Here is a 55,627-nt window from a genome sequence, read left to right on the forward strand (position 1 = left end):
GAGACGCCGTTGGCTCCGGCGGCGAACACCTCCAGCCGGCCGTCCGCCGAACGCGCCGACACCACCCGCCCGGACTGCGCCGGATACACCAACGGGGCGGGGCGCGGGCCGGTTCCCGGGGTGCACGGCATGGTGATGCCGCGGTCCGCGAGGTAGGGGATCGGGTCGGTGCGCACCGTCGCGTTCGCGTCCGCCCAGACCCGCAGGTGCAGGTGCGGGCCTTCGGAGGTGCCCTCGCTGCCGACCAGCGCGATCAGTTGGCCCGCCGTGACGTGGTCACCGGTGGCGACCTCCCGCTCGCGCATGTGCCCGTACTCGGTGATGGTGCCGTCCGGGTGGAGGATCCGGATCCACTGGCCGTAGCCCTGCGCCGGCCCGGAGACCAACACCTCGCCGTCGCCGACCGCGTAGATCGGGGCGCCGTAGCCGTTGGCGATGTCGATGCCGTTGTGCTCCGGGGTGTAGCCCTGGGAGATGTACCCCGCGGTCGGGCAGGACGCCGCGAACCCGGTGGCCGCGGCGGGTGCGGCGAGCGCGGCGGGGGCGACCGGCGCGGCGACGGGCAGCAGCAGGGCGGCGGCGGCCAGGCCCAGGCGCGCGGCCCGGCGCGAGAGGGAGGGGAACACCGGGGCGCCCCTCATGCCTTGCGCCGGCGGGCGCCGTGCCCGCCGGCGGACCTGGGGATGCTCCTGCGGGTGGGGTGGTGCGCGGTCAACGTGACCTCCTGAAGGCGCGTGGCGGCGGCCCGTCCGGACCGCCAGGGTGTCGAGCGGTTGGGACGGTAGCCACGCGCCGCGCGGCGCAGAACCCGGAACCATACGGACTGACAGGGAGCGGGCCGATCGGCGAGACTGTTCTCTTCTCTCCCGGCGCCCCGAAACACCCGGCCCGCCTGACGGAGCCGGCCGAGCCGGCCCGGCCCGGCGGCCCGGGCCGGAGCTGACGCCCCGCCGCACGGGCCGGAACCGCCCGGGCGGCGGCGTCATTCCTCGAACGGGGCGGAGAGCAGCAGATCCTCCACGGTGGGCACGCGGAAGTCCGGGAGGTGGCGACGGCCGACCTCGGCGAACGGGTGCATGAGTTCCGCCATCGGCTTCGTGCGGCACAGCGACAGGATGTCGTCCAGCGCCGCCTCCTTGAACCCCGCCCGGGGGAAGGCGGAGAGCACCTCCGCGAGGGCGTCGGGCGGGAGCTGATCCAGGCCGTTCCCGGTGAAGTCGAGTCCGGAGCCGACACAGATCATGGCGATCTCCGGCCGCTTCCGCGTCGCGATGCCGACGCTGGTGTGCAGGGCGATGGCGTCCCAGACCAGCGCCGTGCGCGAGGCGCCCACGTTGCGTTGCTCCAGGAACCGCTGCGCCGCGTCGGCACCGTCGACCTCGAAGCGCTCGGTGGGCGTCCGGAACTCCTCGACCAGCCCGAGGTCGTGCAGGAGCGCGGCGACGAACACCAGCTCGCGGTCGTACCGGACGCCGCGCCGCTCGAACAGCAGGGCGCCGAAGAGGTAGGTCCGCATGAGGTGGTTGAAGAGCGTCTCTGGGCACGTCCTCCGTGCGAACGCCACGGTGGCGCGGGTCAGTTCGGTGTCAGGCACACGGATTCCCGCCACCGTCGCGGGCAGGGCGCCGCGAGGGTGGGTGGCAGCAGTGCCTGGCCCCGGCGCAGTGCCTGGCCCGGAGGCAGGGCGGGCTCCGGCACCGGGCGTGGTGAATGCCGTGACGGAGAGGGCGGACGCCATGCCGGCGGCGATTCCGGCACCGCGCCGCAGCACCGTGCGGCGGGTGGTGGCGGACGCGCCCTCGCTCGTGTCGCTCACGCGTGAATCCTTTCTCCCGTTCAGAGTTGATGTTGAGAGGCTATGAACCGTGCCGCGGACCGAACAGCGGTGAAATCGCCCGGGATGCTCTGATTCTCGCCACCGGGGCCTGCGCCACCGGTGGTTCTTGGGAGAGTGGGTGCGGCTGAGCATCCGGCTGGAACTGAGGAGTCACACGTGCACACCGTCGCGGTCCTGGCGCTCGAGCGGGTCATCCCGTTCGATCTGGCCACGCCCCTGGAGCTCTTCGGCCGGGTCCGGCTTCCCGACGGGCGCCCCGCCTACCAGGTGCGGGTGTGCGGCCCGGTCCCGCAGGTCCCGGCCGAGGGCTTCACGATCGCCGCGCCGTGGGGCTTGGACGGGCTGGCGGACGCCGACACGGTGATCGTGCCCGGGCGGGCGGAAGGCGCGCCCGCGCCGGACGAGGAGGTGGTGGCACTCCTGCGCCGGACGGCGGCCCGGGGCGCGAGGATCGCCTCCATCTGCGCCGGGGCCTTCGACCTCGCCGCGACGGGCCTGCTCGACGGCCTGCCCGCGACCACCCACTGGGCCGCCGCCGACGAACTGGCTCGGCGCCACCCCGCGGTGGAAGTGCGCCCCGACGTCCTCTACGTCGACAACGGTCAACTGCTGACGTCCGCCGGCGCCTCGGCCGGGCTCGACCTGTGCCTGCACATGATCCGCCGTGACTTCGGCTCCGCAGTGGCCTCCGACGCGGCCCGCCTGGCCGTCACCCCGCTGGAACGCGAGGGCGGCCAGGCCCAGTTCATCGTCCGCCCCAGGCCGGCGGTCCCGCAGGGCTCGACCCTGGAACCGGTGCTCGCCTGGATGGAGGAGCACCTCGGCGACCCGCTCACGCTCGGTCTCCTGGCGCGCCGCAGCGGCATGAGCGGACGGAGCTTCAGCCGCCGGTTCCGCGAGCAGACCGGCACCACCCCGCTGCAGTGGCTGCTGCGGGCCCGCGTGCGGCAGGCGCAGTTCCTGCTCGAGAACACCGACCACACGATCAGCCGCATCGCGGGCCAGACCGGCTTCGGATCGCCGACCGCCTTCCGCGAACGCTTCAAGCGTGTCGTCGGGATCTCCCCGAAGGGGTACCGCGCCACCTTCCGCAGCAGCGGAGGCCCCGGCGGAGGCACGGGCGCGCTCGGGCGGAGGGGCTGAGGGGCGCTCCGCCAGCCCGCCAGCCCGTCCGGCCCGTCCGTCCCTTCGCGCTACTCGGCCTTGCCCGCCGGAACCGGTCCCGCAGGGCCTCGCCGCCCGGGGCGAGCGGTTACGGCCGCGCGGACCGGCTCACCTCGCCGGGACCTGCGCGACCGCCGGCGCGAGGACCTGCTCGCACCACTCGCGGAAGGTCGTCGGGCTCGCGGTCTGCGGCGTGCGCCGCACGCCCGCGTCGAGGCCGTCGTCCTTGGCGCGCATCATGTCGAGGTAGCCCTGCACGAGCGCCTCCCCGACACCGCGCCCGGCGAGTGCGGTGCGGAACGCATCCGGTGTCTGCCGCTCGTAGCGGATCGGGCGGCCGAGCACCTCGGAGATGATCCGCGCCAGGTCGTTCGGCGAAAGGTCCTCGGGCCCCAGCACCGGGACGTCGCCCGTCCCCGTCCACGGGCGGTCGAGCAGGAGGTCGGCGGCGGCCGAGGCGATGTCCCGGGTGGCGGCCATCGGCGCCTTCCGGTCGGCCTCGACCAGGTCGGTGAACACACCGTGGTCGCGGATCGCGGCCACCTGCCGCAGCAGGTTGTCCATGAACGTCGGGTTGGCGAGCGCCCGGTAGGCCACGCCCGTGCCCGCGATCAGGTCGTCCATGGCCAGCGAGGCCGTCACGTGCCCGGCGCGGTCGGCGACGGGGGTGCCCCGGCCGAGCGCCGAGACGCCGACGACGTGGCCGACTCCATGGGTCGTGAAGGCCTTCGCGGCGGCGTCGGTGAACCCGGAGTACACGGCGTCCAGGCTCGGTGCCTGTCGGTTCGAGGGCACCAGCCAGAAGACGGCGTCCGCGTCGGCGAAGGCCCGGTCGACGACCGGCGCGTCGCCGTGCGAGCCGGTGACCACGTCGACGCGGGCGCGGACCGTCTCGGGGAGCTTCCCGGGGTCACGGACGACGACGCGCAGGTCCTCGCGGTGCGGGCCGTTCTCGTTGAGGAGGATGTCCAGGAGCCGGCTGCCGATCTGGCCGGTGGGAGCGGTGATGACAATCATGCGACGAGTCTCGGCGCGGCCCTCCGAGGCGTCCAATACCCTTCCCGGCGATTGATGCCTTCCGGGTATGACGGGTATGACGGGTACGGCGGGTATGACGGGTACGGCGGGTATGGCGCCCGTTGGGCGGAGCGGGCGGGCTCCGCCCGGGGCGAACGCCGGCGGGTCAGGGCAGCAGGGGCTTGCGCGCCGTCAGGGTCACCGTCGCCGGGCCGAGGTCCATGAATCCCGGTGCGGCGAGGGCGCCCAGGACGGTACTGACGGCGTCCGGGCCGATGCCCGGCCGGGTGGCCAGGACGTCCGCGATGTGTTCGATCGTCAGGCGCCAGCAGCGGCCCATGGGGGTGTCGTGGGCGACCGTGGAGCAGGTGGCGGAGTACTCGATCTCGTCCAGGCCGAGCGCGGTGGCGTGGCGGGGGAGGTCCAGGGCCCACTCGGTGTCCGTGCCGACCAACTCCCCGAGGAACTCGAACACGCCGAGGGAGACCTTCCGGTACGCGGTGTCACGCGCCGCCGCCAGGGCGAAGTGGGCGACCTCCTCCAGGACGAGGCGTCCGCCCGGCGCCAGGGAGCGGACCAGGCCAGTCAACACGCGGTCGCGGTCCGCGAGATGGGTGAGGACGTAGCGGGTGTGGACGAGGTCGAAGGTGTTCTCGGGCAGCGGGTCACGGGTGATGTCGTGCCGGACGATCCTCAGGTTGGCCGGGCGGTGCGGCTCGCGTTCGATCAGCTGGGTGGTGAGGTCGGTCGCGGTGACCTCGCCCTCGGGGAAGCGCTCCGCCATCCAGCGGGCGACCGTCCCCGCACCGGCGCCGAGTTCCAGGCAGCGGGCGTTCGGCGGCAGGGCGAGGCCGCTGATCGTCGCGAAGGAGGCGGGGTCCAACGCCTCGGCCAGGGCCTCAAGCCGCTCCTGCTCGTTGTCGGCGCCGTGGCCGAAGTAACGGTCCCCGTACCGCTCTTCATGGGTGGTGGTCACCGGTCGCCTCCTCGGGTCGCGGGAGGCCCTAACGGCTTGACGCGAGTCATCGCTATGGCGTTCATGGTTCGTACCGTACCTGTCGGGTCGTGGCTGATCGATGGTGCTGCGGACGGCCGTCGAGCAGCCGCCCGCCCGGGGCGGGGGCCGTGCGCGGAGGGTCGACAGCGGGTGCGCGCAGAGTGCGGCGCGCGGTCGCACGGCGGCTGGTTCCGACACCTCGTGCGGGCCGGCCCGCAGCACGGCCACCCTCTCCTGGCATGGCCGAGAACTCGCCGGTCTTCAGGCCTTCAGGGCGAGTTGAGCGAGGAAGGTGCCGGCAGCCACCCGGTTGACGGGGGTGCGGTCATCCGGGTGGCTGCCGGGTCCGGTCGTCAGCCGGCGTGGAGCGCGCCGCGCAGGGTGCGGACGGCCAGGTCGATGGCGGCCTCGGCGGCGTGCGTCCCGCGCAGCGCGTTGAGCATCACGAAGTCGTGGATGATGCCCTGGAAGCGGACGGCGGTGACCGGGACGCCGGCGGCGCGGAGCTTGTTGGCGTAGGCCTCGCCCTCGTCCCGCAGGACATCGGCCTCGCCGGTGATCACGAGGGCCGGCGGCAGCCCGGTGAGTTGCTCGGTGGTGGCGCGCAGCGGAGAGGCGGTGATCTCGGCGCGCTGGGCCGGGTCGGTGGTGTACTGGTCCCAGAACCACTGCATGCCGTCGCGGCGCAGGAAGTAGCCGGTGGCGAACTGCTGGTAGGAGGCGGTGTCGAAGCCGGCGTCGGTCACCGGGTAGAAGAGCACCTGGTGGGTCAGCGGCACATCGCCGCGCTCCTTGGCCATCAGCGTCAGCGCGGCGCTCATGTTCCCGCCGACCGAGTCGCCGGCGACCGCCAGCCGGGTGCCGTCGAGGCGCTGGTCGGCCCCCTGCTCGACGATCCACCGGGCGACGGCGTAGTTCTGCTCGATGGCGACGGGGTAGCGCGCCTCGGGAGACAGCGCGTACTCGGGGAACACCACGGCGGCGTCCGCGCCGACGGCCAGTTCCCGGACCAGCCGGTCGTGGGTGTGGGCGTTGCCGAACACCCAGCCCGCGCCGTGGATGTACAGGATCACCGGCAGGGCGCTCTCGGCACCGGCCGGCTTCACTATGCGGACCCGGACGCTTCCGGTCGGCCCGCCCTGGACGGTGATCCACTGCTCGTCGACGGCCGGCCGGGCGATCTCGCCGGACTGCACCTCGTCGACGGCCTTGCGGCCCTCGGCCGGCGCCAGGTCGAACAGGTACGGGGGCTCGGCGGTGGCCTGCGCGAAGGCGGCGGCGGCCGGTTCGAGAACCGGCTGGACCGGAGGGTAGGTGTCCGTCATGTCATGTCTCCCGGAGGGATGATGGAGCTCGGCGGGCGGGTGTCGGAACGGCTGCGCGCGAGTCCGCGCACCTGAGCCGTGCCCGTCACGGTAGGCGAGCCTGGCGGGGGCGGCTTGCCCCTGAGCGCCCCGGTGGCGGCCGTTCCGTGCACCGTCCGCGCTCCCGGCCGTCGCGGCGGGCCCCGGCCACCGCTACGGCCCGTGATCCGGCGCCAGGTCGCGCGACGCCAGGCCGATGAAGTCCGCCTGGTCGCGCGTGGGCCAGAGCCGGGGCACGGACGAACAACCCGCCGCCGCGGCGGACCGTAGCGTTCCCGACGTGCCGGCGGTACCACGCCGGCAGCGAAACCGCCTGCGGCTGCCGGCCGAGGAACGCCCGTGCCGCGGCGCCGACTTCACGCGCGCGCCGCGTCAGAGACACACCGCCCCATCAGCCGCCACCCGTGCGCGGTGCCCCCGGGTTCGGAACGGCGGCGAACGGGGACGGGCGGCCGGGCGACAGGCGGCATTGCTCGCCAAGTACCCACCTATCAAGGGAGTTCAGCCATGTCAGGTTCCGACAAGCCGACCGTCGTCCTCGTCCACGGCGCCTTCGCCGACGCCTCCAGTTACGCCCGGGTCATCCCGGAGCTGCTCGCCCGCGGCCTGGACGTGGTCGCCCCGGCCGTCCCCAACCGCAGCCTGATCGGCGACGCCGCGTACATCGCCTCCGTGGTCCGGCAGATCCCGGGCCCGGTCGTCCTGGTCGGCCACTCCTACGGCGGTGCCGTGATCACGGTGGCGGGCACCGAGGACAACGTCACGGCGCTGGTGTACCTGGCGGGTTACGCCCTGGAGGAGGGTGAAAGCCTCGGTGAACTCCAGGGGCGCTTCCCGGATTCCGACCTGGCCGCCGCGCTCGTCTACACCCCCTTCCCGATCGAAGGCTCGGCGGACACCGGAACCGACGTCTCGGTCGAGACCGACGAGTTCCCCGCGATCTTCGCGGCCGACGTCGACTCCGGCCTCGCCGCCGTCCTGGCCCGCTCCCAGCGTCCGCTCGCCGCACGGGCGTTCGCCGAGCCCGCCCCGGCCGCGGCCTGGAAGACCAAGCCCTCCTGGGGCCTGGTCGCCTCCGCCGACCACACCATCAACCCCGACGTCGAGCGCTACGGCTACCAGCGGGCCGGCATGACCACCGTCGAAGTCGACTCCTCGCACCTGGTGATGCTCGCCCACCCGGGCCGCGTGGTCGAGCTGATCGAGGAAGCCGTCCGGGCCACCTCCCGCTGATCCGCGCCCACCCCCCTTCGGCCCGGCCGGCTCCGACCGGGCCGAACGGCGGCGGTTGGCGGCGTGAACCCCGCCGCCGCTCCCCGGAAACCAGCGGCCGCCGTGCCCGGCGGCCGCCCACCACTCCGAAGAAGGAAAGAGCGAATCCCCATGCCCACGTTCCTGACCGGCAAGCGCGCCGGCCTCCTGGTCTCGGCCGTCGCGGCCGCCCTCGCCGTCACCGCGGCCGGCCCCGCCACCACCGCGACGGCCGCCGCGGGACCGGACGTCCGGTTCATCGCACACCTGGACATCGCCGACGGGCAGCGCCCGGAGAACATCACCCTGGAGCCCGGCGGCAGCGCCGTCGTCACCTTCGCCTTCAGCCGACAGATCGCCCGCATCGGCCGGGACGGCACCGTGCGCGTTCTCGCGACGATGCCCGAGCCTCCCGCCGGCTCCAGCACGCCCGCCCTGTCGTCACCGTTCCTCGGCGGAGTCGTCCGCGCCCACGACGGCACCCTGTACTTCCTCTACGCCACCGGCAGCGACGACCTGACGGGCCTCTGGGGCCTGCGGCCCGGCGGCACGCCGGAGCGCATCGCCGCGCTGCCCGCCGCCGGCCTGCCCAACGGGCTGGCGCTCGACCCGAGCGAGCGCGACCTCTACGTGGCCGACTCGGTCCTGGGCGCGGTCTGGCGGGTGCCGAGCGGCGGAGGCACGCCCACCCGCTGGGCCACCGGGCCGGGACTGGCCGCCGTGAAGTTCCTCGGAGCCAACGGCATCAAGATCCACGACGGTGCGGTCTGGGTCTCCAACCTGGACAAGGGGACGGTGCTGCGCATCCCGCTCACCCGGGGCGGCACCGCCGGTCCCGTCGAGACCCGGGCGACCGGCCTGGTCGACATCGACGACTTCGCGTTCACCGGCTGCGGGGACACCCTGCTGGCCGCGATCAACGCGGACAACGAGGTCGCCCTCGTCCGGCCGGACGGCAGCCACACCGTCGTGCTGACCGGCGCGGACGGTCTGGAGAACCCGACCTCCCTCGCCGTCCAGGGCACCACCGCCTACATCGCCAACGGGGCGTACTTCACCAACCACGACCCCAACCTCCTGGCCGTCCGGATCCCCGACGGCAGGTAGGGGCCGCCCCAGGCAACGGCACCGCCCACCCGACACAGCGCAGCGACACCGCACACTGCCCCGTTCGAGAGGACTTCCCAATCGTGATCAAGCCCGACACCGGCCCGACACCGGCCGCCTCGGTGCCCTTCGACCCCGACGCGTTCCTGGTCGTTCCCGCCAGGACGTTCGAAGACCTGCGCATCGGCGAGGTCTTCCGCGCCCCCAGCCGCACGCTCACGGACGCCCATGCGGCAGCCTTCCAGACGGTGTCCGCGGACAACCACCCCGTGCACTACGACGCCGAGTGGGCGCGGCGGCACGGCCACGCCGCGCCGGTGGTGCACGGCCTTCAGGTGCTCGCCTTCACCGCGCCGGGAGCGACGCTCTTCCCGCACTTCATCGGTGAGGTCTTCATCGGCTTCGTCGAGCTGTCCTGCACCTTCCTGGCCGAGGTGCACTCCGGGGACACCCTGTACCCGCAGCTCACCGTCACCGGCCTGGAACCGGAGGGCGACAACGGGATCGTGGTCACCGAGGCCACCATCCACAACCAGCGCGGCGAACTCGTGCTGTCGGGGCAGCACAAGTACCTGCTGCGACGCCGGGGCGGGCCGGAGGAGTAGAGCGGGGAGACGCCGTAGGCGCAGTTGCCCGCCGCAAGCGCGGCGGGCAACTGCGCATGCAGAAGAACTCCGGTACCCCGTACGGGAGTTCTTCTGCACATGTCGACGACGCTCCGGCTTGCGGCCGCCGTGGTGGTCACAGGCCGAAGCGGCCGCGCTGCGCCTCGGGGACCAGGTCGACGTACTCCGGGTGCTTGCCGATCCAGCCGCGGATGAACGGGCAGTAGGGGAGGACCGCGAGCCCCTGCTCCCGGACGGCGTCCAGGGCGGCCCGGGCGAGGGCACCCGCGAGGCCGCGCCCGGCGAAAGCCGGGTCGATCTCGGTGTGGATGAAGGCGATCTCGTTCTCGTACCGGTGGTACTCGGCGAAACCGGCGAGCTCGCCGTCCTCGGTGATCTCGAACCGCGACCGGTCGGGGTTGTCCGCGATGGTGGTCGTCATGGTTCCTCCTGCTGTCGGGCTGCGGGCGGGGGCCCGGGCTGCCATTTAATTTATCATTCAACTAGATGGTGATCAAGTACACCGCTGCCCGGGCATCGGCCGCCCCTCCGCGCCGCTCCGGCCTCAACTGCCCTCCGCGCCGCTCCGGCCTCAACTGCCCAGCGCCACGCGATGTCCACCGGAAACGGCACCGCGGGGCGGGTCGCGGGTGGGCCGGGCGAGTCACAGTCGCACCAGGGGGGTGTCCACCAGGTGCTCCGCGAGGAACCACACCTGCGCCTCGCCGGTACGGACGACCTGCGACACCAGCAGGTCGTTCGTCCCGTCGTCGCCGAGCGCCGCCACCCTGGACGCGGCGTCGCGGGCGTCGACGAGGATGGCTTCGTGCGCCGACAGCAGCCGGGACAGCATCGCCGGCACCTCCTCGACGCCGTCCGGCGGGCGCGGGACGGTGGTGAGCTCCGCGACGTGCCGCGGGTCGCCGACGGCGACCCCGCCCAGGGCCTGGATCCGCTCGGCGACCGCGTCCACCAGCGCCAGTTGCTCGTCCGCGTGCTTGTCCAGCAGCAGGTGCAGCTGGTAGAAGGTCGCCCCGCGCACCAGCCAGTGGTGCTTCTTGTAGAGGGAGTACAGGATCCGGGTGTCCGCGAGTACCTGGTTGAGCCGCTGGCAGGCGTAGAGGCGGGCGTCGCGGGTCAGGCCGAGCGGCAGTTGGCTGACGGTGCCGAACTCCTGGATCTCCCCGCCCTTCTGGTGCAGCAGCGGCTGGCTGCTCCCGGTGGTGTGCGGGTGGTCGGACTGGCTCATGGGAGCTCCCGGGTGCGTGGTCGGCGGATGGGTGGTCCCACGGTAGGAGCGCGCGCGGAGTGGGCTTGTTCCAGGAGCGCACCGACTGTTGCCACTGGGCGCCCCGGCGCGCGCCCGGGCGAACGCAAGCCCGCCCCAGGGGTCAACCGCGCGGGCGGGGGAGGAACGCGCGCGGTTGACCCCCGGAGCTCGTGATCCCGAGCCGCCGACTGCCTGCCGGCCGCCGTGTGCGTCACGGCGCCAGCGGGCCCCCCGGGGCGAGGGCCAGGTCCGCGAAGCGCCCGGCGATCACGCGGTGGGCCTCCGCGGAGGGGTGGAGGCCGTCGGGCAGCGGGTGGGCCTCGTACTCCGGCTCGCCGTAGAGCGAGAGCCCGTCCAGATAGTGCAGCTCGGGGTCGCCGTCGGCCCTGCGCTCGCCGACGATGCGGGCCAGTTCCTCGCGGATGACGGTGAGGGTGAGACGGCCGGCGGCGCGTTCGGACGGGTCGCCGGTGGCGCGGAAGCGGAGGGTGCCGGTGCTGAAGTCGGGGGCGAGCGGGCCCGGGGTGTCCTCCTGGATCGGGCAGAGCAGCGGGGAGACGACGAGCAGCGGCGTGGTCGGGTGGCCGTCGCGGATGGTGTCCAGGAAGCCGTGGACGGCCGGGGTGAAGGCGCGCAGCCTCATCACGTCGGTGTTCACGAGGTTGATGCCGAGCTTCAGGCTGATCAGGTCCGCGGGGGTGTCGCGGATCGTGCGGGCCGTGAAGGGGTCGAGCAGGGCGCTGCCGCCGAAGCCGAGGTTGGTGAGGTCCAGCCCCGCGCCGATGGCCGCCAGGGCGGGCCAGGTGCCGGTCGGGTGACCGGCGTTGGAGCCGTGGCTGATCGAACTCCCGTGGTGCAGCCAGCGCTTGCGCGTACCCGCCGGGACGGTTTCGATCGGAGCGTCCGTGTCGAGGGCGATCAGCTCGGTCGTCTCGGTGTGCGGGAGCCAGATCTCGACGGTCTTGTCGCCTGCCGGAAGACCGGTGAACCGCGCGGTGCCGGCGGGCCCTTCGGTCAGCTCGAAGCGGTTGGTGGCGAGGTCGACGGTGCGCAGGTTGCCGCCGGGGACGGTGGTCTGCGCGGTGAGCCGCCCGTCCACGAGGAGGTCGTACACCCCGTCGGGCACCTGGGACACGCCGGGGTAGGCGCGCTTGGTGGGGACGGCGTGCAGCGTGACCGCGGTGGCTCGGGTGCGGAAGGCCAGGCGGATGCCGGAGGGCTGGGACTCGGCCATGGCGAGCTGCTCGTCCGGTACCTGTCGGCGGGCGCGGGCGGGCAGTCGGTGCGGGAGCAGCCCGCGGCGGGTCTGCTCGGTGTCGAGGTGGCCGTGGAGGAGGTCCTCGGTGACGGGGGTGGTGATGCTGGTCATGGCGCCCTTCGGGTCGTCGTGCGGTGCAGAGGGCGCCGCGTGGTGTGCCGGGTGGATCGCGCCGCACCGGCCTTGAGGGCCTTCAGGCTCGCCGCAAGCGGTCTCGCCATTGCCCTACGAGAAGTATGGAATTACCTAGGCTAATTAGGCAAGTGCCAAACGCTCAGGTGCGGCTGTCCGCCTCGCCGCCGAGCCGCTGGAGCAGTCCGAGCAGCGTGGCGCGGTCCTCGGCCGGCAGGGGGGCGAAGCAGTCGGCGAGCACCTCGTCGGCGACCCGGTGCCCGGCGGCGAGGACCTGTCTGCCGGCGGGTGTGAGGTGGTGGTCGATGCGCCGCCCGTGCCCCGGTCGGCGCTCGATCAGGCCCTGGGCCGACAGGCGGCCGGCCAGCGTGCCGAAGGCCTGCTCGCTCTGGAAGGTCGCGGCGGAGAGGGTGCGGGCCGAGGCCCCGGGCAGGCGGTCGATCGCGCGCAGGGCGTCCCACTGGGCCAGCGTCGTGCCGACGGCGGCCAGTGCGGAGTCGAGCGCCCGGTGCTGCCGGTACTGCGCCTGCTTGACCGCTCTTCCGAGAACCTGCAGCTCACCATGCATGGACCGAGTCTAGGGCGACTCCGCCTGGCGACCAAGCTAGCTTATATAAGGATATTTAGTTACGCTGCGGCCATGACCCTTCACAACACCACCGTCATCCACGGCGACCTGCCCCTCACCGTCTCCGAGGCCGGCCGGGGCAGGCCGGTCCTATTGCTGCACGGCGGCGGAGGCCCGCGCACGGTCGTGGGCCTCGCCGAGCACCTCTCCCGCAGTGCGCACGTCATCGCGCCGACCCACCCCGGCTGGAACGGCACTCCCCGCCCCGACTGGCTGGCCGGCGTCGACGACCTCGCCCTCTACTACCTGCGCATGCTGCACGAGCGCGGGCTGGAGGACGTCCTGGTCGTCGGCTCCTCGCTGGGCGGCTGGACCGCCGCCGAGATGGCCGTCCTCGACACGGCCGGGATCGTCACCGGCCTCGTCCTGATCAACGCCGTCGGGGTGCGGATCGAGGGCGAGCCGATCACCGACTTCTTCACCCTCGACGCCCGCTCCGCCGCCGAGCACTCCTGGCACGACCCCGACCGCTTCTACACCGACTTCGCCGACCTCCCCGCCGAGCAGGTCGCCGCCCAGCGGGCCAACATCGCCACCATGCGCGTCCTCGCGGCCGACCCCTACATGTACGACCCCAAACTGCTCCACCGCCTCCCGCGCGTCCAGGTGCCCGCCCTCGTGCTGTGGGGCGAGAGCGACCGCATCGCCACGCCGGCCTACGGCGCGGCGTACGCGAAGGCCTTCGGCAACGGGCGCTTCGAGCTCATCGCCAAGGCGGGCCACCTCCCGCAGATCGAACAGCCGGAGGCGACCTTCGCCGCGGTCGACGCCCATCTGCGCGGGGCGGAGTGACCTGCCGCAAGGCGAGACCGGCCGGCGCCGTGCCCGGCGTGCGGCAGCAGGCGCGCGTGCTGCCGCGCATCACGCTCGGCAGGCACCGCCCGCCGTCACACCGGCTGAGCCGCGAGCCCGGCGGCCGGGTCGCCCAGTAGCACGGCCCGGCCGGAGCCGTCGCGCCCGTAGTCCCGGTCGTGGCCGAGGTGCCCCTCGTGGCCGGGATGCCCGTCGAGCCCGGCGTCGACCGGGCAGTACTCCTCCCAGGCGGGGAACGGATCGTCGTACCCGCCCCAGGCGGCCGCTCCTGCCGTCAGCTCGTCCGCCGCCAGCAGGCAGCCGTCGAGCGCGGTGCGCAGTGCGTCCTCGCGCAGCCCGATGCCGATGAAGACCAGCTCCTGCCCGCGGGAGAGGACCTCGGAGGCGTCCAGTGGCTGGGCGGTGTGCACACCGGAGGGCTCGAAGCGGGCGACCGAACCGGCCTGTGACCAGAGCCCGGTGACGGACGGCCGGGAGGCGAGCCAGAAGAAGCCCTTGGAGCGCAGGACGGCCCCGAACTCCCCGCCGTCGAGGCGGCTGCTGACGAGATCCCAGAGACGTGCGGGGTGGAACGGCCGGTCCGCCCGGTACACCAGGCTGGAGATCCCGTACTCCTCGGTCTCGGGCACGTGGTCGCCGTTGAGCTCGGCGACCCAGCCGGGCGCCTCCTGGGCACGGGCGACGTCGAAGCGGCCGGTGCCGAGGACCTCGGCGGCCGGGACGAGGCCGAAGGTGGACCGGATGATCCGGGCGGCCGGGTTCAGGCGGCTGAGCGTGGCCGCCAGCCGGTCCGCCTCCTCGGGGGTGACCAGGTCGCTCTTGTTGACGATGATCACGTCCGCGAACTCGACCTGGTCCATGAGCAGATCGCTGATGGTGCGCTCGTCGTCCTCGTACTGGTCCAGGCCGCGTTCGACGAGTTCGTCCCCGGCTCGCAGCTCGGGCAGGAAGTTGGCGGCGTCCACCACGGTGACCATGGTGTCCAGCCGGGCGAGGTCGCCGAGCGTGGCGCCGTCGTCCCGGGCGAAGGAGAAGGTGGCCGCGACGGGCATGGGCTCGGAGATGCCGCTCGACTCGATGAGCAGGTAGTCGAAGCGCCCGGCGCGGGCGAGCCGGTCGACCTCCTCCAGGAGGTCGTCGCGCAGGGTGCAGCAGATGCAGCCGTTGGTCATCTCGACCAGCCGCTCCTCGGTCCGCGACAGTGCGCCGCCGTCCCGGACCAGGGACGCGTCGATGTTGATCTCGCTCATGTCGTTGACGATGACCGCGACGCGCAGGCCGTCACGGTTGTTGAGGAGGTGGTTGAGCAGGGTGGTCTTGCCCGCGCCGAGGAAGCCGGACAGGACGGTGACGGGAAGCCGCTCGGGCGCGGAGGGCCCGGTCACGAGCCGGCCTTGCGGCTGGTGATGCCGTAGCGGCGCTCGAAGCGCTCGACCCGGCCGGCGGTGTCCATGACGCGGGACTTGCCGGTGTAGAAGGGGTGGCTGGCCGAGGAGATCTCGACGTCGATGACGGGGTACGTGTTGCCGTCCTCCCACTCGACCGTCTTGCTGCTGGTGGCGGTCGACCGGGTGAGGAAGGCGAGGCCGCCGGCGTTGTCGCGGAAGACGACGGGGCGGTACTCGGGGTGGATGCCGGGCTTCATGGGTGTGCTCCTGTCGGTCGTGGCGGGTGGGTGGGGGTGGTGGTCGTGCTCAGCGCTCTTCGCGGAAGTCGACGTGCCGCCGCACGACCGGGTCGTACTTGCGCAGGACCATGCGGTCCGGGTCGTTTCGGCGGTTCTTGCGGGTCACGTAGGTGTAGCCGGTGCCCGCGGTGGAGCGGAGCTTGATGATCGGGCGCAGTTCGTTGCGTGCCATGAGTCCTCCTCGGATCGACGACGACTATAGCAACATGAAATCCATTTTCATCTGGGTTAGTCTTCGGGGAGCAGGCGGAGCCCGGCGCCCGCCCTTGCGCGGCGCCTTGTCACGCCCGCGTCCACCCGCCCAGCCCCACCGTCCAGCCCGGAGCCCCCGCATGCCCGCCCACCGCCAGTAGAGGAGGTCCTCGTGTCCCAGAACCTCAAACTCCCGGTCGTCGTGGTCGCCGGCCTCCACGAGGGCGAACGCCGCCGGACCGTGAACGAGTTGCTGCACGGCGGTGTCGACGCCGTCGTGCTCCACCACGACCTGCGCAACGCGCCCCCCTCGGCACCGTGTACCGCGAACTGCGCGACGCCCGACGCCGGTTCGGGTCCGCCGAGATCCCACTGACCAACGACTGCCCGTGCTGCGCGCTCCGCGAGGACCTACTGCCCGAGCCGGCCCGGATCGCGGACGCCCGGCAGTACGGACTCGCCGTGGTCGAGCTGTGGGGCGGTAGCGACCCGCACCCGGCCGTCGAGCTGATCGCGGGCGGCGAGGTCGACGACCGCTGCCTGCACGAGCTGGTCGAACTCGCCGGCGTCGTCACGGCGGTGGACCCGCAGCGGGTGACGGGCGAACTGTCCGTACCGGACGACCTGGCCGAACACGGCCTGCAGACCAGCCCCGACGACACCCGCACCCGCGCCGAGACGCTCGCCCACCAGGTCGAGTACGCCACCGTCCTGGCCGTTCCGCAGGCCGACCGCGAAGGCGACACCCCCGAGCGCCGGGCCGGCCTCGCGATGCTCCGCCAGCTCCACCCCACCGCCCGCACCGTACGACTGGGAACGGGCGAACTGACCCGCGCGGCGCTCGGCGGCTTCGACGTCGCCGCCGCCCGCGACCGGGTCAACCCCGCGCTGGCCCTGCTGCCCCAAGAATTTTCTTCAACTCGTTGATCGGAGAACCCGGATGGCCAAACGCCAAGGTGCCGGACGGCCGGCCAGGCCCCGCCCGAACCCCCTCATCGAGGCCGGCATCGCCTACATCGACTACAAGGACACCAACCTGCTGCGGAAGTTCATCTCCGACCGGGGCAAGATCCGCAGCCGCCGGGTCACCCGGCTCACCGTCCAGCAGCAACGGGCGATGGCCCGGGCGATCAAGAACGCCCGGGAGATGGCCCTGCTGCCGTACTCCTCCACGGCCCGCTGAACCCGCCGCGGAACGAGCCCGTCGGCCCGGCCGCCGTGCCCGCCCCCGGGGACCGCCGGCTGCCTCAGGCCTCGTGGTCGTAGGCCACTGTCACCGGCGCGTGGTCGCTCCAGCGTTCGGCGTGGGTGTCGGCGCGCTCGACGTAGGCCTCGACGGCCCTGGCGGCGAGGCCCGGGGTGGCGACCTGGAGGTCGATCCTCCAGCCGGAGTCGTTGTCGAAGGCACGGCCGCGGTAGGACCACCAGGAGTAGGGGCCGGTGCGGTCGGGGTGGAGGGCGCGGACGACGTCGACGTAGCCGGCCTCGTCGTAGACGCGGGAGAGCCAGGCGCGTTCTTCGGGGAGGAAGCCGGCGGACTTCTGGTTGGCCCGCCAGTTCTTGAGGTCCTCGGGGCGGTGGGCGATGTTCCAGTCGCCGCAGATCACGACTTCGCGGCCGTCGGCGGCGGCGCGGGCGCGCAGGGCGGTGAGGTGGAGGAGGAATTCCGCCATGAAGCGTTCCTTCTCGTCCTGGCGTTCGGTGCCCACTTCGCCGGAGGGGAGGTAAAGGCTGGCGATGGTCAGACCGGGCAGGTCGATTTCGACGTATCTGCCCGAATTGTCGAATTCCGCCGACCCGAATCCGATCGCGGTGCGCTCGGGCTGTCGGCGGGAGAGGACGGCGACGCCGGCCCGGCCCTTGGCGGCGGAGGGGGCCCAGACCGCGTGCCAGCCGTCCAGGTCGCGCAGTTCCACGGGCAGTTGACCGGGCTCGGAGCGCACCTCCTGGAGGCAGATCACGTCCGCCTCGGTTCCGGCCAGCCATTCGACGAAGCCTTTCCTGGCCGCCGCCCGGATTCCGTTCACATTCACACTCGTCACCACGATCACCCGGGCAGCCTACCGACTGGCCTGGTCGGCCCCGAAGCGTGACGCGCTCCGGCGGGCGGCGGACCCCCGGTCAACTGCTGTCGTGAATGGCCGTGGTGAACGGCTGTCGTGAACGCGGCATGAATCTCCGCGACAGTCGCATCAAGCGGTGCCATTGGTCTTGACCATCTCCCGAGACAGCACCTAGGGTCGCTTACTGCAAGGACCTTTAATAAAGAAGGACGGATAAAGGCCCGCTCTCCCACCTGCCGCAACAGCGGGCAGCGGGCCCGGGATCCGCCCTTCTTGTCAGGGCGGACGACAGCAGGGTGGAGGACAGGGTGGGAACGACAGGACGGCTTTCGCCGGTGCCGGAGCCGAAGTACTGGCACCTGCGCACGGTGCTGCTGCGAGCCATCGACTCGGAGTTCTCCACCGGCCAGGTCCTGCCGAACGAGCGCGAGCTCTCCGCCCGCTTCGGGGTCGCCCGGGCCACGCTGCGGCAGGCGCTCGACCAGCTGGAGCTGGAGGGCCGCCTGGTCCGCCGCCGGGGGATCGGCACGCTGGTCGCCGCGCCGCGGGTCGGCGTCCCGGTGAACCGGCAGGAGGAGGGCTGGCCCGGCGCCGGGCGCAGCCAGGCCTGGCGCACCGTCGACTGCACCACCGCCCCCGCCTCCGCGCAGCTGGCCAAGGACCTGGGGATCGCCGAGGGCGCCACCGTGCACACCGTCCGCCGGGTCCGCATGGTCGAGGGCCGCGCGATGGCGAGCGAGTCGCTGCACGTCCCGGCGTCCGCGCTGCCGCACCTGCCCGGGTTCCGGGCCGAGAGCGACCGCGCCCGTTCGGTGCTGCGCCAGTTGGAGCGCCTGGAGGTGGACGGCGAGTCCCGCGCCGTCGAGCTGGGCGTCGCCGAGGCCGAGGAGGCCCAGCTGCTGGAGCGGCCGCCGGGCACCCCGGTGCTGGTGCTGACCACCCACTACGCCTCGGCGGGCCGGCTGGTGGCGCTGTCCGTCTCCACCTACCGGGCGGACACCTGCAAGTTGACCTTCGGCGAGGCCGGCCTGGTCGAGGTCACCCCGGTCAGCGCGGTCGGCGCGGGCGCCGAGGTCCGCACCGCCTCCTGAAGCCTTTTCCGACACCCTCAGGCACCGGCCCGGACGTCCATGTGACGTCCGGGCCGGTGCCGTTGAGAAGGGAGGGCGGAAGGGGCGGCGGGCGCAGACGGGCTCCGCCCGCCGGTCAGATCCGGGGCGGGTCGACGGCGAAGAGCTGGTCCTCGACGTGGTCCAGGGCGACCCGCAGGGCTCCCATCGCGACGACCTCCGAGCCCAGCGCCGCCAGCGCCACCTCCGGGGCGCGCAGGGTGAACTGGGCCAGCCGCTCGCGCAGCGGCTCCAGCACGCCGTCCAGCCCGGCCGCCCAGCCGCCGATCACCACCAGCTGCGGGTCGATGGCCAGCACCAGCGCCGCGACGCCCTGCACCAGGCGGGTGAGGAAGCGGTCCATGGCGACCTTGGCCACCTCGTCGCCCTCCCTGGCCAGCCGCAGCACGCGGGCGACCGCCGCCTCGTCCAGCGGGTTGAGCGGCTTGCCGGTGGTGGAGAGCAGCCGCTCCGGGGTGACCTCCTGGCCGAGCAGGTGCAGGGCGCCGATCTCGCCGGCCGCGCCGCCGTAGCCGCGGTGCAGCTTGCCGTTGATCAGCGAGCCGGCGCCGGGGCTCAGACCCGCCATCACGAAGACCACGTCGTCGGCGCCGACGGCCGAGCCCTGCCAGTGCTCGGCGATGGCGGCGAGGTTGGCGTCGTTCTCGATCAGGACGGGGCAGCGGAAGGAGCGGCGCAGCCGGGCGCCGAGGTCCAGGCCGGTCCAGCCGGGCATCGCCGTGCCGAGCCGGATCGTGCCCTCGCGGTCCACGATGCCGGGGGTGCCGATGCCGACGGCCCACAGGTTGTCCCGGGAGACGCCGGCCTTGCGCAGCACCTCGGCGACGGCGGTGCGGACGGCGGCGAGCCGGTCCTCGGCGTCGAGGGTCTCGTCGACCGGCTTGAAGTGACTGCCCACCACCTCGCCGGCGAGGTCGGCCAGGATGACCCGGATGTCGTGCACACCGACCTCGATGCCGAGGATGTGCCCGGCCTCGGCGCGGAAGCGGAACCAGCGGGCCGGGCGGCCGCGGCGGCCGGTGCCCGGCTGGCCCTCTTCCCGGGGCTGTTCGACCTCGGCCACCAGTCCGGTCTCGACCAGCCCCTCGATGACGCCTTCGACGGTCGGCCGGGAGAGGCCGGTCTCACCGACGAGCTGAGTGAGGGTCACGGAGTGGCCGGCCCGCAGCGCCCGAAGCGTGACCGCCGCGTTGATCCGCCGCAGCAGCGAGGAGTCTCCTCCGGTGAGCCGATCCGCCAATGCGATGCCCTTCGCCGTTCGCGCGACTGCCCTGGCGCGCGGTGTCGAGTGCGCGGAGCCCACCGAATGGCCCGCGGGGTCGTGCCCCCGGAACGCGGCACGGGCGGCGCGGCGGCCGCCCGCGGGAGGGCCCGGAGGACATGCCGGAGCCTACCCGGGCACGGCCCCGCTCGGCGAGGATTCCCGCAGCTCATCCGGGCTTCGGTATCGAAATGGTACGGACCGGGTGGTGACGCGTGATCCGGGCTTCACGGGCCGGTCACGGACGGGCGTCCGCACGCGCCCCGCGCCCTCACGGGCCGGTCACGGACGGCGGTCCGCACGCGCCCCGCGTACGGGCTCCGGGCCTCACCGGCCCGTCACGGACGGCACGGCGCCCCGGCGCCGCCCGGGCGCCGTCCGCGCACCGACCAGCGGGCGCGGACCGACAGCAGCGAGCCGACGCTCAGCCAGGAGCACGCCGAGAGGGCGCTGAACACCGAGCCGGCCGAGCCGATCGACAGCACGCTGCCGACCGACCCGACGGAGAGCACGGAGCCGACCGAGCCAATGGACAGCAGCGAGCCGATGGAGCCGATGGAGGCGATCGAGCCCAGGGAGGCCCGGGAGCGGATGGAGCGCACGGAAGCGGCCATGGGCCCGATCGTAGCCGTGGCCGGCCGTCAGTCCACCCGGGCGGCGAACAGCCGCTGCCCCAGCAGGGCCATCGGGTGGCCGTCCTCCGGCAGGGTGAGCACGGTCGGGCAGCCGGCCGCGGTGAGGGCGGCCCGCCAGTGCTCGGCCGGGCGGGCGGGCAGGCCGCGGGCGTCGCCGGTGATCAGCAGGTCGAGCTGTTCGTCGGTGGGCGCGAGCAGCAGCAGCCGGCCGCCGGGCGCGAGCAGGCCGACGAGCGCCGCGGCCTCCTCCTCCGGCCGTCCGGTCGCGGTCGCGACCACGACGTCGTAGCGGCCGCCGTCGGGGGTGAGGTGGTGTTCGGCGTTCGGCCGGGGACGGGCGGCCAGGGCGCGGGCGACGGTGGTCTCGGCGCCGTCGCGGTCGAGTTCGAGCACCCGCAGGGGTAGCGGCCCGTCGTGGGCTTCGGCGGTGCCGCGCACCAGTGCGCCGACGGCGGCGCCGAGGTAGCCGCGCGAGGCGGCCCAGCGGACCGGTGCGGTGGCCGGGCGGGGCGGCTCCTCGCCGGTGATCAGCCGGAGCAGTCGCAGCGCGGCGCGCCGCGTCCGGTCCAGGACGGCGGCCGGGCCGAGCCCGTCGGCCCAGGTCTCGATGGCCGGGCGCCAGGCGTCGCGGACGTCGGCGGTGGTGAGTTCGGGTGCGCCGTGGAAGACCGGGCCCTGGGCTCCGCCGTCCTGGTGGGTGATCAGGCCGTGCCGGGCGAGGGCGTCCAGCCAGCGGCCGACCCGGGGGCGCTGGGCGGGGACGACCAGGGCGGTGGCGAGGATCTCGGGCTCGGAGCAGCCGCGGGCGGGGTCGGTGAGCACGCCGGCCCGCTGGAGGGTGTGCAGGAGCGCGGTGAGGACGGCCCGGTCGAGGTGGGCGCCGAACTCGGTGACCTGTTCGGCGGTGATGCCGATGCTGTACTTCCAGGCGGCGGCGGTGGCGGCCCGCGCGTCGGCGCGCAGCCGGCGGTCGGCGGCCTCGGCCTGGCTGCGCGGGGCGCGGACGTGGGCGAGGACGGCGCCGAGCGCCTCCACGGCGGCGTACACGTCGTCCTGGCGGGGCTCGGGGCCGACGTGCAGGACGAGCCGCAACGCGCTGAGGTCGTGGTCGGCGAGGCCGGGCTGCCGGCTGAGCCGCCAGAGCAGCTCGGAGGGCAGGCTGAGGTGGGTGGTGCCGTTGGCGGCGAGGGCGGCGAGGAGTTCGTCGGGCGGCTGGTCGGGGTCGGCGCAGTGCACGGTGCCGCCGGCCAGCAGGGTGGCCAGGGCGAGTTCGAGGACGAGGTCGGTGCCGGGGTGCAGCAGGGTGTGCCGGATCGGCTGGGGGCCGAGGACTCCCGCCCAGTGCCGGAGCCGCTGTTCGGCGGCCCGGGCGGCGGAGGGCGGCAGCGCGGCGTGCTCGGCGACGCGTTCGGCGAGGGCCCGGGGCAGGCCGCCCGGCGGGGAGACGCCGAGCAGCAGGCCCGTGCCGCTGACCGTGCGCCCGTCGGCGACGACGGCGGGCCGGTCGCCGAGCTCGCGCAGCGCGCTGACCAGCGCGGGAGTCGAGGCCAAGGTGATCACTCCGGGGTGCGGGGGAGAAGCCGCACTACTGAACCATGCGTCCGGACCGGAAGCGGAGGCCCACGGGTCAAAATTCCGTAATGATTTTCATATCGGCCAGCCAAGCGGGCGGGCGGTCGCTCGGCCGGGCGGGTGGAGCGGGAACAGCGCGAAAGCCTCGGAACCGCGCATTCCGGGCCTCCGGTGCGATCTCTTGACAGGCGCTCCGGGTGCTGGATTACTTGGCCTGGGTTTCCCCGGACCGAACGATCGGTCGGGCTCCCTGAATCGGCCGACCTGCGAAGGAGCGACGATGACCGGCAGCGCACCCGCACCGCGCCGACGCCTGGGGGAGCCGATCGAGCCCGCACTCCTGGACGCCGGGGAGCGGATGGGCGTCGACGAACTACGCGCCCACCAGCTCGACCGGCTCCGCGCCACCCTGCGGCACGCCTACGACAACGTCGAGCTCTACCGCCGCAAGTTCGACGCGGCCGGCGTGCGCCCCGAGGACTGCCGCAGCCTGGACGACCTCGCCCGCTTCCCCTTCACCACCAAGGCCGACCTGCGCGAGGGCTACCCCTTCGGCATGTTCGCCGTCCCGATGGAGCGGGTCCGCCGGATCCACGCCTCCAGCGGCACCACCGGCCGCCCGACCGTCGTCGGCTACACCGAGAACGACCTGTCCATGTGGGCCGACGTCGTCGCCCGCTCGATCCGCGCGGCCGGCGGCCGCCCCGGCCACAAGGTGCACATCGCCTACGGCTACGGGTTGTTCACCGGGGGCCTCGGCGCGCACTACGGAGCCGAGCGGGCCGGCTGCACCGTCATCCCGGCCTCCGGCGGCATGACCGCCCGGCAGGTCCAGCTGATCCAGGACTTCCGGCCCGAGATCATCATGGTCACCCCCTCCTACCTGCTGACCCTGCTGGACGAGTTCGAGAAGCAGGGCCTCGACCCGCGCGCCAGCTCGCTGAAGGTGGGCATCTTCGGTGCCGAGCCCTGGACGGAGGAGATGCGGCGCGAGATCGAGGACCGGCTCGACCTGCACGCCGTCGACATCTACGGCCTCTCCGAGGTGGTGGGCCCCGGCATCGCCCAGGAGTGCGTGGAGACCAAGGACGGGCTGCACGTCTGGGAGGACCACTTCTACCCCGAGGTGGTCGACCCGTTCACCGACCTGGTGCTGCCGGAGGGGGAGGGCGGCGAACTGGTCTTCACCTCGCTGACCAAGGAGGCCCTGCCGGTCGTCCGCTACCGGACCCGCGACCTCAGCCGGCTGCTTCCCGGCACCGCGCGGCCGTCCTTCCGGCGGATGGAGAAGGTCACCGGACGCAGTGACGACATGATCATCCTGCGCGGGGTGAACCTCTTCCCGACCCAGATCGAGGAGATCCTGCTCCGCACCCCGGGCGTCGCGCCGCACTTCCAGCTGCGGCTGACCCGGCAGGGGCGGCTGGACCACCTCACGGTGCGCGTCGAGGCGCGCCCGGAAGCTCCCGCCGAGCAGCGGGAGGCGGCGCGGGAGGCGATCGTCCGGGCGGTGAAGGACGGCGTGGGGGTGACGGTCGCGGCCGAGGTGGTGGAGCCGTACACGCTGGAGCGCTCGGTCGGGAAGATCAAGCGGGTGATCGACGAACGGCGGTAGCCGGCGCCCGGCCGACGGCTCGGCACTCAACGGCGCGCTGAACGGGTGCGCCGAGCGGGTGCGCTGAGCGGAGCCGGGGGCGGGCCGCTGAACGGGCCCGGGCGCGCGCCGAGCCGACGGGTCGTCGGGGGCGCACGGCTGTCCGGGGGGTGAGGCCGTGCGCCTCCGACGTCTACAGCAATGTAGACGGTCACCCGCTGGGGCGTCCAACCGCGCCCGTTCGGCGCATCCGGATCGTGGTCCGGCCCGGAGGTTCCCAGACTCTGAGGAGAGGGGGTGGACTCAACCGGAGAGGCATCCTCATGAGCAACGGGCTTCGCCGCGTCCTCGCGGTCGCGGCAGTGGTTTCCCTCGGCCTGGGCGCGGCGTCCTGCGGCAGCGCCAAGCAGTCGTCCTCTGGCGGTTCGTCCGGCGGCGCGAGCGCCGGGGGCGGCGCGGGCGGGAGCGCGAGCGGCACGGTCGCCCTGGGGGCCGTGCGGATCGGCCTGCTGCTGCCGGAGAGCAAGACGACCCGCTACGAGCAGTTCGACCGGCCGCTGATCGAGCAGAGGATCAAGCAGCTGGCCCCGGACGCCCAGATCGACTACTACAACGCCAACCAGGACGCGACCCTCCAGCAGACCCAGGTGGACACCGCCCTGACCAAGGGCGACAAGGTGCTGATCCTGGACGCGGTGGACGCCAAGTCGATCCAGTCCTCCGTCCAGAAGGCCCACGCCGCGGGCGTCAAGGTCGTCGCCTACGACCGCCTGGCCCAGGGCCCGGCCGACGCGTATGTCTCCTTCGACAACCACAAGGTCGGCGAACTCCAGGGACAGGCCCTGGTGTCCGCGGTGGGCGGCAAGGCCGGCTCCGGTCAGATCTTCATGATCAACGGCTCGCCCACCGACCCCAACGCGGCCGACTTCAAGGCCGGTGCGCACAGCGCGATCGACGGCAAGCTGAAGGTCGGCAAGGAGTACGACACCCCGCAGTGGGACCCGAACACGGCCAACCAGGAGGCCGCCGCCGCGATCACCGCGATCGGCGGGAGCAACGTGGTCGGCGCCTACTCCGCCAACGACGGCATGGCCGCCGGTGTCGCGACCGCTCTGAAGGCGGCCGGCCTGAGCGTCCCGCTCACCGGCCAGGACGCCCAACTCGACGGCATCCAGCGAATCGTGGCCGGCACCCAGACCATGACGATCTACAAGCCGTTCAAGCCGGAGACCGACGCCGCCGCCCAGATGGCCGTCGCGCTGGCCGCCGGCAAGCCGCTCGGCAACCTCGCTCCGACGTCCGTGACCAACGGCAGCGGCAACAAGGTGCCGGCCGACCTGATCACCCCGATCGTCGTCAACAAGGACAACATCAAGACCACCGTGGTCCAGGACGGCCTCTACACCGTCGAGCAGATCTGCACGCCGGACTACGCCGCCGCCTGCAAGAACGTCGGCCTCCAGTAGGACGGCTCCGGCGGTTCGCGCCGCGTGCCCGGCGCGCACCGCCGGGCACGCCCCGGTCCCGCGGCACCCCGAGACGAGTGGCCCCGCCTCCACGACGGAGGCGGGGCAAGGGAGTTGGTCACTGTGGCAGGTGAGACCGTACTGGCCCTGCGCGGGGTCTCCAAACGGTTCGGCGCCGTCCAGGCGCTCACCGGCATCGAACTGGAGGTGCACGCCGGCGAGGTGCTGGCCCTGGTCGGCGACAACGGCGCCGGCAAGTCCACCCTGGTCAAGGCGATCGCCGGGGTGCACCAGCCCGACGAAGGCGTCATCGAGTGGCAGGGCAGGCCGGTGACCATCCACCGCCCCCAGGACGCCCAGCAGTTGGGCATCGCCACGGTCTACCAGGACCTCGCGCTGTGCGACAACCTCGACGTGGTCGGGAACCTCTTCCTGGGCCGCGAGATCCGGCGCTTCGGCGTCCTCGACGAAGTCGCCATGGAGAAGCGCTCCCGGACGCTGCTGGACACCCTCTCCATCCGCATCCCCAGCGTGCGCATCCCGGTCGCCTCGCTCTCCGGCGGCCAGCGCCAGGTCGTCGCGATCGCCCGCGCGCTGATCGGCTCGCCCAAGGTCGTGATGCTGGACGAGCCGACCGCGGCCCTCGGCGTCGAGCAGACCGCCCAGGTGCTCGACCTGGTCGAGCGGCTGCGCGAGCAGGACCACGGCGTGATCCTCATCAGCCACAACATGGCGGACGTGATGGCCGTCGCGGACACCGTCGCGGTGCTGCGCCTCGGCCGCAACAACGGCGTCTTCGACAAGCGCTACACCAACCAGGAAGAGATCATCTCGGCCATCACCGGCGCCACGGACAACGCCGTGACCCGTCGCAAGGCCCGTGGCCAGGAGGATTCCCAGTGAGCGAGAACATCCCCGGGGGCGCCCCCGGTGGCGAACCCGAGCGCCACCGCCGGCTGCCCGAGGAGAGCATGCCCACGGGCGGGGTCAACGCGCCCGTGCCGGTGGCACCGGAGGCCACGCCCGCCGTCGACCCGCGCCTGATCGTGCGCCAGGAAGGCGTCAAGGGCTACCTGGGCGAGTTCCGGCGCCGGACGAGCAGCGGCGAACTCGGCTCGCTGCCCGTGGTGCTGGCCCTGATCGTGATCTGGGCGGTGTTCGGCAGCCTGAACAGCAGCTTCCTGTCCGCCCAGAACCTCTCCAACCTGTCCCAGCAGATCGTCGGGACCGGCATGATCGCGATCGGCGTGGTCTTCGTGCTGCTGCTCGGCGAGATCGACCTCTCGGTGGGCTCGGTCAGCGGCCTGTGCGCGGCGATCTTCGCCGTCCTCAACGTGAGCAACGGCGTCAACCAGTGGGTCGCGCTGATCACCGCCATCGCCGGCGGTGCGATCGTCGGTGCCATCCACGGCATCTTCTTCGCCAAGGTCGGCGTCCCGGCGTTCGTGGTGACCCTGGCCGGAAACCTCGGCTGGAACGGCCTGATGCTCCAAGTGCTCGGCGCCAGCGGCACGGTCAACCTCTCGGGCACGGACATCGTCTCCAGGCTCTACAGCACCATCTACGGCCAGCAGGCCGCCGCCTACGTCACCGCGCTGGTGGGCGTGCTGCTGTTCCTGGGCGCCTCACTCATCGACGCCCGCCGGCGCCGGGCCGCGGGCGTGCCGTACCGGCCGGTCACCGACGTCGTGCTGCGCACCGTGCTGCTGGCGATCATCGCCTTCCTGGCCGCCTACACGCTCAACCAGTACAAGGGCCTGCCGCTCGCCCTCCTGGTCTTCCTGATCTTCATCGTGGTGCTGGACTGGGTGCTGCGCCGCACCGCGTACGGCCGGCAGGTGTTCGCGCTCGGCGGCAACATCGAGGGCGCCCGCCGGGCCGGCATCAACGTGGCCTGGATCCGGATCAGCGTCTTCACCATCTGCTCCACCATGGCGGCCATCGGCGGCCTGTTCCTGGCCGCGCAGATCCAGTCCGCCAGCCAGACGTCCGGCGGCGGCAACCTGCTGATGAACGCCATCGCGGCGGCCGTCATCGGCGGCACCAGCCTCTTCGGCGGGCGCGGCAAGACCTGGTCGGCGCTGCTCGGCGCGCTGGTGATCGGCTCGATCCAGTCCGGAATGAACATCGAGGGCCTGAGCAACGCGATCCAGTTCATGATCACCGGCGCGGTGCTGCTGGCCGCCGTCGTGGTCGACTCGCTCGCCCGCCGCACCCAGAAGGCCGCCGGCCGGGCGTGAGGTCCCCCGCGATGGCCCTATGCTGCGGGCATGCCGATTGAGCTGCGAACCCATCAGGCGGACGCCGACCTCGCCCTCATCCGGCGGGAGACCGAGCTCGGGCCCGTCCCCTTCCTGCCCGAGATCCGCCTGCACATGGCCCAGGACGCGATCGCCCTGTGGGAGACCACCGAACGCGAGCGGGGCCGGGCCGGACTGCCGCCGCCGTTCTGGGCGTTCGCCTGGGCCGGCGGAGTGGCGGTCGCCCGCTACGTCCTCGACCACCCCGACCTGGTCGCCGGACGGTCCGTCCTGGACATCGCGGCCGGATCCGGACTGGTCGGCGTGGCGGCCGCGCTGCGCGGCGCCGCGTCCGTCCGGGCGGCCGAGATCGACGCCTACGCGGTGACCGCGATCGGACTGAACGCGGAAGCCAACGGCGTCCGGGTGGACGGCGCGCTGGTGGACCTGGTGGACGGCGACGGCGCACCGGCCGAGGTGGTCCTCGCCGGGGACGTCTTCTACGAACGGGCCATGGCCGCCCGCTTCCTCCCGTTCCTCGAACGGGCCGCCGCCCGCGGCGCCACCGTGATCGTCGGCGACCCGGGCCGGGCCTACCTGCCGAGGGACCGGTTCACGGCCGTCGCGGCGTACCAGGTGCCCGTGGTGGCGGACCTGGAGGACACCGAAGTCAAGACCACCACGGTGTGGCGCCTCGGCTGACCGTCCACGACCCGGAAATCCGTGCGGCGCGACGGAACCGCCTGCTAGACAGGCCCCCATGACCGAACAGACCGCGGCCCCCGCAGGCATCGCGCTGCGCACCGCCACCGCCGCCGAGATCCCCGCCCTGCTCGCCCTCTGGGAACGGGCCGCCAAGGGCACCAGCATCACCGACGACGAGGCGGGCCTGGCGGCACTGCTCGCCCGGGACCCGGACTGCCTGATCGTCGCCACCCCCGCCGACGACCCGGCCACCCCCATCGGCACCGTCATCGCCGGCTGGGACGGCTGGCGCTGCCACCTCTACCGCCTCGCCGTCGACCCCGAACACCGCCGCCAGGGCATCGGTGCCGCACTGCTGGCAGCCGCCGAGCACCGCTTCACCACGCTCGGCGGCCGCCGGGCCGACGCCATGGTGCTGGACGCCAACACCCTCGGCCACCACACCTGGCAGTCCGCCGGTTACCGGCCCGAACCGCAGTGGAGCCGCTGGGTCAAGCCACTGCCGGCCTGACCCAGCGGCCGCACCGAGTGCCGCCGGCCGCCACCCGCACCCGCGGGTGCGGTCAGCCGCGCAGGCGGGCCAGCCAGGCCTCGACCTCGTCGGAGCGGCGGGGCAGGGCCGCGGAGAGGTTCTCGTTGCCGTCCTCGGTGACCAGGATGTCGTCCTCGATCCGCACCCCGATGCCCCGGTACTCCTCCGGCACCGTCAGGTCGTTGGGCTGGAAGTAGAGGCCCGGCTCGACGGTGAGCACCATGCCCGGCAGCAGCTTGCCGTCGACGTGCTCCTCGGTGCGCGAGTGGGCGCAGTCGTGGACGTCGATGCCGAGCATGTGGCCCGTGCCCGCCAGGCTGAAGCGGCGGTGCAGGCCCAGCTCGTACACCTTGTCGGCGGTGAGGTCGCCGAACAGGCCCCAGGCGGTGAGGTGTTCGGCGAGCTCGCGCTGGGCGGCGTGGTGGAAGTCGCGGAAGTCGGCGCCGGGCCGCACCGCCGCGATGCCCGCCTCCTGCGCCGCGTACACCGCGTCGTAGACCTTGCGCTGCAGATCGGTGAAGCGGCCGGAGACCGGCAGGGTGCGGGTCACGTCGGCGGTGTAGAGCTCGTTGGTCTCCACGCCCGCGTCGAGCAGCAGCAGGTCGCCGGGCTCGGCCCGGCCGTCGTTGCGCACCCAGTGCAGGGTGGTGGCGTGCGGTCCGGCGGCGGCGATGCTGCTGTAGCCGACGTCGTTGCCCTCCAGTCGGGCCCGGACGAAGAAGGTGCCCTCGATCAGCCGCTCCGGCGTCGCGGTGTCGGTGCCGAGGACGCGCACCACGTCCTCGAAGCCGCGGGCGGTCGCGTCGCAGGCGAAGCGCAGCTCGGCGATCTCGAACTCGTCCTTCACCAGGCGCATTCCGGACAGGAAGACCTCGAAGTCCGCGTCCCGCCGGGCGTCCGTACGGCCCTGGAGGGCCGTCTCCACCCCGGTGTCGTGGCCGCGCAGCACCCGTACCGGGGCGGTGGCCGCCGCCAGGTCGGCGCGCACCGTGCGCACGTCCCGGCAGGGCAGGCCGAGCAGCTGTTCGCTCTCGGTGAGGCTGTTGCGGCGGCCGTCCCACAGCTCGCCGTGGGTGTCCAGCCAGAACTCGCCGTTGTCGGTCCGCGAGCGGTCCCGCAGGTAGACCACGGGCTGGTGCCCGCTCGCCCCGGTGGGCTCCAGCACCAGGACGCCGTCCTGGGACTGGTCGCCGGTCAGGTAGACGTAGTCGGAGGACGGGCGGAACGGGTAGTCGGTGTCGTTGGCCCGCACCTTGGGGTTGCCGGACGGGACCACCAGCAGCTCGCCGGGGAAGGCGGCGGACAGCGCGGCGCGGCGGCGCGCGGTGTGGGCGGCCTGCGGTATCGGCTCCAGGTCGAGGCGCTCGGTGTCGGCCCAGCCCTGCTTCATGCTCTCGGCCAGTTCCTCGGTCACCCCGCGGGTCAGGCCGTTCTTGCGGTACTTGATGGGCTCGGTGGTCTCGGTGGGCTCGGACATGGCCGTCTCTCCTGGTGGCTGGTGAAAGCGACGAGCTTCGCTACGCTGACCCGCCTGGTGCGTAACAAACGTTTTGCACCGTATACCGAACGGTGTCCGGAGAGAAGAGACCGAGCGTGAACGACTCCGGGGAATCCGTCCGGAGTGTCTCGCCGCCCGTCCGAAGCGGGGTCCGGGCGGGGCGCGGGCTGTCGCCGGCAGAGCCGGCCGGGGGTCGTGCTCCGGCCCCCACTCCCCTCGTGGTGGGGGCCGGACCGGGCCGTTGCCGTGCCGACCCGAGGAGCATGCCAAGCGCGGCGGCCGGACGGCCATGCATTAGCCTCTGGGCCTAATAGTCAAGAACGTGCCAGGTCAGGCCGGTTGTGGGGAGAGGGAGGAAGATTTGTGATCGCGCTGAGGTTCGGGGTCGCGGATCTTGCGAACACCCGCTTCGTCATCTCGCCGCTCGACCACCTGTTGGCCGGCTCGGCCCGGCTGGGCGTGCACCACGGCAACGGGTCGCGCAGCGACCGCTGGTGGCGGGACGTCCGCCGCCACGTACCCGACCGGGCCAGGCGCTTCCTCGACGTGGTCAACGCTAGCCCGATCGGCGTCCCGGACTTCATGGTGGCGGACCTCGACTCCGTCCGCCGACAGCTGAGCGACGAGCTCGACGCGCTGCTCTCCGTCCCGCAGCAGGCCGTCGAGGAGAACGTCGCGATGTTCGGCAGGGGGGCCGAACTCCCCACCGCTCTCGCCCGGTTGCGCGACGACGGCGCCCGGGGCCTGCGCGAGGTCAGCGACGGCGCCTGGGCACTGTTCCGGTCCTGCCTCGCCTCGGACTGGCCCGACATCCGGCGCGCCCTGGAGGCCGACATCGCCGCCCGGGCCCGCACCGCCACCCGCTCCGGGATCGGCGCGATGCTCAACTCGCTCCACCCGAAGGCGGTCTGGCGGGACGAGGGAGTCCTGGAGTGCACGCTGGGCGAGCTGGAGGGCTCCTTCGAACTGGGCGGCCGGGGCCTGGAGCTGCGGCCCAACTACTTCGTCCAGCAGAGCATCAGCCTCCTGGCCGAACCGGGCCGCCAGAGCCTGCTGCTGCACCCCATCGGCACGCCGGCCGCCGAGCCCCCGACCCGGGCGCCGATCGCCGACGGCCTCGCCGCCGCCCTCGGCCCCGCCAGGGCCCGGGTCCTGCGCGCCATCGCCGGCAGCTCCTGCTCCACCACCGAACTCGCCCAGCGGCTCGGCATCACCCCGCCCTCCGCCTCCGCCCACGCCGCCGCCCTGCGCGCCGCCGGGCTGATCACCACCCGGCGCCAGGGCAAGCAGGTCCGGCACGCCCTGAGCGAGGTCGGGCACGACCTGCTGCTCGACAACCCGGGAGCCGCGCGGGCGGGGTAGTGCCGCGTCGTCCGGGCGGACGCGGGAACGGGCAGGGGCGGACGCGGGGCGACCCGGACACCGCCGCCACGATCCGGGACCGGTGCGTGAAGGCCGCGCGGATGGTCCGCTCTCAGTGGTCGTTGAGGGCGTAGTTGCGGAAGGTGGCCAGCAGAGGGAGGACTTCGGTCTTGCTGGGGTCCTCGGTGACGGCGCGCATGGCGTCGATCACGGTGTGGGCGATGACCTTGGTGACCTTGAGGTCGTCCGGGGCGGCGACGGTGCCCCAGGCCTTGAGGGTCTGGGTGAGCAGGGCGCTCATCCGTGCGCCGATGTTGGCGCTGACGGCGTCCGACAGTTCGGCGATCTCCTCATCGCTCATGCTGGACCGCAGGCCGAAGGCCAGGGCCATCAGCGTGTCCATCGCGTGCTCGCCGTACGCGGCGACCAGCGCCGGCAGCGGCCGCTCCTGGGCGTTGCCCGCCGCAAGGGCGGACAGCGCCTCGTCGTCGTCCTTCCACGCCGCCTCTAGGGCGGCCAAGGCCCGCAGGGCCTCGTCCACGGTCAGCCCGTCTGTCATGGAGGCAACGGTATTGAGCCGGTAGCCGCGCCACGCGCGGTTAAGGGCCCGGCTTCACACCATCGAGCGAAGCCGGGGCCGTTCCGGCCGGTGGACGTGTGCGAAGTGCTCCGCGTTCCAGCTGCCGCCCAGCTCGGGGGCGAGGGAGGCGGCCGCGAGGGCGGCGAAGTCCTCGGCGGCGCCGGCCCGTTCCGGCAGCGCGCCGAGCAGCGGGGCGCCGGCGGAGCGCGGCAGGTCGGCGAGGTTGCAGCGTTCGGCGAGGCCGGGGGCGGCCGGCCAGGAGCCGATGACGACGCCGGCGAGGGGGAGTTCGCGGGCGGCGAGGGCCTCGGCGGTGAGCGCGACGATGTTGAGGGTGCCGAGTCCGGCGGACGCCACGAGCAGCACCTCGGCCGGTAGTCCGGCGTCGCGGACGGCCCGGGCCTGGTCGGCGAGCGTGCGGCCCTCGTCGTCGTAGCGGACCAGCAGGCCGCCCGCGCCTTCGACCAGGACCAGGTCGTGGGTGGCGGCGAGCTCGGTGACCACGGTCACCACCTCGGCCGGGGACAGGTACGGCATTCCGGCCCGCCGCGCTGCTGTGTCGGGGGCCAGCGGCTCGGGGTAGCGGACGAGCTCGCGGGCCGTCACCTCGCCCGCGAGGCGCCGGACTTCGGCGGCGTCGCCGGGTTCGTCCGGGGCGACGCCGGTCTGACCGGGCTTGAGGACGGCGACCTTCCGGCCGCCCCGCAGGGCCGCCGAGGCGAGGGCCGCGGTGGCGACGGTCTTGCCGACGTCGGTGTTGGTGCCGGTCACGAACAGGATGCGCGCGCTCATCCGGCCACCGCCGCGGCGGTCACGGCGGCAGCGATCCGTGCCACGTCCTCGTCCTCCGTCACGTAGGGGGGCATCGTGTAGATCAGGTTCCGGAAGGGCCGCAGCCAGACGCCCTCGCGGGCGGCCGCCTCGGTCGCCGCCGGAACGTCCACCGGGTGGTCCAACTGCACCACGCCGATGGCTCCCTGGACGCGTACGTCCCGTACGCCCGGCAGCTCGGCGGCCGCTGCCAGGCCGTCCCGCAGACCGGTCTCGATGCGCTTGACCCGGACCTCCCAGTCCTGCCCGATCAGCAGCTCCAGCGAGGCGTTGGCGACCGCGCAGGCCAGCGGGTTGCCCATGAAGGTGGGTCCGTGGGCGAGCACCGGCATCTCGCCGCGGCTGATGCCGGCGGCGATCTCGCCGGTGCACAGGGCGGCGGCGAGGGTGAGGTAGCCGCCGGTGAGGGCCTTGCCCAGGCACATCACGTCCGGGGAAACGCCCGCGTGGTCGGCGGCGAACAGGGCGCCGCTGCGGCCGAAGCCGGTGGCGATCTCGTCGAAGACCAGCAACACGCTGTAGCGGTCGCAGAGTTCGCGGAGCATCCGCAGGTACGCGGGGGAGTGGAACCGCATCCCGCCGGCGCCCTGGACCACCGGTTCGACGATCACGGCCGCCAGCTCGTCGGCGTGCCCGGCCATCAACTCCTCGAACCGCGCGGCGTAGGCCGGGTCCAGCGGGGCGTCGAAGCCGGCCGGCGGCTGCGGCGCGAAGAGCTGCCCGGGCAGCACCCCGCCCCACAGGTGGTGCATCCCGCCGTCCGGGTCGCAGACCGACATCGGATGGAAGGTGTCGCCGTGGTAGCCGCCGCGCCAGGTGAGCAGGCGGCGCTTGCCGGGGCGGCCGGTCGACTGCCAGTACTGCAGGCACATCTTCATCGCGACCTCGACGGCGACCGAGCCCGAGTCGGCGAGGAAGACGTGCTGGAGCGGCTCCGGGGTGATCTCGACCAGCTTCGCCGCCAGCCGGACGGCGGGCTCGTGGGTGAGCCCGCCGAACATCACATGGCTCATCCGCCCCAGCTGCTCCCGCACCGCCTCGTCCAGGACCGGGTGCCGGTAGCCGTGGATCGCCGCCCACCAGGACGACATGCCGTCGACCAACTCGCGCCGGCCGCCCGCGACCGGATCGGCCAGGCGCAGTCGGACGCCGGAGGCGGACTCGACCACGTACGGGGTGACGGTGCCGGGCATCGGCCCATACGGGTGCCAGACGTGGGCCCGGTCCAGGGCGAGCAGCGTGTCCGGGGACAGCTGGGACATGGTGAGGTCTCTCCGGGGGTCAGGCGTTGGGGGCGAGTTCGGTGCCGGCGCCGCGACGGCGGACCTTGACCAGGTCGCTGCGCAGCTCCTCGACCGCACCCGCCGGGGCGGGGGTCTCCGAGGCAGTGGTCTCCGTGGCGGGCGCCGCCACGGCGGCGGTTTCCGGGGCGTGGGCGTGCCCGCCGCACGGCCCGCAGCCGCCGCCGCTGCCGCAGGCCGAGGCCGCGGTGCCGCAGGAACCGGCGGCAGCGGCCGACGCGACGTCGGCGCGGTGGCGCGGCAGGGTGGCCTCACCGGCGCCCTCGACCTCGAAGCCGGCGTCCTTGATCATGTCGAGGTCGGCCTGCCCGGCCTGGCCCTCGCTGGTCAGGTAGTCGCCGAGGAAGATGGAGTTCGCGATGTGCAGGCCGAGCGGCTGCATCGAGCGCAGGTGCACCTCGCGCCCGCCGGCGATCCGCACCTCGGTGTCCGGGTTGACGAAGCGGACCATGGCCAGGATGCGCAGGCAGCGCTGCGGGGTGAGGTTCCACTCCTTGGCCAGCGGGGTGCCCTCGAAGGGGATCAGGAAGTTGACGGGGACGGAGTCCGAGCCCAGTTCGCGCAGCGCGAAGACGACGTCGACCAGGTCCTCGTCGCTCTCGCCCATGCCGGCGATCAGACCGGAGCAGGCGGACAGGCCGGCGCCGTGCGCCTTCTGCACGGTGTCCACCCGGTCCGCGTAGGTGTGGGTGGTGGTGATGTCGCCGTAGGTGCCCTCGGAGGTGTTGAGGTTGTGGTTGTAGGCGTCGGCGCCGGCCGCCTTGAGCCGCTCGGCCTGGTTGTCCGAGAGCAGGCCGAGGCAGACGCAGATCTCGACCTCGGGGTCGGCCTCCTTGATGGCGGCCATGGTGTCGGTGACGCGGTCGATGTCACGGTCCGTCGGCCCGCGGCCGCTCGCGACCAGGCAGACCCGCTTGGCGCCGCCGGCCACCCCGGCGCGGGCGGCGTCGGCGGCCTGGTCCGGCTTGAGCCAGGTGTACTTGAGGATCTCGGCCTTCGACCCGAGCCGCTGGGAGCAGTAGGAGCAGTCCTCCGGGCAGAGCCCGCTCTTGAGGTTCACCAGGTAGTTGAGCTTGACCCGGCGGCCGAACCAGCGGCGGCGCACCTTGCCGGCCGCGGCGACCACGTCGAGCAGCTCGTCGTCGGTGGTGGCGAGGACGGCCAGCGCCTCCTCGCGGGTCGGGATGTCGCCGCGCAGGCCCTTGGCGGTGAGGGTATCGAGCAGATCCATGGGCCGATCCTGCCTGCTGCCGCTCGAATGGCGCCAGAGCAAACCCACCAGAAGATCCCCGGAAGGATGTGCCGATTGCCACAGTGTCGTAGCTCACGGCGTCGGCGCTGGTCACGCGCTTGACGGCGGTCCGAGCCGGAGATTACCGGGGAGTATGGAAACTCGGCTCCGGGTCGCGGTCCGGAGGGCGCCCGAGGCCCGGTCCAAAGGCGGCCCGAGGCCCGGTCCGGAGGAAGTCCGAGCCCTGGTCCGGAGGAAGATCGACAACCGTGGACCCCGTGATCCAGGCCACCAGCCCGGTGCTTAGAATCTGCGCCATGACCACGCAGGGGGAGCCCACCCCGACTCCGGGAGAGGGCCAGGACGGCCAGGCAGGACAGCGGACCGGCGCGGACGCCGACCCGACGCGGGGGACCCCGGCCGGGGTGGCCCAGCGCAGGCGCGGCCGACGGCTGACCGGTCGTCGCGCGGTCGGCTGGGTCGTCATGGTCGGCGTGGTCGCGGCCGGCGGATGGATCATCACCCGCCCGATGCCCGGCGACTACATACCCGGCCTCGGCCCGTCCAGCAAGGACGCGGCCAGGACGCCTCCGGTGGTGGGCCCCCCGCCGCCGCCCACCGACCCCGAGGGTCTCAACGCCGACAACCTCTTCCCCGCCCAGCGGCCGTTTGAGGCCGCCGGGTACAAGGCCCGGCGAAACGGCATCCGCCAGGGCGAGAACTGCGCCGAGGTCCTGCAGGACCGTACGCAGGAACTCTTCCGGGACAGCGGCTGCCAGGCCTACCTGACCGTCAGCTTCACCGGTGTCGACCGCCCGGTGCTCAACAGCGTCACCCTGCTGCGCTTCGCCGACCAGGCCTCCGCCGCCAGGGCCGCCGACGCCCTGCGTGCCAAGCCCGGCGCCGTCGCCTTCATCCTCGCCGACGCCTCCGCCGCGCCCGCGCCGCCCGCCGCCGCCAAGGCCGCCGGCGAAGCGCGGGTCGAGGCGGTCGGACACTACGTGACCGTCACCAGCTCGCGGGCCGTCGACGGCCGCCCGGGCCCCACCGGTACGGGCACCGCGACCACCCCCGTCCCGGCGCCGGCCGCGTCCGGAGCCGGCGGCGAGCAGGACCTGGACGATGTCGCCCGCGCCCTCTCCTACGTGGTCGGCCAGCCCTTCATGTGGATGTGACCGACGGCCGCCGAGCGGACCCGACGGCCGCCGAGCGGACCCGACGGCCGCCGAGCGGACCAACCCGACGGCCGCCGAGCGGACCCGGCGGGCGAACGGCCAGGGGCCCGGCAGGTGCCGGGCCCCTTCCCACCACTGACGACCGGTCAGCCGCCGAGCCGGTCCACCGCCGTGATCCGCAGCACCGCGCGGCCCTCCTCGTCCGAGCCGTACAGGTCGACCTCGGCGCTGATGCCCCAGTCGTGGTCCCCCGCCGGATCGTCGAAGATCTGCCGGACCTTCCAGGCGGAGTCCTCCTCCTCGATGATCAGCATCTTGGGGCCGCGCGCGTCCGGGCCGGTGCCGAGGTCGTCGTACTCCTCCCAGTACCCGTCCATGGCGTCCGCCCAGCGGTCCGCGTCCCAGCCGTACTCGCCGTCCAGCCGGCCGAGCTCCTCGTAATGCTCCAGCGCGCACAGCTCGACCCGGCGGAACATCTCGTTGCGCACCAGAACCCGGAAGGCGCGGGCGTTGGCGGTGACCGGCGCCGGCTTGTCGTCCAGCGTGACCTCGGCCGTGGCCGGCCCGGTCGGGTTGGCCAGCTGCTCCCACTCGTCCAGCAGACTGGAGTCGACCTGGCGGACCAGCTCGCCGAGCCAGGCGATGACGTCCTTGAGGTCGTCGGTCTTCACGTCCTCGGGGACGGTCTGCTCCAGCGCCTTGTACGCGCCGGCCAGGTAGCGCAGCACGATGCCCTCGGTGCGCGCCAGCTCGTAGAAGCCGACGTAGTCCGAGAAGGTCATCGCCCGCTCGTACAGGTCGCGGACCACGGACTTCGGCTGGAGCTGGTGGTCGCCGATCCACGGGTGCGCCCGGCGGTACACCTCGTAGGCGTGGGTGAGCAGTTCCTCGAGCGGCTTCGGGTAGGTGATCTCCTGGAGCCGCTCCATCCGCTCCTCGTACTCGATGCCGTCGCGCTTCATCTCGCCGACGGCCTCGCCGCGCGCCTTGTTCTGCTGCGAGGCGAGGATCTGGCGCGGGTCGTCGAGGGTCGCCTCGACCACCGAGACGACGTCCATCGCGAAGGACGGCGAGGTCGGGTCGAGCAGGTCGAAGGCGGCCAGCGCGAAGGTGGACAGCGGCTGGTTCAGCGCGAAGTTCTCCTGGAGGTCCAGCGTGAGGCGGACGATCCGGCCCTCGGAGTCCGGCTCCGGCAGGCGCTCCACCACGCCGCCCTCCAGCAGCGAACGGTAGATGGCGATCGCGGTGCGGATGTGGCGGCGCTGGGCGGGCCTGTCCTCGTGGTTGTCGGTGAGGAGCTTGCGCATCGCCTCGAAGGCGTTGCCGGGGCGGCCGATCACCGACAGCAGCATCGCGTGGCTCACCTTGAACCGGGAGACCAGCGGCTCCGGGTCGGCGACGATCAGCTTCTCGAAGGTCTCCTCGGTCCAGCCGACGAAGCCCTCCGGCGCCTTCTTCCGGACGACCTTGCGCTTCTTCTTCGGGTCGTCCCCGGCCTTGGCGATCGCCCGGTCGTTCTCGATCACGTGCTCCGGCGCCTGCGCCACCACCTGGCCGACGGTGTCGAAGCCGGCCCGGCCGGCCCGCCCGGCGATCTGGTGGAACTCACGGGCGCGCAGGATCCGCACCCGGGTGCCGTCGTACTTGGACAGCGCGGTGAACAGCACCGTGCGGATCGGCACGTTGACGCCGACGCCGAGCGTGTCGGTGCCGCAGATGACCTTCAACAGGCCGGCCTGGGCGAGGCGTTCGACCAGCCGACGGTACTTCGGCAGCATGCCCGCGTGGTGCACGCCGATGCCGTGGCGCACGAAACGGGACAGGTTGCGGCCGAACTTGGTGGTGAAGCGGAAGTTGCCGATCAGCTCGGCGATGGCGTCCTTCTCCGCCTTCGAGCACATGTTGATGCTCATCAGCGACTGCGCCCGCTCCACCGCCTCCTTCTGGGTGAAGTGCACGACGTAGACCGGCGCCTGGCCGGTCTGCAGCAGCTCCTCCAGGGTGTCGTGCATGGTGGTGCGGCGGTACTCGTAGAACAGTGGCACCGGCCGGGTCGCGTTGCGCACCACGGTGGTCGGACGGCCGGTGCGGCGGGTCAGGTCCTCCTCGAAGCGGCGGACGTCACCGAGGGTCGCCGACATCAGCAGGAACTGCGCCTGCGGCAGCTCCAACAGCGGGATCTGCCAGGCCCAGCCGCGGTCCGGCTCCGCGTAGAAGTGGAACTCGTCCATGACCACCTGGCCGATGTCCGCCCGCAGACCGTCCCGCAGCGCGATCTGGGCCAGCACCTCGGCCGTGCAGCAGATGATCGGCGCGGTCGGGTTCACGCTGGCGTCGCCGGTCATCATGCCGACCTGCTCGGTGCCGAACATCTTCACCAGGTCGAAGAACTTCTCCGAGACCAGCGCCTTGATCGGCGCGGTGTAGAAGGTCCGCTGCCCCTCGGCCAGCGCCGCGAAGTGCGCGCCCGCCGCCACCAGGCTCTTGCCGGAGCCGGTCGGCGTCGCCAGGATCACGTTGTTCCCGGACACCAGCTCGATCAGCGCCTCCTCCTGAGCCGGGTACAGCGTGATCCCACGCTCCTCCGCCCAGGCTGCGAACGTCTCGTACAGCGCGTCGGGCGTGGCGGGCTTCGGCATCAGCTCAAGGAGGGTCACCCGGCTATCTTGCCTGCTCGCCGTACCCCCGGGCAAAAGCCTCGGACGGGCCGCGGGCGGGCTGCGGGCGGCACCCGCGTTGTCACGACCGGCCAGCGGGCCGCGCCGATCATGTGCCGAGTGGCACATTGCCCGCCGTTCGCGGGGCGTGCCAGAGTGCCGGGCATGACCCTCCCCCTCATGCCCGAACCACCCGCCGCCGAGCTCACCCCGGCGCAGGTCTTCGACTGGCTGGACGAGGCCGCCGCGCTGCGGGCCGACGCCGGGCTGACCCGCACGCTGCGCAGCCGGGGGGCCGAGGACGGAGTACTGGATCTCGCCGGGAACGACTACCTGGGGCTCACCCGGCACCCGGTCGTGACCCGGGCGGCGGCGGAGGCCGCGCTGCGGTGGGGCGGGGGGTCCACGGGCTCGCGACTGGTGACCGGGACGACCGCGCTGCACACCGAACTCGAGGAGGAACTCGCCGAATTCTGCGGAGTGGAGGCGGCGCTGGTGTTCTCCTCCGGATACACCGCCAACCTGGCCGCGCTCACCGCGCTCACCGATCCGGACACGCTCATCGTGTCGGACGCCTACAACCACGCCTCACTGATCGACGGCTGCCGCCTCTCCCGGTCCGACGTCCACCGGGTCCCGCACAGCGACCCGGCGGCCGTGGCCGAGGTGCTGGCGGGTCGCGCGCAGCGGCGGGCGCTCACGGTGACGGACTCGGTGTTCTCGGTGGACGGCGACTCGGCACCGCTGCCCGAGCTGTCCCGGGCCGTCCGCGCGCACGGCGCCGCGCTGCTGGTCGACGACGCGCACGGGCTGGGCGTCCTCGGCCCCGGCGGCCGCGGCGCGCTGGCCGCCGCCGGCCTCGCGGGCGCACCGGACACCGTCGCCACCGTCACCCTCTCCAAGTCGCTCGGCGCCCAGGGCGGCGCCGTCCTCGGCCCGCGCCGGGTGATCCGGCACCTCACCGAGACCGCCCGCACCTTCATCTTCGACACCGGCCTCGCCCCCGCCGCCGTCGCCGCCGCCCTCGCCGCCCTGCGCCTGCTGCGTGCCGAGCCCCAGCGTGCCGATCGCACCCGCGAGGTCGCCCGCACCCTCGCCGCCCGGCTCACCGCGCTCGGACTCCACACCTGCGAGCCGGACGCCGCCGTGGTCTCCGTCCGCGCCCCGGGCCCGGAAGCCGCCGTCACCTGGGCCGCGGACTGCCGCCGCGCGGGCCTCGCCGTCGGCTGCTTCCGCCCTCCGTCCGTCCCCGACGGCATCAGCCGCCTCCGCCTCACGGCCCGCGGCGACCTGACGGAAAGCCAGATCGCGGACGCCGTCCGCACCATCGCCGACCTCGCCCCGGCGGGCGCTCGGGTGGGGTGACGCGCGTCCGGGCGCGTCAGGAGTGAGGTCGGTGATCCGCACGGGCCGGCCGGTCCGTGCGCGCGGGATCGGTGGTGGCGATGACCGTACCCGTGGGGCGGTCCGGAAGGTGGGCGTGGCTGCGTGGCTGCGTGGCGGTCGTGGGCCTCGGCCCAGGTGGTGTCGGCGGCCACGGACAGGGCGGCCGGGAGGTCGAGGTCCGGAACGGTGACCCCGGGCAGTGCGGCCAGGTGCTCGGCCGTGGCTGGGCCGGGCGTGGTCACGCTTCCACCAGGGCGCAGGTGGGGGCGGAGAGGGGCCAACCGGCTCGGAGTGAGCCCGCCCGCTACGGCTGTCCCAGGACCAGCAGGGCCTCCGCGCCGACGGGGCGGTAGCCGGCGGCTTGGAAGGCGCGGACGCTGGGGGCGTTGCCGGGGGCCTGTTGGGCCCAGATGGTCTTGCCCTCCGGGAGGAGGTGGCGGGCGGCGGTGGCCAGGGTGCGGCCGAGGGCGCGGCCGCGGGCGTGGGGGTCGACCTCGATGGCGCACTCCCAGCGGCCGGCCACGCCGCGGCCGAGGACGAGCACGCCGCCGTCGGTGGTGAAGACCCGTACGTCCTCGCGGTAGCGCAGCGCCCGGAGCACCCGGGGGTGCGAGCGGTCCCGGACCTCGGCCAGGGGCAGTGGCGGCTCGCCCGGCAGGCGGTCGGCGACCGTCATGAGGTCGATGTTGTTGACGGTCCGCCCGGTGCGCGCGGCGAAGGCGCTGAGGAAGGGCGGGCAGAGCGGCGCGGACAGCGGGTCGCCGGGCACGGCGGCGAGCGTCTCGTGCACCCAGGCCGGGTCCTCGTCGGTGAACACCACGGCGTGCGCGGCGAACGACGCCACCCCGGCCTCGCGCGGCGAGGGCTGCGACACCACCGTCACCGATCCGTCGGCCGTCGGGAACACGCCGCCCGCCGCGTCCGCCAGGATCTCCGCCAGCCCCCGCACACCCGTCCGCACGCCCATCCGCGCCCCCAGTCCGTCGAAGGCGCCAGCCTACGCCGCCCGCGCCGCCCGGTGGACCAGCAGGTAACGCCAGAACAGCAGCCGCCGCAGCGTGAACCCCGGCAGCTCCCGCGCCGCGTACGCCCGGACCTCGGCGAGCGAGGTGCCCGGCGTCGCGACCGGGGCCCGCACGCCCTGCGGTGCGCCGCGTTCGCGCAGGTGCACCGCGAGGCGGCAGACGGCGTTCACCGGGACGGCGGCCAGGCTGGTCAGCCGGTCCACGACGGTCTCCTCCCGGTAGCAGCCGAGCACCACCAGCACCCCGCCGGGCGCCAGCGCGTCCCGCAGCCGTGCGAGGGTGCCGATCGGCAGGTGGTGGAGGCTGGCCAGGCAGGAGATGTAGTCGTACCGGCCGGGCGGCAGCTCCAGCTCTTCGATGTCGGCCCGGCGGAAGTCGACGCCCGCCGCGTCGGCCGGGGTGGCGGCGGTGGCGGTGGCGGCGACGACGGCGGCGTCACGGTCGACGGCCTCCACTTCGAGGCCCCGCCGGGCCAGCGCCCGGGCGAAGGCGCCCGTCCCGCAGCCGACGTCCAGGGCCCGGCGTGCCCCGGGCGGCAGTGAGCGCAGCAGCAGCCGGTGGTAGTGGTCGTTGTGGTCGAAGGGCACCGCGTCAGGATGCCAGCCCGCCGGGCGTCACTTCCTGCGGGCCCGGCTGGGCTGGACGCGGGTGGGTTCGCCCTCGGCCTTGGGGTGGTCGGGCGGGTAGGGGAGTTCGCCGAGGCCCTCGTCGTGCAGCTGCTTGTCGTAGAGCTCCAGCAGGGCGTCCAGGCGGAACGCGTGCTGCTCCATGTCCGCGTTCGGGTCCCCGAGTTCGGCGAAGCGGGCGGGGACGGTGCGCAGGTCGAAGTCCTCGGGGGAGGCGTCGTCCAGTTCCTCCCAGCGCAGCGGGGTGGAGGCGGTGGCGCGGGGGCGGGCGCGCAGGGAGTAGGCGGAGGCGATGGTGCGGTCGCGGGCCATCTGGTTGTAGTCGATGAAGATCCGTTCGCCGCGTTCCTCCTTCCACCAGGCCGTGGTGACCTCCCCGGGCATTCGCTGTTCCAGCACCCGGCCGAGGGCGATCACCGCGTGCCGCCCGTCGGTGAAGGTCCACTCGGGCGCCAGCGGGACGTAGACGTGCAGGCCGCGCCCGCCGGAGGTCTTGGGCCAGCCGCGCAGCCCGTACTCCTCCAGCAGGCCGCGCAGTTCCCGGGCGGCGCGGACGGCGGCGCGGAAGTCGGTGCCCGGCTGGGGGTCGAGGTCGATCCGCAGTTCGTCCACGTGGTCGGTGTCGGTGCGCCGCACCGGCCACGGGTGGAAGGTGAGGCAGCCCAGGTTGGCGGCCCAGAGCACGGCGGCCGGTTCGGTCGGGCAGATCTCGTCGGCGGAGCGGCCGCTGGGGAAGTCGATCCGGGCGGTGGGCAGCCAGTCCGGCAGGCCCTTGGGCGCGCGTTTCTGGTAGAAGAACTCGCCGTCGACGCCGTCGGGGAAGCGCTGAAGCGTGGTCGGCCGGTCCCGCAGGCCGCGCAGCACCCCGTCAGCCACGGCCAGGTAGTACTGCGCGACGTCCAGCTTGGTGAAGCCGCGCTCGGGGTAGTACACCTTGTCCGGATTCGACAGCCGGACGGTCCGCCCGGCGACTTCCAGTTCCACGGCTGAGCCCATGTGTCACACGCTAAGCGCGCCGCGCCCGGCGCGCGCCCCGGGGTGAACCGGGCGAGGATCGGACGCATGGACCTGCCCGTGATGCCGCCGGTGGCGCCGATGCTCGCCAAGTCGGTGGCCGAGATTCCGTCGGGGATGCAGTACGAGGCCAAGTGGGACGGCTTTCGCACCATCGTGTTCCGCGACGGTGCCGAGGTCGAGCTCGGCAGCCGCACCGGCAAGCCGTTGACCAGGTACTTCCCCGAGCTGGTCGAGGCGTTCAAGCGGGAGTTGCCGCCCCGCTGCGTGCTGGACGGCGAGGTGGTGATCGCCCGGGACGGGCGGCTGCGCTTCGAGGAGCTGCTGGAGCGGATCCATCCGGCGGCGAGCCGGGTGAAGCTGCTCGCCGAGCAGACCCCGGCCTCCTTCGTGGCCTTCGACCTGCTCGCCCTCGGTGACGACGCCCTGATGGACGAGCCGCTGTCGGTGCGCCGTCCGGCCCTGGAGGCGGCGCTCGCCGACGCGGCCGATCCGGTGTTCACCGCGCCCGCCTCCACCGACCGCGAGGTCGCCCGGTCCTGGTTCGCCGAGTACGAGGGCGCCGGACTGGACGGGGTGGTGGCCAAGCCGCTGGACCAGCCGTACCGGCCGGGGGAGCGGACCATGTTCAAGGTCAAGCACGAGCGCACCGCCGACTGCGTGGTGGCCGGCTACCGCGAGCACAAGAGCGGCCCGGTCGTCGGCTCGCTGCTGCTCGGCATCTTCGACGACGGCGGGAGGCTCCAGCACGTCGGCGTCTGCGCGGCCTTCTCGATGGCCCGCCGCCGCGAACTGGCCGAGGAGCTGGCCCCGCTGCGCATGGACGCCCTGTCCGCCCACCCGTGGGCCGCCTGGGCGGAGGAGGCCGCGCACGCCGAGGGCCGGCTGCCGGGCGCGGTCAGCCGCTGGACCGGCGGCAAGGACCTGTCCTGGATCGCGCTACGCCCCGAGCGGGTGGTCGAGGTCGCGTACGACCACATGGAGGGCACCCGCTTCCGGCACACCGCGCAGTTCCGCCGCTGGCGGCCGGACCGCACGCCGGAGAGCTGCACCTACGAGCAGCTGGAGGAGCCGGTCTCGTACGACCTCCGCGAGGTGCTCGGCATCTGACCGGTGACCGGCGAGGGCCCACCCGCCCGCGTGCCGCAGGCCCGACCCGGACGAGCGGGTCGGGCCTGGGGCACGCGGGCGTGCGGATCGGGGGCGGAGGGCGGCAGGGGTCAAGCCCGCACGGTGGAGGGCGAGCTGCCGGAGGGGTGGGACGGCGAGCCGCTGCCCGACGCGGACCCGGACGCCGAGGTGGAGGCCGACCCGGAAGCCGCGCCGGAGGTCGAGCCCGAGGGCGACGGCGAGGCGGTCTCCGCCGGCAGCGCGTAGACGTTCTTCGGCGAGATGATCTTGGTGATCTCGTTCGCGAACAGCGTGGACGGCTCCTCGCCCTGGGCGATCACGTCGGTGTTGAGCAGCAGCACCATCGTGGCCTGCGCGTCCGGCATGTAGACCGCCACGCTCTCGTAGCCCGGCATCGAGCCGTTGTGCCCGATCCACCCGCCGTTGTTGAACAGCCCGAAGCCGTAGGTGACGCCCGGGTCGCCGGTCGGCAGGGTCTTGAGGCGCTCGGCCTGGGCGGCCGGGCTCACGATGGCGCCGGTGGCCATGGTCTTGGCCCAGCTCTCCAGGTCGCCGAGGGTGGTGATGACGGCGCCCGCCGTCCACGCCCAGGAGGGGTTCCAGTTGGTGGAGTCCTGGATCGACCCGTCGGGGGTCTGGTTGGTGTAGCCGTGGGCGTGCGGGTCGGGCAGGCTCCCGTCGGTCGGGAAGCTGGTCTTGCCGAGCGAGGCCGGCGTGAACACCTGGTCCTTGAGGAAGTCGCCGGCACTCTGTCCGCTGACCTTCTCGATCAGCTTGCCCAGCAGGATGTAGTTGCTGTTGCTGTACTGGAACTTGGCGCCGGGCGGGAACACCGCGGGGTGCTTGTAGCCGTAGGCGAGCAGTTGGTCGGGGGTGAACGTCCGGTTCGGGTCGCCGATCAGCGTGTTCACGAAGTCCGGGTCGGAGCTGTACGGGAAGAGGCCGCTGCGCATCTCGCCGAGCTGGCGGACGGTGATCCCGTCGCCGCCGGGGACGCCGTCCACGTACTTCGAGATCGGGTCGTCCAGGTTCACCTTGCCCTGGTCCACCAGGCGCAGCACGGCGGTCGCGGTGAAGGTCTTGCTCTCGCTGCCGATGCGGGTGAACAGACCGGGGTCCATCGGCGTCTTGGCGACCTTGTCGGAGACGCCGAAGGACTTCTGGTAGGTGCCGCTCGGCGTGATGATCCCGACCGAGATGCCGGGGACGCCGGCCTGGTTCATCACCCGCTGGATCGCGGAGTCCAACTTGGCGGTGACGTCGGGGGTCAGCTGCACGACCGCGTTCGAGGAGGCGGAGTTCCCCGAGGAGCCGGAGCTCGCGGACGGGCTGAGCGCGGCGGGCCGGGCGTTGACCGCCGGGTCGGCGGCCCGCTGCGCGGACTGGGAGTCCCCGGAGCACGCCGCGGTGGCGAGCAGCCCGGTCAGGGCCAGGGCGGCGGCGGTCGCGCGGCCGGCGGATCGGGAAGCGGCCGGACGCGGCCGTCGGGTCTTGGTCATGTGGCGAGAGCGCCTCTCTGGGGCGGACGGCCCCTTGGCGGAGCGGCCCCGGGGAGCTGCTCCACGGGAGCCGCGGGGGAGCGCCGCCACCGTAAGCACCGTCCCCATCCACCCGCGCGTCAGCCGTGGTGGGGCTGGCCCGAACGGGCCGAAGCCCACCCGAGTGGCCCGATCCGGCTGGCGACGCGGTGTCAAGTACCCCGGAAGGCCGGAGCGTTGGTGTCGCGGCCGGGGTCCCGCGCTCGACCGAACGGGTGAGCACCGGCATGCCGCCCCCGCCCCCGGGCCCAGCTCGGGCACGATCGTTCAGCCCAGCTGTGGCCGCCCTTAAGAATTCCTCGATGGACCGCACCCCCTCTGACCAGGCAGATTTCTGCCTGCCGGAGCGTCGCCGTCAACAGCGGGGCGGACCGGGCCCGCGGCCTGCCCGACCCCCGAAGGCCGTCCCCCCGCACGTCAGGAGCCGCCGCCCGTGAAGGCACTCGTCAAGCAGAAGGCCGAGCCCGGCCTCTGGATGATCGACGTCCCGAAGCCCGAGATCGGCCCCGGCGAGGTGCTGATCAAGGTGCTGCGGACCGGCATCTGCGGCACCGACCTGCACATCCGCAAGTGGGACGGCTGGGCGCAGCAGACGATCAGGACCCCGCTGGTGCTCGGCCACGAGTTCGTCGGCGAGGTCGCCGAGACCGGTGCCGGCGTCGCGGACATCGTGGTCGGCGACCTGGTCAGCGGCGAGGGCCACCTGGTCTGCGGCAAGTGCCGCAACTGCCTGGCCGGCCGCCGCCACCTGTGCCGCAACACCGTCGGCCTCGGTGTCAACCGCGACGGCGCCTTCGCCGAGTACGTGGCCCTGCCCGCCTCCAACGTCTGGGTGCACCGGGTGCCGGTCGACCTGGACGTGGCCGCGATCTTCGACCCCTTCGGCAACGCCGTGCACACCGCGCTGTCCTTCCCGCTGGTGGGCGAGGACGTGCTGGTCACCGGCGCCGGCCCGATCGGCATCATGGCCGCTGCCGTCGCCAAGCACGCCGGGGCCCGCAACGTCATGATCACCGACGTCTCGCCGTACCGTCTGGAGCTGGCCCGCGAGGTGGGCGTGACGCTGGCGCTCAACGTCGCCGAGCACACCATCGAGGAGGGCCAGCAGAAGCTGGGGCTGCGCGAGGGCTTCGACGTCGGCCTGGAGATGTCCGGCCGCCCCGAGGCGATGCAGTCGATGATCGCCAACATGACCCACGGCGGGAAGATCGCCATGCTCGGCCTGCCCGCCGAGCAGTTCCCGGTGGACTGGGCGTCGATCGTCACCTCGATGATCACCATCAAGGGCATCTACGGCCGCGAGATGTTCGAGACCTGGTACGCGATGTCCGTGCTGCTGGAGGGTGGCCTGGACCTCAGCCCGGTGATCACGGGCCGGTACGCCGCCGCCGACTTCGAGGCCGCCTTCGACGACGCCGCGGGCGGCAACTGCGGCAAGATCATCCTCGACTGGACCGCCTGAGCCACCCCGCCGACGCCAAAGGAGCCTGTTGTGTTCGACAACGTGCGCGCCGACATCGCCACCACCCTCGACGAGATCCGCGAGGCCGGCCTGTTCAAGCCCGAGCGGGTCATCGGCACCCCGCAGAGTGCCGCGGTCACCGTGACCGCCGGCGGCCGCCCGGGCGAGGTGCTGAACTTCTGCGCCAACAACTACCTCGGCCTGGCCGACCACCCCGAGGTGCTCGCCGCGGCCAAGGATGCCCTGGACCGCTGGGGCTACGGCATGGCCTCGGTCCGCTTCATCTGCGGCACCCAGGACGTGCACAAGGAGCTGGAGGACCGCCTCTCGGCCTTCCTCGGCCAGGAGGACACGATCCTCTACTCCTCCTGCTTCGACGCCAACGGCGGCGTCTTCGAGACCCTGCTGGACGACCGCGACGCCGTCATCTCCGACGCGCTCAACCACGCCAGCATCATCGACGGCATCCGGCTCAGCAAGGCGCGTCGCCACCGCTACGCCAACCGCGACATGGCCGACCTGGAGAAGCAGCTCCAGGACACCCAGGACGCCCGCCGCCGCCTGATCGTCACCGACGGCGTCTTCTCGATGGACGGCTACGTCGCCCCGCTGCGGGAGATCTGCGACCTGGCCGACCGCTACGACGCCATGGTCATGGTCGACGACTCGCACGCCGTCGGCTTCGTCGGCGCGGGCGGCCGCGGCACCCCCGAACTGCACGGCGTGATGGACCGGGTGGACGTCATCACCGGCACGCTCGGCAAGGCGCTCGGCGGCGCCTCCGGCGGCTACGTCGCCGCGCGCCGCGAGATCGTCGCCCTGCTGCGCCAGCGCTCGCGCCCGTACCTGTTCTCCAACTCGCTGGCCCCGGTGATCGCGGCGGCCTCGCTGAAGGTGCTCGACCTGGTCGAGCGCTCCAACGAGCTGCGAGAGCGGCTGGCGGCCAACACCGCGCTGTTCCGCACCAGGATGACCGAGGCCGGTTTCGAGATCCTGCCCGGAGACCACCCGATCGCCCCGGTGATGATCGGCGACGCGGCCAGGGCCGGCCGGCTCGCCGAACTCCTCCTGGAGCGCGGGGTGTACGTGATCGGCTTCTCCTACCCGGTGGTCCCGCACGGCCAGGCCCGGATCCGGGTACAGCTGTCCGCGGCGCACTCCACCGAGGACGTCGAGCGCGCCGTCGCGGCCTTCGTGGACGCGCGCGCGGCACTGGGGGACTGACCCCCCTCCGCCGGGCCCGGCAGGGGCCCGCACCGACTGCCCGCGGGCCGGACCGCTCGGAACCGGACCGGCCCGTGGGCTCGCAACCGCCCTACGGCGCGGGCGAATGACGCGCTCGCGCGGCAGGGCCCGGCAACCACCTGTCGCACCCTCCCGCCACGGGGGTGGGGCACCGGCCCGCGCCGGCGCCCCACCCCCGTTCGCGGTGCGCGGGTCGGCCGTCCTGACCCCGGATGCGGTGCGGCCGTCGCCGGGGGCGCGGAGGCCAGGGCGACCCCCCGATCCCTCGGCCTCTTCGGCCCCCGAACCCCCTGGACCCCCCGGCCCCTCCGGTCCACCCCGTCGCGCTGGCAGAATTGGTCCGTGATCGACGCACGACGGCTGCGGACCCTGCGGGCCGTGGCGGACCACCGCACCGTGACCGCCGCGGCGGCCGCCCTCTACCTGACCCCCTCCGCCGTCTCCCAGCAGCTGGCCGCCCTGGAGCAGGAGACCGGCCACCACCTGCTGGCCCGCGAGGGCCGAGGCGTGCGGCTGACCGCCGCCGGCGAGATCCTGCTCGGCCACGCGGACGCCGTGCTGGCCCAGCTGGAGCGCGCCGAAGCCGACCTCGCCGCCTACAGCGCGGGCATCGCGGGCGAGGTCACCGTCGCGTCCTTCGCCACCGGTATCTCGCACGTGCTGGCCCCGGCGATCGGCCTGCTCACCGAGCGCGCGCCCGGGGTGCGGCTCAAGGTGCTGGACGCCGAGGGCGACGCCAGCCTGCCGATGGTGCTGGACGGTCGCGCGGACCTCGCGGTGGCCGTCGAGTACCGGGGCGCGCCGCGCGCCGACGACGCCCGGCTGACCAGGGTCCCGCTGTACGCCGAGCCCTTCGAGGCCGTCCTGCCGCTGGCCCACCCGTTGGCCGCCGAGGAGGGGCCGCTGGCCGTCGCCGCGCTGTCCGACGAGCCCTGGATCGGCCCCTACCCGGGCAACCCCTGCCACGACGTGGTGCTGCTGGCCTGCGAGCACGCCGGCTTCCAGCCCCGGCTGCTGCACTCCTCGGACGACTTCCGCGCCGTGGTCGCGCTCGCCTCGGCCGGCTCCGGTGTGGCCCTGGTGCCCCGTTCGGCGCTGCGCGGCGTGGACCTGGGCAGGGTCGCCGTGCGGCCCGTCGACAGCGACCTGGCCACCCGGCGGGTCTTCGCCGCCGTGCGGGCGGGCGCCGACGGGCACCCGCTGATCCGCCCGGTGCTGGACAGCCTCGCCCAGGCGGCCGCCGCCGGGGCCTGAGGGCGTGGCCGACGTGGGCGGCCCGCTTCGGAGCCACAAGCCGTCGGGACCACGGGCAGGTCGTCGGGGGCCGGCGCCTGCTCCGGCTGCCCGGTTCGCGGCGGACGGGCTGCCCTAGGGTGGGTGCCGAAGATCGTCCGTACCAGCGGCACCGGCAGGAGAGACCCATGACCGAGACCCGCCCCACCGATCCCCGGCTCCCCGTCGGGGTGATCGGCCTGGGCGACATCGCGCAGAAGGCCTACCTGCCGGTGCTCACCACGCTGCCCGGCCTGGACCTGCGGCTGATGACCCGGGACCGGGCCAAGCTGGACCGGATCGGCGAGGCGCACCGGATCGGCGCCGAGCACCGGTTCACCGATCTCGGCGAGCTGATCCGCAGCGGCATCCGCGCCGCCTTCGTGCACGCGGCGACCGAGCAGCACGTGCCGATCGTCGAGCAGCTGCTCACCGCCGGGGTGGACGTCTACGTGGACAAGCCGCTGGACTACACCCTGGACGGCGCCCGCCGGCTGGTCGGGCTCGCCGACCGCACCGGGCGTTCGCTGATGGTCGGCTTCAACCGGCGGTACGCGCCCGGGTACGTCCAGGCCAAGGAGCGGCCGCGCGACCTGATCGTGCTGCAGAAGAACCGCGAGGGCCTCGCCGAGGCCGCCCGCACGCTGGTCTACGACGACTTCATCCACGTGGTGGACCTGCTGCGCTTCCTCGCCCCCGGCGAGATCGAGCACGTGGACGTCCGGGCCCGCACCCGGGACGGGCTGGTCGAGCACCTGGTGCTCACCCTGGGCGGGGAGGGCTTCACCGCGCTGGGCATCATGAACCGCGTCTCCGGCTCGACCGAGGAGGTGCTGGAGGTCTCCGGCGGCGACTCCAAGCGCGAGGTGCGCAACCTGGCCGAGGTGATCGACCACCGCGGCCAGCCCACCGTCCGCCGGCGCGGCGACTGGGTGTCCGTCGCCCGCCAGCGCGGCATCGAGCAGTGCGTGCTGGCCTTCCTGGACGCCGTCCGGGCCGGGAGGACCCTCGACGCCCACGACGCGCTGCGCACCCACGAGTTGTGCGAGCTGATCGTGGAACGGATCGGGCAGAACTGAGGAAGAGCACCGGAACGCCGCGCCCCGGAGCGCGCCGGCGCGCCAACTCCGGGGGCGGCTGGGCGACAAGCTGGAAGTTCGCTGGTATCCCGCTGGGAGGGGCCTGGATTGACGCGCTTTCACGTCATCCGGCCGGAACCGACAGTTCATTGACGGGGTCTTGTCGGAGCTTTTTCTACGCGCGTATCTTGAAGGCGTCGCGGGAGACGGAGTCCGTCTCCCGCTTTCTCCCCGTCTTCTTTCTACGCGAGTAGCGCCCGCTGCCGCCCGTGCGGCCCCGGCTGCACCGGCACCCGCCCGCGCGAGCCGCGTCGCCCCCGACCGCCGCGCACCCAGCCGTGCCGTACGGCGGAGCTAGGAGTCATGCCCCGGTGACCACCGCCCCCGCGCCCCGCCCCCGCAGAGTCGCCCTGCTGCGCGCCTGCCTCCTCCCCGCCTCGCTGGCCGCCTCGCTGGTGCTCGTCCTGCTGCCGACGGCGAACGCGGCCGGCGCGGCGACGGCCACGCCCCCGGCACCGACCGAGGCCGGGCCGCTGCGGATCCACGACGTCCAGGGCACCACCCGAATCTCCCCGCAGGCCGGCAAGCCCGTCACCGGCGTGCCCGGGATCGTCACCGGCGTCCGGGCGTACGGCAGTTCCAAGGGCTTCTGGATGCAGGACCCGAACCCGGACGCCGACCCGGCCACCAGCGAGGGCGTCTTCGTCTTCACCGGCGGCAACCCGACCGTCAAGGTGGGCGACTCGGTCCTGGTGAGCGGCAAGGTCACCGAGTACTACCCGAGCTACTCCGGCGGCTCGCAGTCCGTCACCGAGCTCTCCGGCCCGGCCGTCACTGTCGTCTCCTCCGGCAACCCGCTGCCCGCGCCCGTGGTGGTCGACACCCGCGACATCCCGGGCACCTACAGCCCGGTGGCCGGCCCCGACGGCACCATCGACCGGGTGCCGCTCGACCCGGAGAAGTACGCCCTGGACTTCTACGAGTCCCTGGAGGGCATGCTCGTCCAGGTCAAGGACGTCCGCGTCATACAGGCGACCGACAAGTACGACGAGCTGTGGGTCGCCGCCGACCGGCAGGACCAGCGCAGCAAGCGCGGCGGCGTGCTGTACGAGTCCTACCGCGAGCCCAACGTCGGCCGCCTGATGGTGCAACAGCAGGCGCCGGCCTCCAAGCAGCCCTTCCCGGTGGCCAACGTCGGCGACGAGCTGACCGGCACCACCACCGGCCCGCTCGACTACAACGCCTTCGGCGGCTACACCCTCGTCGCCGGCACCCTGGGCACCCTCAAGGACAACCACCTCCAGCGCGAGGTCACCGCCCAGCCGAGCGACCGCGAACTCACCCTCGCCACCTACAACGTGGAGAACCTGGCCCCGAACAACCCGGATTCCAAGTTCGCCGAGCTGGCCCAGGGCGTCGTCACCAACCTGCGCTCGCCCGACGTCGTCGCCCTGGAGGAGATCCAGGACGACAACGGCTCCAAGAACGACGGCACGGTGGACGCGAGCCAGACCGTCGCCAAGTTCATCGCCGCCGTCAGGGCGGCCGGCGGCCCCGCCTACGACTGGCGCTCGATCGACCCCCAGGACGGCAAGGACGGCGGCGAGCCCGGCGGCAACATCCGCCAGGTCTTCCTGTTCAACCCGCAGCGGGTCTCCTTCACCGACATCGCGGGCGGCGACGCCACCACCGCCGTCGACGTCACCGGCACCGGCGCGGCCACCTCGCTGACCGCCTCGCCCGGCCGGATCCAGCCCACCGACGAGGCCTGGACCAACAGCCGCAAGCCGCTCGTCGGCCAGTTCACCTTCCGCGGCCAGAAGGTGTTCGTGATCGCCAACCACTTCAACAGCAAGGGCGGCGACCAGGGCATCGACAGCCGCTTCCAGCAGCCCGTCCGCAGCTCCGAGGTGCAGCGGACCAAGCAGGCCACCATCGAGCAGGCCTTCGTCGCCAAGCTGCTGGCCGCCGACAAGGAGGCGAAGGTCGTCTCGCTCGGCGACTTCAACGACTACCAGTTCTCGCCCGCCCTGGCCGCGCTCACCAAGGGCGGCGTGCTGCGCGACCTGGTGAACGAGCTGCCGGAGACCGAACAGTACTCGTACGTCTACCAGGGCAACTCGCAGGTGCTGGACCACATCCTGGTCAGCCCCGAGGTCGGCTACGCGAAGTACGACGTGGTGCACATCAACGCCGAGTTCGCCCACCAGGCCAGCGACCACGACCCGCAGGTGGTCCGGATCAAGCCCTGATCCGCCGCACGGCTATCCTGCCTCCGCCGCCGGTGACCGCCGGCGGCGGAGGCGTTTCGTGGCTGGTAGCCGACGAGCGCCAGGTGACGAGCGACGAGTGACGAGCGACGGGGGGCGGGCGACGGCATGGGGTACCGGATCGAGCGGATCGGTCGGGAGGACTGGCAGCGCCTGCGGAAGGTGCGGCTGGCCCAACTCCTGGACACTCCCACGGCCTTCGGCGAGCCGTACGAGTACGCGCGGCACCAGGGCGAGGGCAACTGGCGGGCCCGTACGGACTGGCTGAACGAGCCCGGCAAGATCGGCCTGGTCGCGGTGGACGACTCGGACGAGTGGGTCGCCACCATGCTGTCGATCCCCAGCAAGGACGAGACCGGGTCGGTCGACCTGATCGGCGTCTGGGTCGACCCGGCCCACCGGGGCCGCGAACACGGCGTCGCCGACGCCCTGCTGGACGCCGTCATCGACTGGGCCCGGACCGGCGGCGCCCGGCGGATGCTGCTCGGCGTGCACGAGGAGAACCACCGCGCCGCCGCCTTCTACCGGCGGCGCGGCTTCGCCTGCACCGGCGGTGAGACACCGTACGTGCTGGACCCGGCGGCCCGGATCCTGGAGATGGCGCTCCCGCTGGACTGACCGCCCGCCGCCTGACCGTCCTACGCCCGGCCGCCCGGGCAGCGCCGTCGGGGCGGTCAGCCGGCCACGTACTCCGCCAGGTGCTCGCCGGTCAGCGTCGAACGGGCCGCGACCAGCTCGGCCGGGGTGCCCTCGAAGACCACCCGGCCGCCGTCGTGACCGGCGCCCGGACCGAGGTCGATGATCCAGTCCGCGTGCGCCATGACCGCCAGGTGGTGCTCGATCACGATCACCGACTTTCCGGAGTCCACCAGCCGGTCCAGCAGCCCGAGCAGCTGCTCCACGTCGGCCAGGTGCAGACCGGTGGTCGGCTCGTCCAGCACGTAGACCCCGCCCTTGTCCCCCATGTGGGTCGCCAGCTTCAGCCGCTGCCGCTCACCGCCGGACAGCGTGGTCAGCGGCTGCCCCAGGCTCAGGTACCCCAGGCCGACGTCGGCGAGCCGCTCCAGGATCCGGTGCGCGGCCGGCAGCTTCGCCCCGCCGTCGCCGAAGAACTCCGCCGCCTCCGTCACGGGCATCGCGAGCACCTCGCTGATGTCCCGGCCGCCGAGCCGGTACTCCAGCACCGAGGCCTGGTAGCGCCTGCCCTCGCAGTCCTCGCAGGTGGTGGCCACGCCGGCCATCATCGCCAGGTCCGTGAAGACCACGCCCGCGCCGTTGCAGGTCGGGCAGGCGCCCTCCGAGTTGGCGCTGAACAGGGCCGGCTTCACGCCGTTCGCCTTCGCGAAGGCCTTGCGGATCGGCTCCAGCAGCCCGGTGTACGTCGCCGGGTTGCTGCGCCGCGAACCCTTGATGGCGCCCTGGTCGACGTAGACCACGCCCTCCTCGGCCGGGATCGAGCCGTGGATCAGCGAGCTCTTGCCGGAACCGGCGACCCCGGTGACCACGGTCAGCACCCCCAGCGGCACGTCCACGTCCACGTCCCGCAGGTTGTGGGTGTTCGCCCCGCGGATCGCCAGCGTGCCGACGGGCTCGCGCGGAGCCGCGCGCAGCGCCGCCCGGTCGGCCAGGTGGCGGCCGGTGACGGTGCCGCTGGTGCGCAGCCCGTCCACGCCGCCCTCGAAGCAGACCGTGCCGCCCGCCGTACCGGCCCCCGGGCCGAGGTCCACCACGTGGTCGGCGATCGCGATGGTCTGCGGCTTGTGCTCCACCACCAGCACGGTGTTGCCCTTGTCCCGCAGGCGCAGCAGCAGGCCGTTCATCCGGCTGATGTCGTGGGGGTGCAGGCCGGTGGTGGGCTCGTCGAACACGTACGTGGTGTCGGTGAGCGAGGAGCCGAGGTGGCGGATCATCTTGACCCGCTGCGCCTCGCCGCCGGAGAGGGTGCCGGAGGGGCGGTCGAGCGAGAGGTAGCCGAGGCCGATCTCGACGAAGGAGTCCAGGGTCTGCCGGAGCGCGGTGAGCAGCGGCGCCACCGACGGCTCGTCCAGGCCGCGCACCCAGTCGGCGAGGTCGCTGATCTGCATCGCGCAGGCGTCGGCGATGCTCAGCTCGCCGATCCTGGAGGAGCGGGCGGCCTCGCTCAGCCGGGTGCCGTCGCAGTCCGGGCAGACGGTGAAGGTGACGGCGCGCTCCACGAAGGCCCGGATGTGCGGCTGCAGGGCGTCCTTGTCCTTGGACAGCATGGACTTCTGCAGCTTGGGGACCAGGCCCTCATAGGTCAGGTTGACGCCGTTGACCTTGACCTTGGTCGGCTCCCGGTACAGGAAGTCCTGCAGTTCCTTCTTGGTGTACTTGCGGATCGGCTTGTCCGGGTCGAGAAAACCCGAGTTGGCGTAGACGCCGACCGTCCACCAGCTGTCCGGC

52 protein-coding genes (1 of these 52 cut by a window edge) are annotated in these 55,627 nt (G+C 73.2%); 25 read left to right on the forward strand and 27 right to left on the reverse strand.

Annotated elements, in window-relative coordinates:
- The coding region (locus ACZ4WV_RS11735) for a M23 family metallopeptidase (RefSeq protein ID WP_465745333.1) at positions 1-626 on the reverse strand (626 nt) is incomplete at its 3' end.
- A gap of 356 nt (positions 627-982) precedes the next feature.
- A complete protein-coding gene (locus tag ACZ4WV_RS11740; RefSeq protein WP_465745335.1) occupies positions 983-1,594 on the reverse strand; it encodes an HD domain-containing protein in 612 nt (203 codons plus the stop codon).
- A 399-nt stretch (positions 1,595-1,993) separates the two neighbouring features.
- On the opposite strand from ACZ4WV_RS11740, the gene ACZ4WV_RS11745 reads away from it, so the two are divergent.
- Positions 1,994-2,980, forward strand: coding sequence for a GlxA family transcriptional regulator (locus tag ACZ4WV_RS11745; RefSeq protein ID WP_465745337.1), 987 nt, complete (start codon positions 1,994-1,996; stop codon positions 2,978-2,980).
- Between the two features lie 129 nt (positions 2,981-3,109).
- Here ACZ4WV_RS11745 and ACZ4WV_RS11750 read toward each other — a convergent pair whose 3' ends face one another.
- The 3 genes from ACZ4WV_RS11750 to ACZ4WV_RS11760 all read right to left on the reverse strand — a co-directional run bounded on the left by ACZ4WV_RS11750 (position 3,110) and on the right by ACZ4WV_RS11760 (position 6,340).
- Entirely contained in the window at positions 3,110-4,018 is a 909-nt protein-coding gene (locus ACZ4WV_RS11750) for an NAD(P)H-binding protein (protein WP_465745340.1), read from the reverse strand.
- 166 nt (positions 4,019-4,184) lie between these two features.
- The gene (locus ACZ4WV_RS11755) at positions 4,185-4,994 is read right to left on the reverse strand and encodes a class I SAM-dependent methyltransferase (RefSeq protein WP_465745342.1); all 810 of its coding nucleotides are present in this window, start codon (positions 4,992-4,994) and stop codon (positions 4,185-4,187) included.
- 374 nt (positions 4,995-5,368) lie between these two features.
- Positions 5,369-6,340, reverse strand: a complete 972-nt coding sequence (locus ACZ4WV_RS11760; RefSeq protein WP_465745344.1) for an alpha/beta hydrolase — start codon at positions 6,338-6,340, stop codon at positions 5,369-5,371.
- 546 nt (positions 6,341-6,886) lie between these two features.
- On the opposite strand from ACZ4WV_RS11760, the gene ACZ4WV_RS11765 reads away from it, so the two are divergent.
- The 3 genes from ACZ4WV_RS11765 (at position 6,887) to ACZ4WV_RS11775 (ending at position 9,342) form a co-directional block, all read left to right on the forward strand.
- Positions 6,887-7,612 carry an alpha/beta fold hydrolase gene (locus tag ACZ4WV_RS11765; protein ID WP_465745346.1) on the forward strand — a complete coding sequence of 242 codons (726 nt, stop codon included), beginning with the start codon at positions 6,887-6,889 and terminating at the stop codon, positions 7,610-7,612.
- A 150-nt stretch (positions 7,613-7,762) separates the two neighbouring features.
- Positions 7,763-8,737, forward strand: a complete 975-nt coding sequence (locus ACZ4WV_RS11770; RefSeq protein ID WP_465745348.1) for a hypothetical protein — start codon at positions 7,763-7,765, stop codon at positions 8,735-8,737.
- An 83-nt stretch (positions 8,738-8,820) separates the two neighbouring features.
- Positions 8,821-9,342, forward strand: coding sequence for a MaoC family dehydratase (locus ACZ4WV_RS11775; protein ID WP_465745350.1), 522 nt, complete (start codon positions 8,821-8,823; stop codon positions 9,340-9,342).
- A gap of 136 nt (positions 9,343-9,478) precedes the next feature.
- Here the strand turns inward: ACZ4WV_RS11775 and ACZ4WV_RS11780 are convergent, their stop codons facing one another.
- From ACZ4WV_RS11780 to ACZ4WV_RS11795, 4 genes are all read right to left on the reverse strand, one after another.
- Positions 9,479-9,784: a GNAT family N-acetyltransferase gene (locus ACZ4WV_RS11780; protein WP_465745352.1), complete on the reverse strand. Its 306-nt coding sequence runs from the start codon at positions 9,782-9,784 to the stop codon at positions 9,479-9,481.
- A gap of 222 nt (positions 9,785-10,006) precedes the next feature.
- Positions 10,007-10,591, reverse strand: a complete 585-nt coding sequence (locus ACZ4WV_RS11785) for a Dps family protein (RefSeq protein ID WP_465745354.1) — start codon at positions 10,589-10,591, stop codon at positions 10,007-10,009.
- 232 nt (positions 10,592-10,823) lie between these two features.
- Positions 10,824-11,981: a GDSL-type esterase/lipase family protein gene (locus tag ACZ4WV_RS11790; RefSeq protein WP_465745356.1), complete on the reverse strand. Its 1,158-nt coding sequence runs from the start codon at positions 11,979-11,981 to the stop codon at positions 10,824-10,826.
- 163 nt (positions 11,982-12,144) lie between these two features.
- Positions 12,145-12,570, reverse strand: a complete 426-nt coding sequence (locus ACZ4WV_RS11795; RefSeq protein ID WP_465745358.1) for a MarR family winged helix-turn-helix transcriptional regulator — start codon at positions 12,568-12,570, stop codon at positions 12,145-12,147.
- Positions 12,571-12,642: 72 nt separating this feature from the next.
- On the opposite strand from ACZ4WV_RS11795, the gene ACZ4WV_RS11800 reads away from it, so the two are divergent.
- Positions 12,643-13,422 carry an alpha/beta fold hydrolase gene (locus ACZ4WV_RS11800; protein WP_465745360.1) on the forward strand — a complete coding sequence of 260 codons (780 nt, stop codon included), beginning with the start codon at positions 12,643-12,645 and terminating at the stop codon, positions 13,420-13,422.
- Between the two features lie 95 nt (positions 13,423-13,517).
- Here the strand turns inward: ACZ4WV_RS11800 and ACZ4WV_RS11805 are convergent, their stop codons facing one another.
- From ACZ4WV_RS11805 to rpmG, 3 genes are read right to left on the reverse strand one after another with little or no spacing between them, the layout of a single operon-like run.
- Positions 13,518-14,828, reverse strand: coding sequence for a GTP-binding protein (locus ACZ4WV_RS11805; RefSeq protein ID WP_465745362.1), 1,311 nt, complete (start codon positions 14,826-14,828; stop codon positions 13,518-13,520).
- A complete protein-coding gene (locus ACZ4WV_RS11810) occupies positions 14,825-15,088 on the reverse strand; it encodes a type B 50S ribosomal protein L31 (RefSeq protein ID WP_465745364.1) in 264 nt (87 codons plus the stop codon). Before ACZ4WV_RS11810 ends, ACZ4WV_RS11805 begins: the two co-directional genes overlap by 4 nt.
- 49 nt (positions 15,089-15,137) lie before the next feature.
- Positions 15,138-15,302, reverse strand: a complete 165-nt coding sequence (gene rpmG, locus ACZ4WV_RS11815; RefSeq protein ID WP_465745366.1) for a 50S ribosomal protein L33 — start codon at positions 15,300-15,302, stop codon at positions 15,138-15,140.
- Between the two features lie 192 nt (positions 15,303-15,494).
- Between rpmG and ACZ4WV_RS11820 the strand changes: the two genes are divergently transcribed.
- Genes ACZ4WV_RS11820 through rpsR form a run of 3 tightly spaced genes read left to right on the forward strand, consistent with a single transcriptional unit; the run spans position 15,495 to position 16,505 of the window.
- Positions 15,495-15,698, forward strand: a complete 204-nt coding sequence (locus tag ACZ4WV_RS11820) for a hypothetical protein (RefSeq protein WP_465745368.1) — start codon at positions 15,495-15,497, stop codon at positions 15,696-15,698.
- The gene (locus ACZ4WV_RS11825; protein ID WP_465745370.1) at positions 15,641-16,249 is read left to right on the forward strand and encodes a GTP-binding protein; all 609 of its coding nucleotides are present in this window, start codon (positions 15,641-15,643) and stop codon (positions 16,247-16,249) included. The genes ACZ4WV_RS11820 and ACZ4WV_RS11825 overlap by 58 nt, the downstream gene beginning before the upstream one ends.
- A gap of 13 nt (positions 16,250-16,262) precedes the next feature.
- Positions 16,263-16,505, forward strand: coding sequence for a 30S ribosomal protein S18 (rpsR, locus tag ACZ4WV_RS11830; RefSeq protein ID WP_465745372.1), 243 nt, complete (start codon positions 16,263-16,265; stop codon positions 16,503-16,505).
- A 64-nt stretch (positions 16,506-16,569) separates the two neighbouring features.
- Here rpsR and ACZ4WV_RS11835 read toward each other — a convergent pair whose 3' ends face one another.
- Positions 16,570-17,373, reverse strand: a complete 804-nt coding sequence (locus ACZ4WV_RS11835; RefSeq protein WP_465745374.1) for an exodeoxyribonuclease III — start codon at positions 17,371-17,373, stop codon at positions 16,570-16,572.
- 320 nt (positions 17,374-17,693) lie between these two features.
- On the opposite strand from ACZ4WV_RS11835, the gene ACZ4WV_RS11840 reads away from it, so the two are divergent.
- Complete coding sequence (locus ACZ4WV_RS11840) at positions 17,694-18,476, forward strand: GntR family transcriptional regulator (protein WP_465745376.1); 783 nt, start codon at positions 17,694-17,696, stop codon at positions 18,474-18,476.
- Positions 18,477-18,591: 115 nt separating this feature from the next.
- Here the strand turns inward: ACZ4WV_RS11840 and ACZ4WV_RS11845 are convergent, their stop codons facing one another.
- The 3 genes from ACZ4WV_RS11845 to ACZ4WV_RS11855 form a co-directional block, all read right to left on the reverse strand.
- Entirely contained in the window at positions 18,592-19,755 is a 1,164-nt protein-coding gene (locus ACZ4WV_RS11845) for an ROK family protein (protein ID WP_465745378.1), read from the reverse strand.
- 359 nt (positions 19,756-20,114) lie between these two features.
- Positions 20,115-20,390, reverse strand: a complete 276-nt coding sequence (locus tag ACZ4WV_RS11850) for a hypothetical protein (protein ID WP_465745380.1) — start codon at positions 20,388-20,390, stop codon at positions 20,115-20,117.
- 27 nt (positions 20,391-20,417) lie between these two features.
- A complete protein-coding gene (locus tag ACZ4WV_RS11855; RefSeq protein WP_465745382.1) occupies positions 20,418-21,962 on the reverse strand; it encodes a hypothetical protein in 1,545 nt (514 codons plus the stop codon).
- Positions 21,963-22,263: 301 nt separating this feature from the next.
- On the opposite strand from ACZ4WV_RS11855, the gene paaK reads away from it, so the two are divergent.
- From paaK to ACZ4WV_RS11885, 6 genes are all read left to right on the forward strand, one after another.
- Positions 22,264-23,598, forward strand: a complete 1,335-nt coding sequence (gene paaK, locus ACZ4WV_RS11860; RefSeq protein ID WP_465745383.1) for a phenylacetate--CoA ligase PaaK — start codon at positions 22,264-22,266, stop codon at positions 23,596-23,598.
- Between the two features lie 302 nt (positions 23,599-23,900).
- Positions 23,901-25,043, forward strand: coding sequence for a sugar ABC transporter substrate-binding protein (locus ACZ4WV_RS11865; RefSeq protein WP_465745385.1), 1,143 nt, complete (start codon positions 23,901-23,903; stop codon positions 25,041-25,043).
- Positions 25,044-25,166: 123 nt separating this feature from the next.
- Positions 25,167-25,946: an ATP-binding cassette domain-containing protein gene (locus tag ACZ4WV_RS11870; protein ID WP_465745387.1), complete on the forward strand. Its 780-nt coding sequence runs from the start codon at positions 25,167-25,169 to the stop codon at positions 25,944-25,946.
- A gap of 68 nt (positions 25,947-26,014) precedes the next feature.
- Positions 26,015-27,283 carry a sugar ABC transporter permease gene (locus ACZ4WV_RS11875; RefSeq protein ID WP_465745601.1) on the forward strand — a complete coding sequence of 423 codons (1,269 nt, stop codon included), beginning with the start codon at positions 26,015-26,017 and terminating at the stop codon, positions 27,281-27,283.
- 30 nt (positions 27,284-27,313) lie between these two features.
- Positions 27,314-27,985 (forward strand): class I SAM-dependent methyltransferase, encoded by a 672-nt coding sequence (locus tag ACZ4WV_RS11880; protein WP_465745389.1) that lies wholly within the window; start codon positions 27,314-27,316, stop codon positions 27,983-27,985.
- Between the two features lie 58 nt (positions 27,986-28,043).
- A complete protein-coding gene (locus ACZ4WV_RS11885; RefSeq protein WP_465745391.1) occupies positions 28,044-28,499 on the forward strand; it encodes a GNAT family N-acetyltransferase in 456 nt (151 codons plus the stop codon).
- A gap of 52 nt (positions 28,500-28,551) precedes the next feature.
- Here the strand turns inward: ACZ4WV_RS11885 and ACZ4WV_RS11890 are convergent, their stop codons facing one another.
- Positions 28,552-29,997, reverse strand: a complete 1,446-nt coding sequence (locus tag ACZ4WV_RS11890; protein WP_465745393.1) for an aminopeptidase P family protein — start codon at positions 29,995-29,997, stop codon at positions 28,552-28,554.
- 384 nt (positions 29,998-30,381) lie between these two features.
- Here ACZ4WV_RS11890 and ACZ4WV_RS11895 point away from each other — a divergent pair, with 384 nt between their 5' ends.
- On the forward strand, positions 30,382-31,380 hold the full coding sequence (locus tag ACZ4WV_RS11895; RefSeq protein ID WP_465745395.1) for an ArsR/SmtB family transcription factor: 999 nt from the start codon (positions 30,382-30,384) through the stop codon (positions 31,378-31,380).
- A 112-nt stretch (positions 31,381-31,492) separates the two neighbouring features.
- Here the strand turns inward: ACZ4WV_RS11895 and ACZ4WV_RS11900 are convergent, their stop codons facing one another.
- Genes ACZ4WV_RS11900 through bioB form a run of 4 tightly spaced genes read right to left on the reverse strand, consistent with a single transcriptional unit; the run spans position 31,493 to position 35,323 of the window.
- Positions 31,493-31,939, reverse strand: a complete 447-nt coding sequence (locus ACZ4WV_RS11900) for a hypothetical protein (RefSeq protein WP_465745397.1) — start codon at positions 31,937-31,939, stop codon at positions 31,493-31,495.
- Positions 31,940-31,993: 54 nt separating this feature from the next.
- Complete coding sequence (bioD, locus tag ACZ4WV_RS11905) at positions 31,994-32,752, reverse strand: dethiobiotin synthase (protein WP_465745399.1); 759 nt, start codon at positions 32,750-32,752, stop codon at positions 31,994-31,996.
- Positions 32,749-34,053, reverse strand: a complete 1,305-nt coding sequence (locus ACZ4WV_RS11910; RefSeq protein WP_465745401.1) for an adenosylmethionine--8-amino-7-oxononanoate transaminase — start codon at positions 34,051-34,053, stop codon at positions 32,749-32,751. Before ACZ4WV_RS11910 ends, bioD begins: the two co-directional genes overlap by 4 nt.
- 19 nt (positions 34,054-34,072) lie before the next feature.
- Positions 34,073-35,323: a biotin synthase BioB gene (bioB, locus tag ACZ4WV_RS11915; RefSeq protein WP_465745403.1), complete on the reverse strand. Its 1,251-nt coding sequence runs from the start codon at positions 35,321-35,323 to the stop codon at positions 34,073-34,075.
- A 317-nt stretch (positions 35,324-35,640) separates the two neighbouring features.
- On the opposite strand from bioB, the gene ACZ4WV_RS11920 reads away from it, so the two are divergent.
- On the forward strand, positions 35,641-36,498 hold the full coding sequence (locus tag ACZ4WV_RS11920; protein ID WP_465745405.1) for a hypothetical protein: 858 nt from the start codon (positions 35,641-35,643) through the stop codon (positions 36,496-36,498).
- A 146-nt stretch (positions 36,499-36,644) separates the two neighbouring features.
- Here the strand turns inward: ACZ4WV_RS11920 and ACZ4WV_RS11925 are convergent, their stop codons facing one another.
- Positions 36,645-39,137, reverse strand: coding sequence for a DEAD/DEAH box helicase (locus ACZ4WV_RS11925; RefSeq protein WP_465745603.1), 2,493 nt, complete (start codon positions 39,135-39,137; stop codon positions 36,645-36,647).
- Between the two features lie 183 nt (positions 39,138-39,320).
- Here ACZ4WV_RS11925 and ACZ4WV_RS11930 point away from each other — a divergent pair, with 183 nt between their 5' ends.
- Entirely contained in the window at positions 39,321-40,520 is a 1,200-nt protein-coding gene (locus tag ACZ4WV_RS11930) for an 8-amino-7-oxononanoate synthase (protein ID WP_465745407.1), read from the forward strand.
- A gap of 325 nt (positions 40,521-40,845) precedes the next feature.
- Here ACZ4WV_RS11930 and ACZ4WV_RS11935 read toward each other — a convergent pair whose 3' ends face one another.
- The 3 genes from ACZ4WV_RS11935 to ligD are packed head-to-tail and all read right to left on the reverse strand — an operon-like array spanning position 40,846 to position 43,188.
- Entirely contained in the window at positions 40,846-41,508 is a 663-nt protein-coding gene (locus tag ACZ4WV_RS11935) for a GNAT family N-acetyltransferase (RefSeq protein WP_465745409.1), read from the reverse strand.
- Positions 41,509-41,538: 30 nt separating this feature from the next.
- A complete protein-coding gene (locus ACZ4WV_RS11940; RefSeq protein ID WP_465745411.1) occupies positions 41,539-42,153 on the reverse strand; it encodes a class I SAM-dependent methyltransferase in 615 nt (204 codons plus the stop codon).
- Between the two features lie 27 nt (positions 42,154-42,180).
- Positions 42,181-43,188: a non-homologous end-joining DNA ligase gene (gene ligD, locus ACZ4WV_RS11945; RefSeq protein ID WP_465745413.1), complete on the reverse strand. Its 1,008-nt coding sequence runs from the start codon at positions 43,186-43,188 to the stop codon at positions 42,181-42,183.
- A 66-nt stretch (positions 43,189-43,254) separates the two neighbouring features.
- Here ligD and ACZ4WV_RS11950 point away from each other — a divergent pair, with 66 nt between their 5' ends.
- On the forward strand, positions 43,255-44,316 hold the full coding sequence (locus ACZ4WV_RS11950) for an ATP-dependent DNA ligase (protein ID WP_465745415.1): 1,062 nt from the start codon (positions 43,255-43,257) through the stop codon (positions 44,314-44,316).
- A gap of 110 nt (positions 44,317-44,426) precedes the next feature.
- On the opposite strand, the gene ACZ4WV_RS11955 is transcribed toward ACZ4WV_RS11950, so the two are convergent.
- On the reverse strand, positions 44,427-45,836 hold the full coding sequence (locus tag ACZ4WV_RS11955; protein ID WP_465745417.1) for a serine hydrolase domain-containing protein: 1,410 nt from the start codon (positions 45,834-45,836) through the stop codon (positions 44,427-44,429).
- 472 nt (positions 45,837-46,308) lie between these two features.
- Here ACZ4WV_RS11955 and tdh point away from each other — a divergent pair, with 472 nt between their 5' ends.
- The 6 genes from tdh (at position 46,309) to ACZ4WV_RS11985 (ending at position 53,821) form a co-directional block, all read left to right on the forward strand.
- The gene (gene tdh / locus ACZ4WV_RS11960; protein WP_465745419.1) at positions 46,309-47,337 is read left to right on the forward strand and encodes an L-threonine 3-dehydrogenase; all 1,029 of its coding nucleotides are present in this window, start codon (positions 46,309-46,311) and stop codon (positions 47,335-47,337) included.
- A 30-nt stretch (positions 47,338-47,367) separates the two neighbouring features.
- Positions 47,368-48,561, forward strand: coding sequence for a glycine C-acetyltransferase (locus ACZ4WV_RS11965; RefSeq protein WP_465745421.1), 1,194 nt, complete (start codon positions 47,368-47,370; stop codon positions 48,559-48,561).
- A 363-nt stretch (positions 48,562-48,924) separates the two neighbouring features.
- Positions 48,925-49,836, forward strand: coding sequence for a LysR family transcriptional regulator (locus ACZ4WV_RS11970; protein WP_465745423.1), 912 nt, complete (start codon positions 48,925-48,927; stop codon positions 49,834-49,836).
- A 167-nt stretch (positions 49,837-50,003) separates the two neighbouring features.
- On the forward strand, positions 50,004-50,933 hold the full coding sequence (locus ACZ4WV_RS11975) for a Gfo/Idh/MocA family protein (RefSeq protein WP_465745425.1): 930 nt from the start codon (positions 50,004-50,006) through the stop codon (positions 50,931-50,933).
- 371 nt (positions 50,934-51,304) lie between these two features.
- A complete protein-coding gene (locus ACZ4WV_RS11980; protein ID WP_465745427.1) occupies positions 51,305-53,185 on the forward strand; it encodes an endonuclease/exonuclease/phosphatase family protein in 1,881 nt (626 codons plus the stop codon).
- Between the two features lie 126 nt (positions 53,186-53,311).
- Positions 53,312-53,821 carry a GNAT family N-acetyltransferase gene (locus tag ACZ4WV_RS11985; protein WP_465745429.1) on the forward strand — a complete coding sequence of 170 codons (510 nt, stop codon included), beginning with the start codon at positions 53,312-53,314 and terminating at the stop codon, positions 53,819-53,821.
- Between the two features lie 56 nt (positions 53,822-53,877).
- Here the strand turns inward: ACZ4WV_RS11985 and ACZ4WV_RS11990 are convergent, their stop codons facing one another.
- Positions 53,878-55,627, reverse strand: the 3' portion of a protein-coding gene (locus tag ACZ4WV_RS11990; protein ID WP_465745431.1) for an ATP-binding cassette domain-containing protein. It continues 614 nt past the right edge of the window; only the last 1,750 of its 2,364 coding nucleotides appear in the window; its start codon lies off the right edge, out of view; it ends in the stop codon at positions 53,878-53,880.

It is taken from the genome of Kitasatospora sp. NPDC029312 (assembly GCF_055569215.1).

What these genes read in the sequence shown, in the direction of transcription:
- ACZ4WV_RS11750 (WP_465745340.1), bottom strand. Translation starts at nt 4,018, where the DNA reads ATGATTGTCATCACCGCTCCCACCGGCCAGATCGGCAGCCGGCTCCTG.
- ACZ4WV_RS11760 (WP_465745344.1), bottom strand. Translation starts at nt 6,340, where the DNA reads ATGACGGACACCTACCCTCCGGTCCAGCCGGTTCTCGAACCGGCCGCC.
- ACZ4WV_RS11765 (WP_465745346.1), top strand. Translation starts at nt 6,887, where the DNA reads ATGTCAGGTTCCGACAAGCCGACCGTCGTCCTCGTCCACGGCGCCTTC.
- ACZ4WV_RS11770 (WP_465745348.1), top strand. Translation starts at nt 7,763, where the DNA reads ATGCCCACGTTCCTGACCGGCAAGCGCGCCGGCCTCCTGGTCTCGGCC.
- ACZ4WV_RS11780 (WP_465745352.1), bottom strand. Translation starts at nt 9,784, where the DNA reads ATGACGACCACCATCGCGGACAACCCCGACCGGTCGCGGTTCGAGATC.
- ACZ4WV_RS11785 (WP_465745354.1), bottom strand. Translation starts at nt 10,591, where the DNA reads ATGAGCCAGTCCGACCACCCGCACACCACCGGGAGCAGCCAGCCGCTG.
- ACZ4WV_RS11790 (WP_465745356.1), bottom strand. Translation starts at nt 11,981, where the DNA reads ATGACCAGCATCACCACCCCCGTCACCGAGGACCTCCTCCACGGCCAC.
- ACZ4WV_RS11795 (WP_465745358.1), bottom strand. Translation starts at nt 12,570, where the DNA reads ATGCATGGTGAGCTGCAGGTTCTCGGAAGAGCGGTCAAGCAGGCGCAG.
- ACZ4WV_RS11800 (WP_465745360.1), top strand. Translation starts at nt 12,643, where the DNA reads ATGACCCTTCACAACACCACCGTCATCCACGGCGACCTGCCCCTCACC.
- ACZ4WV_RS11810 (WP_465745364.1), bottom strand. Translation starts at nt 15,088, where the DNA reads ATGAAGCCCGGCATCCACCCCGAGTACCGCCCCGTCGTCTTCCGCGAC.
- rpmG (WP_465745366.1), bottom strand. Translation starts at nt 15,302, where the DNA reads ATGGCACGCAACGAACTGCGCCCGATCATCAAGCTCCGCTCCACCGCG.
- rpsR (WP_465745372.1), top strand. Translation starts at nt 16,263, where the DNA reads ATGGCCAAACGCCAAGGTGCCGGACGGCCGGCCAGGCCCCGCCCGAAC.
- ACZ4WV_RS11850 (WP_465745380.1), bottom strand. Translation starts at nt 20,390, where the DNA reads ATGGCCGCTTCCGTGCGCTCCATCCGCTCCCGGGCCTCCCTGGGCTCG.
- paaK (WP_465745383.1), top strand. Translation starts at nt 22,264, where the DNA reads ATGACCGGCAGCGCACCCGCACCGCGCCGACGCCTGGGGGAGCCGATC.
- ACZ4WV_RS11865 (WP_465745385.1), top strand. Translation starts at nt 23,901, where the DNA reads ATGAGCAACGGGCTTCGCCGCGTCCTCGCGGTCGCGGCAGTGGTTTCC.
- ACZ4WV_RS11875 (WP_465745601.1), top strand. Translation starts at nt 26,015, where the DNA reads ATGCCCACGGGCGGGGTCAACGCGCCCGTGCCGGTGGCACCGGAGGCC.
- ACZ4WV_RS11880 (WP_465745389.1), top strand. Translation starts at nt 27,314, where the DNA reads ATGCCGATTGAGCTGCGAACCCATCAGGCGGACGCCGACCTCGCCCTC.
- ACZ4WV_RS11885 (WP_465745391.1), top strand. Translation starts at nt 28,044, where the DNA reads ATGACCGAACAGACCGCGGCCCCCGCAGGCATCGCGCTGCGCACCGCC.
- ACZ4WV_RS11890 (WP_465745393.1), bottom strand. Translation starts at nt 29,997, where the DNA reads ATGTCCGAGCCCACCGAGACCACCGAGCCCATCAAGTACCGCAAGAAC.
- ACZ4WV_RS11900 (WP_465745397.1), bottom strand. Translation starts at nt 31,939, where the DNA reads ATGACAGACGGGCTGACCGTGGACGAGGCCCTGCGGGCCTTGGCCGCC.
- bioD (WP_465745399.1), bottom strand. Translation starts at nt 32,752, where the DNA reads ATGAGCGCGCGCATCCTGTTCGTGACCGGCACCAACACCGACGTCGGC.
- ACZ4WV_RS11910 (WP_465745401.1), bottom strand. Translation starts at nt 34,053, where the DNA reads ATGTCCCAGCTGTCCCCGGACACGCTGCTCGCCCTGGACCGGGCCCAC.
- bioB (WP_465745403.1), bottom strand. Translation starts at nt 35,323, where the DNA reads ATGGATCTGCTCGATACCCTCACCGCCAAGGGCCTGCGCGGCGACATC.
- ACZ4WV_RS11920 (WP_465745405.1), top strand. Translation starts at nt 35,641, where the DNA reads ATGACCACGCAGGGGGAGCCCACCCCGACTCCGGGAGAGGGCCAGGAC.
- ACZ4WV_RS11925 (WP_465745603.1), bottom strand. Translation starts at nt 39,137, where the DNA reads ATGCCGAAGCCCGCCACGCCCGACGCGCTGTACGAGACGTTCGCAGCC.
- ACZ4WV_RS11930 (WP_465745407.1), top strand. Translation starts at nt 39,321, where the DNA reads ATGACCCTCCCCCTCATGCCCGAACCACCCGCCGCCGAGCTCACCCCG.
- ACZ4WV_RS11935 (WP_465745409.1), bottom strand. Translation starts at nt 41,508, where the DNA reads ATGGGCGTGCGGACGGGTGTGCGGGGGCTGGCGGAGATCCTGGCGGAC.
- ligD (WP_465745413.1), bottom strand. Translation starts at nt 43,188, where the DNA reads ATGGGCTCAGCCGTGGAACTGGAAGTCGCCGGGCGGACCGTCCGGCTG.
- ACZ4WV_RS11950 (WP_465745415.1), top strand. Translation starts at nt 43,255, where the DNA reads ATGGACCTGCCCGTGATGCCGCCGGTGGCGCCGATGCTCGCCAAGTCG.
- ACZ4WV_RS11955 (WP_465745417.1), bottom strand. Translation starts at nt 45,836, where the DNA reads ATGACCAAGACCCGACGGCCGCGTCCGGCCGCTTCCCGATCCGCCGGC.
- ACZ4WV_RS11975 (WP_465745425.1), top strand. Translation starts at nt 50,004, where the DNA reads ATGACCGAGACCCGCCCCACCGATCCCCGGCTCCCCGTCGGGGTGATC.
- ACZ4WV_RS11985 (WP_465745429.1), top strand. Translation starts at nt 53,312, where the DNA reads ATGGGGTACCGGATCGAGCGGATCGGTCGGGAGGACTGGCAGCGCCTG.